Origin of the sequence: Acinetobacter sp. IK31 (genome assembly GCF_035615195.1) — a bacterium.
GTDB classification, from domain to species: domain Bacteria; phylum Pseudomonadota; class Gammaproteobacteria; order Pseudomonadales; family Moraxellaceae; genus Acinetobacter; species Acinetobacter calcoaceticus_C.
Genome location: NZ_JANBOB010000033.1, coordinates 230,687 through 287,780, shown reverse-complemented (window position 1 = coordinate 287,780; position 57,094 = coordinate 230,687). Strand labels below are relative to the sequence as shown.

68 protein-coding genes and 2 pseudogenes (2 of these 70 cut by a window edge) are annotated in these 57,094 nt (G+C 36.5%); 50 read left to right on the top strand and 20 right to left on the bottom strand.

Annotation, left to right across the window (positions count from 1 at the left end; all coding sequences use genetic code 11):
• The 9 genes from MSG66_RS18205 to MSG66_RS18165 all read right to left on the bottom strand — a co-directional run.
• Positions 1–802, bottom strand: partial view of an ead/Ea22-like family protein gene (locus tag MSG66_RS18205; RefSeq protein ID WP_324654845.1) — the 5' portion only. 233 nt of this gene lie to the left of the window's left edge; only the first 802 of its 1,035 coding nucleotides appear in the window; its start codon is at positions 800–802; its stop codon lies beyond the left edge, outside the window.
• 12 nt (positions 803–814) lie between these two features.
• On the bottom strand, positions 815–1,495 hold the full coding sequence (locus MSG66_RS18200; RefSeq protein ID WP_324654844.1) for a 3'-5' exonuclease: 681 nt from the start codon (positions 1,493–1,495) through the stop codon (positions 815–817).
• 14 nt (positions 1,496–1,509) lie between these two features.
• On the bottom strand, positions 1,510–1,878 hold the full coding sequence (locus tag MSG66_RS18195; RefSeq protein ID WP_324654842.1) for a hypothetical protein: 369 nt from the start codon (positions 1,876–1,878) through the stop codon (positions 1,510–1,512).
• Positions 1,875–2,204: a hypothetical protein gene (locus tag MSG66_RS18190; protein WP_324654841.1), complete on the bottom strand. Its 330-nt coding sequence runs from the start codon at positions 2,202–2,204 to the stop codon at positions 1,875–1,877. The genes MSG66_RS18195 and MSG66_RS18190 overlap by 4 nt, the downstream gene beginning before the upstream one ends.
• 58 nt (positions 2,205–2,262) lie before the next feature.
• Complete coding sequence (locus MSG66_RS18185; protein ID WP_324654840.1) at positions 2,263–2,523, bottom strand: hypothetical protein; 261 nt, start codon at positions 2,521–2,523, stop codon at positions 2,263–2,265.
• Positions 2,524–2,608: 85 nt separating this feature from the next.
• On the bottom strand, positions 2,609–3,463 hold the full coding sequence (locus MSG66_RS18180) for a DUF2303 family protein (protein WP_324654839.1): 855 nt from the start codon (positions 3,461–3,463) through the stop codon (positions 2,609–2,611).
• A 39-nt stretch (positions 3,464–3,502) separates the two neighbouring features.
• Positions 3,503–3,835 (bottom strand): hypothetical protein, encoded by a 333-nt coding sequence (locus MSG66_RS18175; protein WP_324654838.1) that lies wholly within the window; start codon positions 3,833–3,835, stop codon positions 3,503–3,505.
• A 194-nt stretch (positions 3,836–4,029) separates the two neighbouring features.
• A complete protein-coding gene (locus tag MSG66_RS18170; RefSeq protein WP_013197509.1) occupies positions 4,030–4,314 on the bottom strand; it encodes a hypothetical protein in 285 nt (94 codons plus the stop codon).
• Between the two features lie 3 nt (positions 4,315–4,317).
• On the bottom strand, positions 4,318–5,082 hold the full coding sequence (locus MSG66_RS18165) for a S24 family peptidase (RefSeq protein WP_324654837.1): 765 nt from the start codon (positions 5,080–5,082) through the stop codon (positions 4,318–4,320).
• A gap of 138 nt (positions 5,083–5,220) precedes the next feature.
• Between MSG66_RS18165 and MSG66_RS18160 the strand changes: the two genes are divergently transcribed.
• The 23 genes from MSG66_RS18160 to MSG66_RS18050 all read left to right on the top strand — a co-directional run bounded on the left by MSG66_RS18160 (position 5,221) and on the right by MSG66_RS18050 (position 22,385).
• Complete coding sequence (locus MSG66_RS18160; protein ID WP_013197511.1) at positions 5,221–5,424, top strand: MarR family transcriptional regulator; 204 nt, start codon at positions 5,221–5,223, stop codon at positions 5,422–5,424.
• A 35-nt stretch (positions 5,425–5,459) separates the two neighbouring features.
• Positions 5,460–5,834: a hypothetical protein gene (locus MSG66_RS18155; protein ID WP_324654836.1), complete on the top strand. Its 375-nt coding sequence runs from the start codon at positions 5,460–5,462 to the stop codon at positions 5,832–5,834.
• Between the two features lie 66 nt (positions 5,835–5,900).
• Positions 5,901–6,191, top strand: a complete 291-nt coding sequence (locus tag MSG66_RS18150; protein ID WP_324654835.1) for a hypothetical protein — start codon at positions 5,901–5,903, stop codon at positions 6,189–6,191.
• Positions 6,188–6,637 carry a hypothetical protein gene (locus tag MSG66_RS18145; RefSeq protein WP_324654834.1) on the top strand — a complete coding sequence of 150 codons (450 nt, stop codon included), beginning with the start codon at positions 6,188–6,190 and terminating at the stop codon, positions 6,635–6,637. Before MSG66_RS18150 ends, MSG66_RS18145 begins: the two co-directional genes overlap by 4 nt.
• Entirely contained in the window at positions 6,634–7,275 is a 642-nt protein-coding gene (locus MSG66_RS18140; protein WP_324654833.1) for a hypothetical protein, read from the top strand. Before MSG66_RS18145 ends, MSG66_RS18140 begins: the two co-directional genes overlap by 4 nt.
• 3 nt (positions 7,276–7,278) lie before the next feature.
• The gene (locus MSG66_RS18135) at positions 7,279–8,838 is read left to right on the top strand and encodes a DNA cytosine methyltransferase (RefSeq protein WP_324654832.1); all 1,560 of its coding nucleotides are present in this window, start codon (positions 7,279–7,281) and stop codon (positions 8,836–8,838) included.
• A gap of 3 nt (positions 8,839–8,841) precedes the next feature.
• Positions 8,842–9,867, top strand: coding sequence for a hypothetical protein (locus MSG66_RS18130; RefSeq protein ID WP_324654831.1), 1,026 nt, complete (start codon positions 8,842–8,844; stop codon positions 9,865–9,867).
• Entirely contained in the window at positions 9,864–10,628 is a 765-nt protein-coding gene (locus MSG66_RS18125; RefSeq protein ID WP_324654830.1) for an ATP-binding protein, read from the top strand. Before MSG66_RS18130 ends, MSG66_RS18125 begins: the two co-directional genes overlap by 4 nt.
• Complete coding sequence (locus MSG66_RS18120) at positions 10,625–11,149, top strand: hypothetical protein (protein ID WP_324654829.1); 525 nt, start codon at positions 10,625–10,627, stop codon at positions 11,147–11,149. Before MSG66_RS18125 ends, MSG66_RS18120 begins: the two co-directional genes overlap by 4 nt.
• A gap of 2 nt (positions 11,150–11,151) precedes the next feature.
• Positions 11,152–11,883, top strand: a complete 732-nt coding sequence (locus MSG66_RS18115) for a hypothetical protein (RefSeq protein ID WP_324654828.1) — start codon at positions 11,152–11,154, stop codon at positions 11,881–11,883.
• The gene (locus tag MSG66_RS18110) at positions 11,880–12,137 is read left to right on the top strand and encodes a hypothetical protein (protein ID WP_324654827.1); all 258 of its coding nucleotides are present in this window, start codon (positions 11,880–11,882) and stop codon (positions 12,135–12,137) included. The genes MSG66_RS18115 and MSG66_RS18110 overlap by 4 nt, the downstream gene beginning before the upstream one ends.
• A complete protein-coding gene (locus MSG66_RS18105; RefSeq protein ID WP_324654826.1) occupies positions 12,134–12,256 on the top strand; it encodes a hypothetical protein in 123 nt (40 codons plus the stop codon). Before MSG66_RS18110 ends, MSG66_RS18105 begins: the two co-directional genes overlap by 4 nt.
• Positions 12,257–12,286: 30 nt before the next feature.
• Complete coding sequence (locus MSG66_RS18100) at positions 12,287–12,883, top strand: hypothetical protein (protein WP_324654825.1); 597 nt, start codon at positions 12,287–12,289, stop codon at positions 12,881–12,883.
• Positions 12,884–12,897: 14 nt separating this feature from the next.
• Positions 12,898–13,707, top strand: coding sequence for a hypothetical protein (locus MSG66_RS18095; protein WP_324654824.1), 810 nt, complete (start codon positions 12,898–12,900; stop codon positions 13,705–13,707).
• 56 nt (positions 13,708–13,763) lie between these two features.
• Complete coding sequence (locus MSG66_RS18090) at positions 13,764–13,976, top strand: hypothetical protein (RefSeq protein WP_324654823.1); 213 nt, start codon at positions 13,764–13,766, stop codon at positions 13,974–13,976.
• A gap of 205 nt (positions 13,977–14,181) precedes the next feature.
• On the top strand, positions 14,182–14,871 hold the full coding sequence (locus MSG66_RS18085; RefSeq protein WP_324654822.1) for a RusA family crossover junction endodeoxyribonuclease: 690 nt from the start codon (positions 14,182–14,184) through the stop codon (positions 14,869–14,871).
• Positions 14,872–15,558, top strand: a complete 687-nt coding sequence (locus MSG66_RS18080; RefSeq protein ID WP_133973095.1) for a helix-turn-helix domain-containing protein — start codon at positions 14,872–14,874, stop codon at positions 15,556–15,558.
• Positions 15,559–15,571: 13 nt separating this feature from the next.
• On the top strand, positions 15,572–16,411 hold the full coding sequence (locus MSG66_RS18075) for a hypothetical protein (RefSeq protein ID WP_324654821.1): 840 nt from the start codon (positions 15,572–15,574) through the stop codon (positions 16,409–16,411).
• Positions 16,412–16,499: 88 nt separating this feature from the next.
• Entirely contained in the window at positions 16,500–16,763 is a 264-nt protein-coding gene (locus MSG66_RS18070) for a hypothetical protein (RefSeq protein WP_324654820.1), read from the top strand.
• A gap of 75 nt (positions 16,764–16,838) precedes the next feature.
• Entirely contained in the window at positions 16,839–19,118 is a 2,280-nt protein-coding gene (locus MSG66_RS18065) for a phage tail tip lysozyme (RefSeq protein ID WP_324654819.1), read from the top strand.
• Positions 19,119–19,132: 14 nt separating this feature from the next.
• Positions 19,133–20,188, top strand: coding sequence for a hypothetical protein (locus MSG66_RS18060; protein WP_324654818.1), 1,056 nt, complete (start codon positions 19,133–19,135; stop codon positions 20,186–20,188).
• A gap of 300 nt (positions 20,189–20,488) precedes the next feature.
• Positions 20,489–21,430, top strand: coding sequence for a type II toxin-antitoxin system HicB family antitoxin (locus tag MSG66_RS18055; RefSeq protein WP_324654817.1), 942 nt, complete (start codon positions 20,489–20,491; stop codon positions 21,428–21,430).
• Between the two features lie 64 nt (positions 21,431–21,494).
• Positions 21,495–22,385, top strand: coding sequence for a phage antirepressor N-terminal domain-containing protein (locus MSG66_RS18050; protein WP_324654816.1), 891 nt, complete (start codon positions 21,495–21,497; stop codon positions 22,383–22,385).
• Between the two features lie 860 nt (positions 22,386–23,245).
• On the opposite strand, the gene gorA is transcribed toward MSG66_RS18050, so the two are convergent.
• The 7 genes from gorA to MSG66_RS18015 all read right to left on the bottom strand — a co-directional run bounded on the left by gorA (position 23,246) and on the right by MSG66_RS18015 (position 29,023).
• Positions 23,246–24,598: a glutathione-disulfide reductase gene (gorA, locus tag MSG66_RS18045; RefSeq protein WP_324654815.1), complete on the bottom strand. Its 1,353-nt coding sequence runs from the start codon at positions 24,596–24,598 to the stop codon at positions 23,246–23,248.
• Positions 24,591–25,805, bottom strand: coding sequence for an MFS transporter (locus MSG66_RS18040; RefSeq protein ID WP_324654814.1), 1,215 nt, complete (start codon positions 25,803–25,805; stop codon positions 24,591–24,593). Before MSG66_RS18040 ends, gorA begins: the two co-directional genes overlap by 8 nt.
• A 238-nt stretch (positions 25,806–26,043) precedes the next feature.
• Positions 26,044–26,607, bottom strand: coding sequence for a TetR/AcrR family transcriptional regulator (locus MSG66_RS18035; protein WP_133973115.1), 564 nt, complete (start codon positions 26,605–26,607; stop codon positions 26,044–26,046).
• A gap of 96 nt (positions 26,608–26,703) precedes the next feature.
• Positions 26,704–27,258 (bottom strand): OsmC family protein, encoded by a 555-nt coding sequence (locus tag MSG66_RS18030; RefSeq protein WP_068556605.1) that lies wholly within the window; start codon positions 27,256–27,258, stop codon positions 26,704–26,706.
• An 86-nt stretch (positions 27,259–27,344) separates the two neighbouring features.
• Complete coding sequence (locus MSG66_RS18025) at positions 27,345–27,680, bottom strand: carboxymuconolactone decarboxylase family protein (protein ID WP_013197542.1); 336 nt, start codon at positions 27,678–27,680, stop codon at positions 27,345–27,347.
• Between the two features lie 27 nt (positions 27,681–27,707).
• Positions 27,708–28,502, bottom strand: coding sequence for an SDR family oxidoreductase (locus MSG66_RS18020; RefSeq protein WP_324654813.1), 795 nt, complete (start codon positions 28,500–28,502; stop codon positions 27,708–27,710).
• A 113-nt stretch (positions 28,503–28,615) separates the two neighbouring features.
• Positions 28,616–29,023 (bottom strand): thioredoxin family protein, encoded by a 408-nt coding sequence (locus MSG66_RS18015; RefSeq protein WP_324654812.1) that lies wholly within the window; start codon positions 29,021–29,023, stop codon positions 28,616–28,618.
• 282 nt (positions 29,024–29,305) lie between these two features.
• On the opposite strand from MSG66_RS18015, the gene MSG66_RS18010 reads away from it, so the two are divergent.
• Both MSG66_RS18010 and MSG66_RS18005 read left to right on the top strand, forming a co-directional pair.
• Entirely contained in the window at positions 29,306–30,415 is a 1,110-nt protein-coding gene (locus tag MSG66_RS18010; protein WP_324654811.1) for an alkene reductase, read from the top strand.
• An 84-nt stretch (positions 30,416–30,499) separates the two neighbouring features.
• A complete protein-coding gene (locus MSG66_RS18005) occupies positions 30,500–31,201 on the top strand; it encodes a DsbA family oxidoreductase (RefSeq protein WP_324654810.1) in 702 nt (233 codons plus the stop codon).
• Between the two features lie 396 nt (positions 31,202–31,597).
• On the opposite strand, the gene cydB is transcribed toward MSG66_RS18005, so the two are convergent.
• The 3 genes from cydB to MSG66_RS17990 all read right to left on the bottom strand — a co-directional run bounded on the left by cydB (position 31,598) and on the right by MSG66_RS17990 (position 34,636).
• Positions 31,598–32,602: a cytochrome d ubiquinol oxidase subunit II gene (gene cydB / locus MSG66_RS18000; protein ID WP_013197552.1), complete on the bottom strand. Its 1,005-nt coding sequence runs from the start codon at positions 32,600–32,602 to the stop codon at positions 31,598–31,600.
• The gene (locus MSG66_RS17995; RefSeq protein ID WP_013197553.1) at positions 32,599–34,032 is read right to left on the bottom strand and encodes a cytochrome ubiquinol oxidase subunit I; all 1,434 of its coding nucleotides are present in this window, start codon (positions 34,030–34,032) and stop codon (positions 32,599–32,601) included. The genes cydB and MSG66_RS17995 overlap by 4 nt, the downstream gene beginning before the upstream one ends.
• Before the next feature lie 154 nt (positions 34,033–34,186).
• The gene (locus MSG66_RS17990) at positions 34,187–34,636 is read right to left on the bottom strand and encodes a DUF2946 domain-containing protein (protein ID WP_032063020.1); all 450 of its coding nucleotides are present in this window, start codon (positions 34,634–34,636) and stop codon (positions 34,187–34,189) included.
• A 325-nt stretch (positions 34,637–34,961) separates the two neighbouring features.
• Here MSG66_RS17990 and MSG66_RS17985 point away from each other — a divergent pair, with 325 nt between their 5' ends.
• The 5 genes and pseudogenes from MSG66_RS17985 to MSG66_RS17965 all read left to right on the top strand — a co-directional run.
• Positions 34,962–35,372: a DUF2946 domain-containing protein gene (locus tag MSG66_RS17985; RefSeq protein ID WP_032063021.1), complete on the top strand. Its 411-nt coding sequence runs from the start codon at positions 34,962–34,964 to the stop codon at positions 35,370–35,372.
• Positions 35,373–35,444: 72 nt separating this feature from the next.
• Positions 35,445–36,254 (top strand): Plug domain-containing protein, encoded by an 810-nt coding sequence (locus MSG66_RS17980; protein ID WP_171459061.1) that lies wholly within the window; start codon positions 35,445–35,447, stop codon positions 36,252–36,254.
• 39 nt (positions 36,255–36,293) lie between these two features.
• Positions 36,294–38,399, top strand: coding sequence for a TonB-dependent receptor (locus tag MSG66_RS17975; protein ID WP_133973123.1), 2,106 nt, complete (start codon positions 36,294–36,296; stop codon positions 38,397–38,399).
• 46 nt (positions 38,400–38,445) lie between these two features.
• Positions 38,446–38,901 carry a copper resistance protein NlpE N-terminal domain-containing protein gene (locus MSG66_RS17970; protein ID WP_192835730.1) on the top strand — a complete coding sequence of 152 codons (456 nt, stop codon included), beginning with the start codon at positions 38,446–38,448 and terminating at the stop codon, positions 38,899–38,901.
• A gap of 217 nt (positions 38,902–39,118) precedes the next feature.
• Positions 39,119–39,298: pseudogene (locus tag MSG66_RS17965) on the top strand (hypothetical protein); the annotation flags it as partial.
• Positions 39,299–39,376: 78 nt separating this feature from the next.
• On the opposite strand, the gene MSG66_RS17960 reads toward MSG66_RS17965, so the two are convergent.
• Positions 39,377–39,793, bottom strand: coding sequence for a hypothetical protein (locus MSG66_RS17960; RefSeq protein WP_133973127.1), 417 nt, complete (start codon positions 39,791–39,793; stop codon positions 39,377–39,379).
• Positions 39,794–40,054: 261 nt separating this feature from the next.
• Here MSG66_RS17960 and MSG66_RS17955 point away from each other — a divergent pair, with 261 nt between their 5' ends.
• The 20 genes and pseudogenes from MSG66_RS17955 to MSG66_RS17860 all read left to right on the top strand — a co-directional run.
• On the top strand, positions 40,055–40,711 hold the full coding sequence (locus MSG66_RS17955; RefSeq protein WP_324654809.1) for a phage antirepressor KilAC domain-containing protein: 657 nt from the start codon (positions 40,055–40,057) through the stop codon (positions 40,709–40,711).
• 264 nt (positions 40,712–40,975) lie between these two features.
• A pseudogene (locus tag MSG66_RS17950) lies at positions 40,976–41,563 on the top strand (hypothetical protein); the annotation flags it as partial.
• Positions 41,564–41,688: 125 nt separating this feature from the next.
• Entirely contained in the window at positions 41,689–41,907 is a 219-nt protein-coding gene (locus tag MSG66_RS17945) for a hypothetical protein (protein ID WP_324654808.1), read from the top strand.
• Between the two features lie 74 nt (positions 41,908–41,981).
• Complete coding sequence (locus MSG66_RS17940) at positions 41,982–42,119, top strand: hypothetical protein (protein ID WP_171459062.1); 138 nt, start codon at positions 41,982–41,984, stop codon at positions 42,117–42,119.
• Positions 42,120–42,234: 115 nt separating this feature from the next.
• On the top strand, positions 42,235–42,591 hold the full coding sequence (locus tag MSG66_RS17935; protein ID WP_133973135.1) for a hypothetical protein: 357 nt from the start codon (positions 42,235–42,237) through the stop codon (positions 42,589–42,591).
• Complete coding sequence (locus MSG66_RS17930; protein ID WP_133973137.1) at positions 42,591–42,929, top strand: hypothetical protein; 339 nt, start codon at positions 42,591–42,593, stop codon at positions 42,927–42,929. Before MSG66_RS17935 ends, MSG66_RS17930 begins: the two co-directional genes overlap by 1 nt.
• Entirely contained in the window at positions 42,910–44,355 is a 1,446-nt protein-coding gene (locus MSG66_RS17925; RefSeq protein ID WP_133973139.1) for a hypothetical protein, read from the top strand. The genes MSG66_RS17930 and MSG66_RS17925 overlap by 20 nt, the downstream gene beginning before the upstream one ends.
• Entirely contained in the window at positions 44,343–44,957 is a 615-nt protein-coding gene (locus MSG66_RS17920; RefSeq protein WP_192835728.1) for a hypothetical protein, read from the top strand. The genes MSG66_RS17925 and MSG66_RS17920 overlap by 13 nt, the downstream gene beginning before the upstream one ends.
• 186 nt (positions 44,958–45,143) lie before the next feature.
• Positions 45,144–49,217, top strand: a complete 4,074-nt coding sequence (locus MSG66_RS17915) for an RHS repeat-associated core domain-containing protein (RefSeq protein ID WP_324654807.1) — start codon at positions 45,144–45,146, stop codon at positions 49,215–49,217.
• Positions 49,218–49,222: 5 nt separating this feature from the next.
• Positions 49,223–49,546, top strand: coding sequence for a hypothetical protein (locus MSG66_RS17910; protein ID WP_087400758.1), 324 nt, complete (start codon positions 49,223–49,225; stop codon positions 49,544–49,546).
• An 83-nt stretch (positions 49,547–49,629) separates the two neighbouring features.
• The gene (locus MSG66_RS17905; RefSeq protein ID WP_133973145.1) at positions 49,630–50,088 is read left to right on the top strand and encodes a hypothetical protein; all 459 of its coding nucleotides are present in this window, start codon (positions 49,630–49,632) and stop codon (positions 50,086–50,088) included.
• A gap of 11 nt (positions 50,089–50,099) precedes the next feature.
• Entirely contained in the window at positions 50,100–50,327 is a 228-nt protein-coding gene (locus tag MSG66_RS17900; protein WP_133973147.1) for a hypothetical protein, read from the top strand.
• A 71-nt stretch (positions 50,328–50,398) separates the two neighbouring features.
• Entirely contained in the window at positions 50,399–51,304 is a 906-nt protein-coding gene (locus tag MSG66_RS17895) for a hypothetical protein (protein WP_133973149.1), read from the top strand.
• Between the two features lie 2 nt (positions 51,305–51,306).
• Positions 51,307–52,110, top strand: a complete 804-nt coding sequence (locus MSG66_RS17890) for a hypothetical protein (protein WP_133973151.1) — start codon at positions 51,307–51,309, stop codon at positions 52,108–52,110.
• Positions 52,103–52,303 carry a TraR/DksA C4-type zinc finger protein gene (locus MSG66_RS17885; protein ID WP_013197572.1) on the top strand — a complete coding sequence of 67 codons (201 nt, stop codon included), beginning with the start codon at positions 52,103–52,105 and terminating at the stop codon, positions 52,301–52,303. The genes MSG66_RS17890 and MSG66_RS17885 overlap by 8 nt, the downstream gene beginning before the upstream one ends.
• Positions 52,304–52,314: 11 nt before the next feature.
• Positions 52,315–52,827 (top strand): hypothetical protein, encoded by a 513-nt coding sequence (locus MSG66_RS17880; RefSeq protein WP_013197573.1) that lies wholly within the window; start codon positions 52,315–52,317, stop codon positions 52,825–52,827.
• Positions 52,828–52,846: 19 nt separating this feature from the next.
• Positions 52,847–54,853, top strand: coding sequence for a terminase (locus MSG66_RS17875; protein ID WP_324654806.1), 2,007 nt, complete (start codon positions 52,847–52,849; stop codon positions 54,851–54,853).
• Between the two features lie 51 nt (positions 54,854–54,904).
• A complete protein-coding gene (locus MSG66_RS17870; RefSeq protein ID WP_324654805.1) occupies positions 54,905–56,443 on the top strand; it encodes a phage tail protein in 1,539 nt (512 codons plus the stop codon).
• Positions 56,444–56,457: 14 nt separating this feature from the next.
• Complete coding sequence (locus MSG66_RS17865) at positions 56,458–56,736, top strand: hypothetical protein (protein WP_324654804.1); 279 nt, start codon at positions 56,458–56,460, stop codon at positions 56,734–56,736.
• Between the two features lies 1 nt (position 56,737).
• Positions 56,738–57,094, top strand: the beginning of a protein-coding gene (locus MSG66_RS17860) for a hypothetical protein (protein WP_133973158.1). 774 nt of this gene lie beyond the right edge of the window; only the first 357 of its 1,131 coding nucleotides appear in the window; its start codon is at positions 56,738–56,740; its stop codon lies off the right edge, out of view.

Here is a 57,094-nt window from a genome sequence, read left to right as displayed (position 1 = left end):
AATTTTGTCTTGCTGTAGTCCAATCTTTGGTTTCTTCAATAAGACTATTTGCAGCTTCTGCAGTTGTGGTTTTATTTAGCTTTTCTATAAGTTCAGATAAAGGGTCTACTGGTTTACCGTTATGGTAACGCGTCCAGTTTTCCCCTTTGATCTCTTTACTTTTTGATTTCTTGGGTGTCTTACCTACAGGTGTAGATTCAGTTTCAGGATCAGTTTTAGAATCAATTGGCCCCAAAACGTTTAAAATGTTATCGTCATCTATACTTGTCAAACCTACTTCACCACTAATAATTGCGTTAAGTAAATTCTTAAATTCCTCACACCAATAAAGTGACTTAACAAATACCCGCAATTCACCGAAATCATGCGATTTGCGTTTAATAAATGCATCAGCAGCTGAACGAGTTAGATGGCAATTAACATCTTCCCAAAAATATTTACCATGGCAGATATGGATGTTGCGTTCGTTCCAATCCGATATAATATTAATTTGTGTTGATGCTTTGACATCGAGGAAAAGCTCATCTTCTTCATCAATTGCTAAACCATTTAAAGCATGTTTATCTACAGCTTTTAGAGACTCAAAAAAATCATCAATAGTTTTAAATTTTGAGTCCTGATCAACATCAATAATATTAGTGATTTCAACTGAATCACTTGCTGGATCTAATCCCCAAACAATATTTTTCGCTTGTACAACGAAAATAGGTGAATCAGTACCAGCGTTATCTTTTTCCCAAGAATTTTTGAGTTGTTGGGTAAACTCCGCCCATGTTTCAGGCGTAAATAGAGTAGGTGTCATAACTTCGAACCTTTAAATATTTTGAAGCGCTTTATGCAAATGCGGGTCAAGGTCTTCTTTATTCAGTAGCCATGAGATATACGGACGTGGTAATTCTTTAAGAGGGGCTCCTTTGTGTTTACCCCAAGTCATAATTTTGGGTAAACGTACTGCTTCAGACATTAGGAAAAGAGAGTTGAGGTCTTTAATACCCAGCTTTTCAATTAGAGCAACGAGAATAATCCCAGTAAAATAAATATCCGCCCGAGCTGAATGTGCATGTCTCAAATGCTTACGTGCTTCTTCACGATTACTCATCACGAAATAGTAAAGAACAGCCAATTTATGACTAGGTAAATCAGGCCAAACATCCCTAGCTAAAGCTAAAGTACAAATAGCTTTTGCCTTTACTGCTGGACCACATTTATTTAGTGCTTTAATGTCGTAATCAATGTTATGGCCCACAATGTACTCAACACCTTCAGGTAGTCGGAAGGATTCACAACTTGGTTGACCTTCAATGTCAGATTCAATGATGTTGTGTACAGCCATAGCTTCTAAATCAATCGGTTCAGGACAAGAATAGAAACGGCTAAATACCTTATCTTTATGAACCAGTAATTGACCATTCTCTATGCCAATAGGTGCATAAGCGATTTCGATTGGATAACCATTTAATTTATTGGTTTCCGTATCTAAAATTATTGCTTTCATTGTTCATGCACCTGTTAGCGTGTACCAAGAAATCCGCGACGTTTTTTATAATCTTTACGATCCGGAGAGGGAATGTGCGTTTTACTAAGGATTTGATCTAATTCATGACCTCTACGATATTTAATTTCAGTCTGTAAATTACGTAGAATCCATTCTTGTGTATCTAACGTATATTGAGAGACAGGAGTTAATTCACCAGCTTGATCAATTGTATAAACGCGAGATAAAGTGTGATTTGCTGCATAAACCGTATGGCCTAATCGTACTTTGTATAAACCACGCTCTTCATCTTTTCCCTTAAACTCGCGGAAAGATTTATTGTTAGCCGTACCATTTGGGCTATTGTTATAACGTCTAGAACCACGAAGGAAGTTAGTGTTCATTGGGCACCACCTAATTTAACTACACGAGCTTGAGCTTCTACTGGTTCACCTGAGTTAAATTGCTGTTGCCATTGTTTTGTTTTTTGCTCACGTACCTGAGCCTCTGCATCACATGCATATATAAATGCAATAGCTATCGCACTAACTACGAGGAAGAGTAAAACATACGGCAATTTACTATCTTTTTTAAAATTTAGATCCTCAGCAGATGGATGCTGATAAAGTTTAGATGTAGCTGGTTTATTTGTTTTGTTGCCGCTAAGTTCAGGAACAAAACAGATTGGAGTAGATGGTGAAGATTGACTGCTTATATATTTTTGATTCATAATAATTTGCCTTAATACGTCCAGTATTGGTAGAAAAAGCCTCGATAGCCGTCCAAAGTCATTGAGGCTTTTTCATTTGTGTTAGTTCAGCGTTTACAGAGATTAGCGAAGGTTTATATCTGTACTTAAAACCGTTTTTATTAATGCGCTCTTCATCAATAAAGTTTTTCGCATTAATGTTTGTGATTTCCACGTCCTTCCAATTCGGAAAGTCTTTACTTGAACATTGAACAAGACGACCACAAGCCATAGCTCGCAATGCCTCTGTAACGCTAATGAAGCCTTGTTTATCTGTAACTTTGTTTTGGTAGTTATCCATGAGAGGTTTCCTCTGGACGTTTGCGTAGTATTGGTTTAAAAAAGCCCTGATAGCCGTCAAAAGTTTTCAGCGCTTTTTTTATTTCTTAAGATTTAAATGACCCAATTCGTACAGGGTTTTCAGGAAGTAGATCAATCACTTTTGCTTTGAAATCTTCAACTAGTTGATTAAGTAAAAGTTCTTCTTTAACGATTTGAAGGGCAAAAGATGCTTCACCGTCTTGTCCATTTACCACTAAGCGCAATTTAATTTCGCGCTCATCCAGCCCCACATAAGCTGAATCTTTAATAGCAAAGTACGCTGGCAATTTTCCCTTTTTAGTTGAGGCAGCAATAGTTGCCATTGCTGAGTGAACTTGGCGTGTATTTTCTACTTCTGCTGAGCTATTTGTCGTAGCATCAACTTGCATATTACGAACAGCTTGAATAGCTTCTTTAATCGTAATTTTTTCGCAAATTTCCTCCCCATTTTCATCTAAAACGAGTGTGCCAAATTCATCCTTTTTAGCTTCACCTGTAACGGATAAAACGGAAGCCCAATCTTCTAAAAAGATTGCAAAAGATTTTTGAGAGAGTTTTTTATCTTTGAGTCCAATAAGTTTAGTCCAAACAACTGTTGGCTCTAGATTCAAAGTAGATGTGTAGTCACAATGACCTTGTTCAGCATCAGTAGCAGAGTAATTAAGTACAGCAGTTGCGCTCATTACTTTATGGTTTACAAATACTAGTGCTTTTCCTTTTTGCTCTTCTTCAACAAAAGTTTTGAAATCTTCAAAAGATGGAGTAGTTAATGCACCACGTGGCCGTAAACGTGCTTCTGAATAGATTTCAGCATCAATAACAGCATAATTTTTATGAACAGCAATTAGTTCGCCACGGGTAAGAGGAAAAACAGGTTTTGTTAATTCAATAGCTTGAGCAAGGTTGTTTAGTTCAGACATTTTTGTCTTTCCTTAAGTTGAGATGAAAAGGGGGGAGAATTAAGCTTTTTCTTCAAAAAGCTGCTCAGTGTGTTTTGAAAAAAGTGAAACATCACCACGTGTATTCACGTACATCGGTGTTTTATCGCCGTGTTCTTCAACACTCTTTCCTTTAGGAAGAGGGGCATTAGAAATAAGCTTGTGTTCAACCGTTACGTTGTTGTGTCCAACGCCTTTTGTGAACTTTAATTTAATTGTGATTTCGCCGACTTTTTGAGTATCAACAGCAGCACTTGCAACTTTACTAACTGCATAACCGAGCTGTTTAGCAAAGGCACCACCATCGATGTCATTGATAAATTCTTCGCATTCTGTAGAGCGTAATTGACTCATTTTTTAATTCACCGAGAGATGTGTTGGTGAAATTATTATGCATAAGTGCATAACTTAATGCAATACTGCATTATGCAATTGTGCATTATTTTTTTTGGTTAATTTTTAGATATAAAAAAGCCCGCTATTAAAGCAGGCTTATTAAAAATAGGGTAAGTTATTAATTTAAAAAGTTAATTTACTAATTTAATAGATTAAATCTTTAAATTTTCCACAGTAAGTTTAAGCATTCTCGCTAGTTCCATATCAAAACCATGTAATGCTTTCTTTATAACATTGCCAGCCATATTGTGGTTTTCGAAATGATCCGTTGTAAATGCTTGAGTTACAAGTGGATGATGCTCATTAGTGAGTTCTTTAATATTTAGTAGAATGGTCGCAGCTATATCTGGTGATGACCTTACAACTTCTTCGACAAATGTAGTGAGAAAAGCTTGTCTACCTATTAGATCTGCTGTGTTTTTTTCATTATTATTCATAGCTTAGCGTCTCACTTTACGACCTTCAGATTTCCACCAGTATTGTCCAATAATTTGAACATTCTCAGCTTCTATACGAGCTGGCGAATAATATTCATCAGGATATTTAACTTTATCTGTGTTTCGAGAAACAGCTTTAAACCCACCTCTACCTTGCTCATTCCATTCAAATAACATTTTGATTTTTAACTCATCACCTCTTAAAAAGGCATAAATTTCACCATCAAAAATTCTTTTAGCAGAAGTATCAATCGAAATACGTTGTCCTGGTATTAGATCAGGAAACATGCTTTCCCCATCAACAACGATCACTTTTGCACAATCGGGTTTTACGTCATATCTTCTTATTTCATTTACTGGGAATAAAAATTTATGAGGGCTTTGCTGCTCTATATTCAAGTATCCACCTCCGGCACTAACTTTAATTTCACTATAGAAATCAATAGCTACATAACCATCAGGGATGGGGTCACCTTCTTCATATAAATGAATTTCGGTATCGTAAATTTTATTGTTATCAGGACCTGGGTTATGTTGGTTTTGATTTCTTTCTAAGACAGATAAATCTTTATCAAATAAGTCATTAACAGTTACGCCTGCCCATTTAGCAATAGGTTCTAATGTCGAGCGTCTAGGATCTTTAGTAATTCCATTCAAAATGCGGAATACAGTCGATTGCTTAATCTCTGGATGCTTTTGTTCAAGATCATTGGGGTTTGTATCATTTTTATTGAGTAAATATTCAATATTCGATTTTAGGAAATTCATAGATTTCACCAGTAACACTCCGCGAACCTATTTTATGCGCAAACGCATAATTTGGGTAAAATAACTCACTTATGCATTGACGATAATGCAAATATGCATAATAATTTGCATTAATCGATCTAGTCGTAAGAGCTGAACATGACACTTAAAGAAAAAATTCTGTTTTTAACTAACACCCGTGGTTTTACACAACAACAAGTAAGTGAAGAGACAGGTATTGAACAAAGTTCTGTTTCTCGCATCTTGAATGACACCCAAAAGAATATTGGTTATGTCAAAGGTGTTGCCTTGGATGCTTTCGTTAATCGTGAAAAGGCAAAACTTGCATCAAAAATGGCTTAAGTGACTTCACTTTCAACCTTAGTAATGAGGTACCTATGGCTGAAAAACTTTTAGCAAATGCTTCAGCAAAATTAACTTTAGATGAAAAAGCAAAGATGAATTGGATTGCCAAGTTAGAGGGCAAGAATTCGCTATCAAATCTCATCCGCTCTATGTGTAAGAAAAAGATTTCAGAAGTAGAAGGTGAGATAGCAGATACAAGCTCTCTCGAAGTAATTAAAAACATTTGCACAAGAAAAATCTCAGAAGCAGAAACTGAATACGAGTTTCTCAGAAATGTTTTTATTGGGTCAAAACAAAACGGGTATACCGAAGATACCTTCGAATTAGTGCCTCTAAGGGCAGAAAAATCACGGCATTCAAATGCAAGTGATAAATCGGTCCAGCTTGATTTACTTAGCTGGAAATAAAAAACCACCCCCTGCGCCAACAGGAAGTGGTTATGGCTTGTTCCCTCACCTTGGAGTAAAGGAAACGTGTGTAATTTAACAAATCATCCCTGCCTAGGCAAATGTACTGATTTTAATGAAGAACAGTGCTCAACTTGCCTAATTAAACAAGATGCCCCGCATCAAAACGTAGTACTTCAAACCGAAAAGGTTTGGCCGTTAGGAACTAATCATACCGATTCTGAAGGAGCGCCATGGAAGCGTGATGATCAGAACAACTGGTGGTTTTGGCAAGACAACTTTGGTTGGACTAGATATGTAGGTCCGGTGAACAAAGCTTTCTTAGATTCTCGTTTTGAAGTGGTGGCAAGTCAATGATTTATGAAATCAGTAAATATCAAGAAAAATTCAGTTTTGAAGCACCAAATTTAAAAATTGCTGCTTTAGTCGTTTGTTCACTATGTCATGGGCAATATTCTGCGGTATCTGTAGATGGTGAGCAGGGTATACCACAGTTTATTTTTGGTGGTCATGATGAATGGTTCATTTCTAATTTCGGTACGAATTTTGTCGAAACTCTTAATGAGGTGCTTTCAAATGAAAAAGAGAATTTTCATCAAAGTTTAAACACTGTCTTAATGGGAAATGCAGAAAGCAGAAAGGCATACCAAGAAACTAAAGAATTCACTATTAATACACCTAAATCTGTATATGAACATTCGAAAGAACGACTTAATTCTAAGTTCAATAACTTTTGCCTACGTGCTTGGAACTTTGCTGAACAAGTGAGCTTGTATAAACCAGCTCAGGAAGGTGAAGCATGAGAGATCGTTTTTACATCGCATGCTTTAGAGATAATGTCGGTCCTAATGTAAGTTTTCATCGTCATCAATTTGCAGGCTATCACACTGATATTGATCAAGCATATATTTGTACATTTGACGAAGCTCAACGACATTTCAATCAAGCTAGAGAGTTCGAACGTCCTATTTCTGCTGATCATGTTGATGAATTAGCTGTATGGAAAGTTGATCATCAAACTTTACCTAATAGCACTCAAATTATTGATGGTGTTTTTGGTTATGTTGTTTTCGTTCAAGGGAAATATTCGGGAAATGATGTCTATTGGTTAAATAAAGGTACTAAAGACATAGATACTGATTTTGAAAAAGCATCTTATTTTTCCAAAGACGAAGTAAATCAACTAGGTGAAAAGTATATTGCTATTCCTTTTTCTTTAGCTGAGAAAGCAAAACGTAGAACTTTTGATTTTAAGCAATATAACCCACGAATCATGACGCAGGGCGCGGGCTTAAAAATGCCTGAGCACCTTAAAAGAGCCAAGAGAAAAGTCAAAAATCCTCAAACACGATTTAACTGTCCAAGTTGCGGAAAAATCGTTTGGCAATATAACCCCTATGACTTTGATCACTGTGATCATTGTGGAAAAGTGGGGGAATAAAGCATGAACAATAAGTTATGTTTTGATAGTTCACGATTATTTAAAACTCAATATGGATTAAATTTTTCCGAAAAAATAATTGTTGATTTCTTTGCTGGTGGCGGCGGAGCGAGTACAGGGTTGGAAATGGGGCTTAATCGTCCAGTCTATGTGGCTGTTAATCACAATCCAAAGGCCATAGCAATGCATGAGGCAAATCACCCTCATACAATTCATTATGTACAGGATGTATTTGCAGTTGATCCAGTCCATATTTGTGACGGCTATCAAGTTGGTTGGTTTCATGCGAGCCCAGATTGTACCCACCATTCACAAGCAGCTGGTGGTCAACCGCGGAAAAAAGAAATAAGAGATCTTGCTTGGGTCATCCCAAGATTTGCAGGGAAAGTAAAACCAGATGTTATTAGCATGGAAAATGTTCGCCAGATGCTTAATTGGGGACCATTAATTTCAAAACGAGACAAAGCTACAGGCCGTGTTATTACCCTTGAAAAAATTGAAGTAAATGGAAAGTTGGTTAATCGTGTTGCTGAGCCTGGTGAAGTTGTACCAAGAAATTTACAGTTCTTGATTCCAGATCCAAAACGTATTGGTCAAACTTGGAAACGCTTTATTAAGACATTAAAGGGCCTTGGGTACATAGTTGAGTGGCGTGCAAATATTGTTGCTGCTGATTTTGGAGCGGGAACAATTCGTTCACGATTATTTTTAATTGCCCGTTGTGATGGCAACCCGATTGTTTGGCCTGAACAGTATTTTGCAAAACAACCTAAGGCTAAACAGAGTAAATGGATTCCTACGGCAGATTCTATTGATTGGTCTGATTTGGGAAATTCAATTTTTAATCGTCCGAAAGGTCCGCTTGTTCCAGCTACACTTAAACGATTAGCGAAAGGTTTGAAGCGATTTGTGATTGATGCTGAAAATCCATATTTCATCAATTCTTCAACTCCATTTATTTGCCGTGATTTTAATACAAGCATAGGTCATAACATTACTGAGCCTCTTGCAACCACAACTGCAAGCTATGGTGGGCATAGTCAACTTGTGTGTCCAATTTTAGCCCCGTTTCTAACTGAATTTGCCAATGCATCGCAGCAGCGCAACTGGTCAATAGAACAACCACTATCAACGATTTGTGCACAAGTTAAAGGCGGTCACCATGGTTTAGTAACTGCAAAACTAAGTAAAGACGATTTCGAGGGCGCTTTACGAGTGGCGGCCTTCTTGATTAATTATTACGGCAATGGTGATGCAAGAAACATTACCGCACCTATGGATACATTAACGACCAAAGATCGACTTGCATTAGTCACTGTATGGATCAAAGGGGATCCTTGGGTAATTGTTGATATATGTTTGCGCATGCTTAAGCCAAGAGAGCTGTATAAAGCGCAAGGATTTCCAGATTCTTACATAATCGATCCGATTTATTGCGGCAAACCATTATCAAAAAAAGACCAAGTACATATGTGTGGTAATAGCGTTTCGCCTTTGCCTATGGCTGCAATTGCTCGAGCGAATAATCCCTTTTCAAATACAAACCAATATGAGGCTGCTTAAGAAATGGCAAGATCTAGAAATATTAAGCCCTCATTTTTTATGAATGAAGACATTATTGAATTACCTTTTGAAGCTCGATTGTTATTTATCGGGCTATGGATACTAGCAGACCGTGAAGGCCGTTTAGAAAATCGACCTAAGAAAATCAAAATGTCTTTATTTCCTGCAGATGATATAAACGTTGCAGAACAGTTAGATAACATTTCTAAGTACGGTTTTATCGAGTTATATAACGCTGATGGTACTGATGTAATACAGATCGTTAACTTTGTTAAGCATCAAACTCCCCATGGTTTAGAGAAGGACAGTGAGCTACCTGACCGTAATGGTATTTACACTGTTCATCACCGTAATCCGAAAAACAAGACCACTGTTGGAAAGCCGGTTCACGTTAATAAAGTTGATCGTGAGCATTTTTACAATAAAACAGGCCCGTTTGCATCAAATAATGTAGTTGTAGCAAGTGAAAACAGTTTTCAGGGTAACGAATCGGATCAAGTTAACAGTAATGGAAATTCACAAGAACAGTTAGATAACAGTTCTGGAACTGTTCTTATCTCAGACCAAAACGCCCTGAATCCTGAATCCTTTAATCTGAATCCTGATTCACTGAATCCAGAAGATAATAACAACTCCGCCGTTGGCGAAGTTGAAGCGCCTACTCAAACAAAATTTAATTTTAAGTCTGCTTTGAAAAAACATGGTGTACCTGACAAGGACGCTACTGAGTTCATGCAAATCCGAAAATCGAAGAAAGCTCAAAACACTGAAAACGCCTTTGAAGCTCTGCTAAACGAGGCCGAAAAAGCTGAAATCACTTTACCCCAAGCGATTGAATACTGTTTGAAAAGACAAAATCCTTGGGGAGCTTTCAAAGCGTCTTGGTTCAATAGGGACCAATCTGAAAGTCCTACCGGACAACAGCAGAACCATCATTCATTACCACGCAACGTGAATGATCAATGGGGAGCACCTAAAGAATATGAGCCGGTAGCTGGTAACACAAGATTGGAGGGTGAGTTGATATGAACGCAATGCCTCAAAAAATGAAATTTAATAGTTTTGAAACTAATCAAATGTGTCGTGAACACAAAGAACTCATGATCAATGTGCATGGTCGTATAGTTTGCCAGTCTTGTGTTAATGAGCATATGAAGCAATCAAATGAACAATACGAAAGTGAAAAGAACACTCGCATTTTAAATTTGAAAATGGCTCGTGCTGGAATTCCAAAGAGACATGTAAATAGTGGCTTTGGAAACTATGCTGTAACTCACAAGGGGCAAGACGAAGCTCGTAAAACTTGTCAAAAATTCACTATGGATTTCAATGAAGGAAAATTTAGAAATTTACTCCTTGTTGGTCGCACTGGTACGGGTAAAACCCATCTTGGTTCATCAATTCTAAAAAATATCATCATCAAAAACAGTGAAGCTATTTACGTTACTTCTGCTGATCTTGCAGAAGATATCGTAGGGGCTTATCGCCGTAGTGGTGATAGTGAAGAAGAAGCGCTAAAACGTTATGTGAGTAAAGATTTATTAATTATTGACGAATACGGCTTACATGACCGTGCTGAAAAACGCCCGCAGCTTCTAGAGAGTGTCCACAAAGTTTTACTCACTCGTTATGACGAGTTGAAGCCAACTGTAGTGATTTCAAACCTAAGTCTTTCTGAGGTCCGCGAAGATCTTGGGGACCGACTATGGTCAAGATTTCAACATGATGGCTTAGATATTGTGGAATGTGATTGGGATGATGCTCGTATAGGTGGAGGTAAAGCACAGTGAACGCATTTGTTGATATGAAAAAATCTGAATACGCATTAGTTGCTTACTCAAACGTTGCAACTAAATCAAAAGAGCGTAAAGCTTTAGAAAAAGCAGTTAAAAAATGGTTGAAACATCCAGGTAATAAAATTCAACCAGTTCAATCTAAGCAGTCAGAATCTATGGCTCATGGAAATCAGCGAGCTTATAAACGCATGGGTTGCCGCTGTGAAGTTTGTGTTACTTGGGCCATTTCATCAGGTTTTGTAAAAACGAAGCCGAAGTCTGAAATAAAACGTGGTCCAGATGAGCGTCAATTGCGTATACAGGCACAAAAAGAGGGTTTAGGTAGGTTTGCTCAGGTATTTAAAGAAGATTGGCAATTACTAGCATTTGAGATCGGTTATGCAATTACAGCATTTCAACTTGAAAGGGTTTATCAAGGTAAGTCTGAAATTGATCAATATTTCACATGGAAGTATGTGAAAAAAGTTGCTGATCAATTAGTTGCTGAAAAGTTAAAAGTTAATGGGGGAATGTGAATATGAAATCTAATTCAACCAGCAGAAAACGCTCAAAAAAATACAATCCAAACAAGCTAACACCAGCGCAAGTTCAAGCTAAACAGAGAATGGCTGAATTGCGTAGAGAAGCCGCTCAAGAATATGAGTTCAGCATGAGTTTTGTTTCGAAAGATATTCGAGACTTTCTTGAAAAGAAAAATATTGAAGAGGCAGAGTTACTTGAGCGTTTCCCTAATCGCTTAACAATACCTTATCACTTCTGTATTGCAGCTTATGGTTATCAAGATTTAGCAATTGTCCAAGTTCTTGAACATGTTGAAGAGTGTGAGCAATGGAATGTTGAGCTCACTATTACGATGTCTGATAGAACAGATGAATATGAAGGGCAACTTTTAGTAAACCAGCCTTTTACTGCACCGAAAATGAATTATTTCGAGTTTTCAGAAGGAAAAGAAGACTGTTATGTTGATATTGGTGGTGGGTTACGTAGAAAAGGCTGGAAAGGCTTAAATGCAGAGATCCTAAGGGCATTAGAGCAAAATAAAAAAATTCCTGACGGTTTTGGGATAGATTTGATTGAGGTAAATCTAAGTACTTCCTCAAAATTTAAAAGTGTTTCTGCATATAGAGAATTCTTAAGTGTTGCTGAATGGGTAAACAGTGGTGTAGCTGAGGAAAAATTACGCCAGCTTTGGATTGCCGATCAAACTATTGGGAACGGTAAATCTATTGGTTTTGGGGACGCAGCATGATCAGAAGATTAAGGCAGCGCCAGCGTCAACAAAGAAATATTTGGTCAATGCTAGAAACTCAAGCACAGAAACAATTTGATGAGCCAAAAGTAGGTGACTTTATCACTTTAAAAGATGAGTACAACCAAGGGCTCATTGGCACATTAAAAATCATTGAAGATTTGGATTACGAATTTATTTGTTGTGCTCCACCAGATATGGAACCTAAAAGCCGTGTCCTTAAAACACACTTGAAATATTGGAGAATGACATGAGTAAAACTTTAAAAAAAGAAAATGTGGATCTTGTGGTGGTTATTGTGGTGGTCGTAAAGGTAGCTGCAAGTTTGCTGAAAATGAGCTTAAAAGACGAACTAATGAGTTGTGGGCATTAGCTGTACGTGGATACAAGAAAGGAGCCAGTGATGAGTAAGTACAAATCAGGGGATTTTGTAGTATTAAATAATTCAGATAATGATATTTATCAAATTAATCACTATTCACATATTGGCAATGGCTTCATCATGAAGTGTGGAAAATCAGTTTCTTATTGTCTTGTGGAGCGTCATGCAAATCCAAAAGAAATAGCAGTGGGCCATCGAATTTTTAAAAGCGAAGAAATATTACCTGACCGCCGGTATTCAATAAAGATAACAAATTTACAAACTGGAAAAGATCATAACTTAATTGAAGGATTTGATCATAGAAAGGACGACAAACCTATTTCAAATCCAAAATTTAAGCGTGGTGATAGAGTTTATGTTGATTTCATATCATCAAATAGTATGGAAACTGACGGAACTCATATTTTTGGTGAAGGCAGAATTGATAGAGTTGACGTAGACAATAATTTTTTAATTGGTCGTCTGGATAAAGGTGGTTATTTCGGATGTCCTTTTACTGATGCAAAGCTTCTTCATGAACCGTGTCAACATGGATATGACATAGCATGTTTATTATGTGGGTTTGGTATATCTGAAACTACTGGTGAACGTATATGGCGAACGCACGATAGTATGTAAGAGATAGTTTTTAAATGAATAAACGATTAAGCTCATCAATTGATGGGCTTTTCTTATATTTGAGAATTAATATGACTTTGGGTATTTGTAAGCTTTGTGGCGAAGAAAAAGAATTACAACGTTCTCATGTAATTGGTAAAACTTTTTTCAGCAGCATATTGCGTGACTCTCATAATAATGTCGCCACTCAATTTGAGTTTAAAAATAACACTGTTAAAGAAACGAATGATACATGGTACACCCGATTATTATGTAGTCATTGTGAGAGGTTTTTTAATGAGGAATACGAAAATTATTCAACTGCTGCTTTAAGAAGAAAAAGAAAAGAAATTGAAATAAATGAAAAAACTAACGGCGTTGCTTTTAAAAATGTAAATGTGGAAAAAATAGTTTTATTCATTTTTTCTATCTATTGGCGAGCTTCACATTCTGATCATGAAGCTTTTGCAGAATGTATAACGTTTCCAGAATTAGATAATGTTCTAATTGGAATCCTCAAGAAGAAAATTAAAATAGATCCACATTTGTTGAAAGTAAGAATCAGGTTGCTCAAAGATAGCACTAAATTTTTCGATGAAGTACTTATAAAGCAAATTATTATTTCGCCATTTATAAAAGAATTATCTAAGGGTTTTATGTATACAATGGTTGTTGAAGGTTATTTATTTGAAATATATTTCACCACAATAAATTTTAAATTTAGCAATAAACTAGGCTTTTTAGTTAATAAAAATGAGACTTATATACCTTATGTTGAGATTTTCTCTCATAAGGATATAAGAGAAAATCTATTTATAGGTGTAAAAAACATCAAATCTCACTAACTGCATCCTTATTGAATAAGAGTACAATCAAGCCATTAAATATTTTTGGCTAATTAATGAAAATTTGTATAGGTGGTGATCTTGACGGCCAAAAGGTTGATAAAGATGTTTATTCATTTATGGCATCGGAAATAGATGAAACAAAAACATCCGAATATTTCACTCAAAGTTATATCCTTGAGGACAAAACATATAAATTTTGGATTAATGTGGATATGGATTTCCATGATGCTTCTAATATTGTAGAAAAAATGCTTCGGGGAAGATGAAGTTAATAGTTGAAAACATGAGAAATTTATATTAAATTATGTGAACTAGTTATCGCTTTAGTTTTTGTAAGTTTATAGTCCGCAACTTCCCCAAGGTGCGGACTTTTTTTATACGTAATAATAATTAATGAATTGGAACTGAGGTCCTTTTTAATAAATCTAACGGTCAATAATTCTGGAACTACTTGTTAGATATGAAGTCATCATGATTAAGAAAAGTAACCGCCGTCAGTGGAGTGAATTTTTCTCAAATAATAAAAGACAAGAACTCTTTAAGGATTTCAATGTTTCAACTGGTCCAGACAAACGGAAAAAACAAAAAACTAGCTCATCTAAACATATGTTTTTCCCATGCCATGTAGAAAAAGAAATTGACGGTGAAAATAGTATATATAGTGGAAGCACAGGTGGTGTTATCATTTCTGGTAAGCAATTCATCACAATCAAATTGCCTTATGGATTAAGCGCTAACGAGATTTGGCGGGCTACAATTGATCAGAACGGAAAGCAAAGAAATAGTCTTTCGGTAGGTGCTAATAAGTATAAAGACAAGGTTCATAAGCAATATGGACCTATGTTTCGGGCACTTAAACTAAAAGCTATCGATCAACTTTGTGAGATTCGATTAATTGTTCAACCACCAATTAAAACACGGTCATATAGCGCTAAAACTTATCCACGGTTTGATATTGATAACTATCCAAAATTATTAATTGATAGTGTCAAAGGTGAAGGATTGCTTTTCAAAGACGACAATATTTTCATAAGTGAACAAATTCAGCTGGCAGAACCATGTGAAGAGGGTTGTGTTTGGCTTTCTTGTGTTTTAACTGATGAAACTGATTGGTTGTCAAAAACTGTAGATTTTGAATGGCTGGCTGGGAGAAGTATTTAAATGGCGAAAAAGAGCGATTTGCAACGTCGAGTACTCATTGGTAGAAAACTTGCAATGGCACGTGATATGTCTCAACTACGTCAAGAAGACGTAGCCATGGATATATTCGGTACACCACATAAGAATCGAATGAGTGAAATTGAAAATGGTAAGTTAATGCCCGATGCTGAATTACTATCTTTGCTCTGTCAAAAATATGGTGTCTCTTCTGACTGGGTATTAGGTTTTACTATTGAGCCAGAATTAGATAAAACTACTTCGGTAGCGGGAATTCTGTTTAATAGTCTTGGCGATATGATGAGTGAATATACTCAAGCAATGGCCTTTCAATTAAGTATGGCTGCAGCCCAGCATATTTCTTCATTTCCTAAAGCTTTAACAGTTGAGTTACTGGAAGCATCAAAAGGGCTTATTCAAGCTTGTTTATCACTCGACAAAACATCTCAAGAAAAAGTTTTACCGGAACTTCAAGCATTAATGCAAATTGTTCGAGAATGCGAACAAAATCGTGCTAAACAAATTCGTAACTTAGAAATGGCAATTGATGACGTTTTCCAGCGTGATGAAAACGATTTACAGGAAAAGGCATTGATTGACCTTATTCAAAATAGAAAGCGTTTTAGTAAAGCTTCATTGCAGCAACAATCTATAGCTGAAGTAAAACAAATAGGTCTATTTGCTGAGTAAGGGATAGACTGTAATGGCTCGCAAGATTGAATACTCTGAAGCAATTTGGAACAGACTAAAAGAGGTCTATGAAACTTCGCCTAAAGTCACTTGGCAAGGTTTGGTTGATCAAGTAGGCGAAGAACTCAATTGTGAGATGCCTTCGCCGTCTGTCGTTCGTCGTAAAGCGCTCGCTGAGAAATGGAAAAAGAAAGCTAAATCTCTAGTCAAGAAGACTGCACGAGAACTTAATAAAGAAATAAAAAAATTGACTAATAAAAACAATGGTCAAAATGAGACTCAAGATTCTGAAAATAAAGACAAAATTAATAGTGAAAATTCTGTCAAAAAAACGTCAAATATTGCTGAATTTAATAGTCAAAACTCAAAAAATAATGGTCAGCACAACGGCGGTCATTCATCTGTCAATGAAAACTATCTAAAGTCTGCAATTGTTGTAAAAAATAACCGTGTGAGAGCTCATAAATTAGGTGAGTTAATTACCGATACAATCGATAGCGTTATTCATATACGAGAAGAAGTACTTAATCTTAATAATCCTACAGAAGACGAGTTAGCACTGGTCAAATTCAAGATGGGCTTAATTAGTCAGGTTGTAGATTTAAACGTTAAGCAAAGTATTAGTATTTCCAACATAGCAAGGACAGAAGCCTTATTTTGGGGATTAGATGTAGATGATCTGAAAGACCAGTCAGAAGTCCAAGCACGGCGTAGTTCTGTTATATCTGGTGCTGAAGAGCGTATGGCAATTGCTAAAGCTAATATGAAGAAGAAAAAGGAAGAGGCATTTGCGCGCAAACTTGCATTAATTGAAGCTGGTGAGGTAGATCCAGAAGATGAAATTAACGAATAATAAGTAGAATTTTAGACTTTTTTCAAAATTATTAGCATGTGCTTACTATAATGTAGAGAACACTAATACTTTAAGGAGTTTGTTCACTATGACATCCAGTATTACCGCTGCTGAAGCAGCAAAAATTGCTGAGCAAAATAAACCTACGGTAATTTCTATTACTAAAGAAGTAGACGAAAGAATTAAGAGTGCTATGACGCACGGGGTTAGATTTACTTCTATCTCTTATAGTAAATCATCAGTGAATATTTCAACTTTAGAAGAGGTTAAGAAAGGCTACTTGAAGCAAGGTTTTGAAGTACAAATCTTCACTGAAAGTCCAAATGATGTTTCTTTTATTGTACGATTTTAAAGATTAGGAACCACATTTATTAGGACCTAAGGTTAACTGTAAAAATGCCCTATATCAGTATGGGGTATTTTTTTTATGGCTAAGCAAGAAAGCGGTATCGAGTACGATGATTTGGGTTTCATCATTGGAATGAAGCGAGTTGAAAAAAAAGTAAGCACGATTGATTCAAATATTGAAAAGATTATCGAAATACTTACTCAAAGCTTTGAAGAGCAAAAAGCAGAGTTTGCAAAGCCTCAGCCTAAACTGACTGAATTTCAAAAGATGCTTAATGCAGTCAATAATAGACCTGCTGTTGATTTCGAAGATTTATTAAAAGGAAAAGCCAATCCAATAACTAAGTCTTTAGTTGTTGCTGACAACTTCGTAAAAGATTTTGCTGATGTATTGGAACAATCAGTTAGTGAGCTTAATACAGCAAATAAAGAACGTATAAATCAGCCTAAAGCACGTAAGCCAGCAATAGAAATAAATAGCCATGAAGATTTGGGGAAGATTGTTAGCCCATCTACACCAGAACGTGACGAAAAGGGCCGTTTTGTATCTAACAATAATGATGCCCAAAACCAATCATCAATTAGAAAGGTTGCCCAAACAATTACAACGGCTATTAAAGGGGTAATGCCGAATTCACCACAAGGTGTAGATCCTACAGTTGATGCCATTAATGAAGTGGGGCATTTACTTTCACCTGTACGCCGTGCAGCTGGTTTAGCCTTACGGCCATTAACGGGCTTAATGCGTAGTAAAAAACGTAATGAGCCATTACCTCGTGAACAAGAGAACCATAACCGTAAACAAATAAAGTTATTGCAGCGTATTGCCGATAATTTAGCGGCTAAGGGAGGTTTGTTAGGTTCCTTAGGGAAATTACTTACTTCCGCTTTATCTGCTGGTGGCGGGATTCTTGGAGGTGTTCTGGGCAAAGGAAAGAAAGGTATAGGGAAATTAGGAAAGGGCTTGGGTAAAGTTCTCAAGTTTGGCCGTGGTTTACCCGTGATTGGTGCTTTAGCTGCTGGTGCATCACTTCTTGATTGGAAAGATCAAAGCACTAAAGAAAAAGGCGGTACTGTTGGTAGTCTTGCTGGGGGGGCTATTGGCGGTGCAGTAGGTTCTTTATTTGGTCCGGTTGGCACTGTAATCGGCGGTATGGCTGGTTCATGGATTGGTAATAAACTTGGTACCGTTGTTGCGCCGTATTTTAAAGAATGGACTGATTCACTTATTGCCGCTGATGTACCAGGTCTTATATCTACAGCTTGGAAGGGATTTGTCAGTTTTGCATCTAATGCTCTAGAACAAGCAAAAGGTACTGCTTCAAAAGTTGTTGATGGTGTAAAAGATACTGCAGGTGATACTTTAGATTTCATCAAGGATAAATTTAACCGGCTTAATCCATTTCATGACGGCGTTCCAACTTGGGGAGTAGGCCAAGGTGTCTATAAGCCGGGTTTTGGGGCAAATGCAAATGTTCCAGCATATGGCTCAACTGTTTCCCCTATTGGTGAAAAGACAAAGGAAAAACAACTTGCTGTCTATAATGCTATGAAAAAAGCAGGATTCAATGATAACTGGGCTGCAGGTTTAACTGCTTCTGTCGGTAGGGAAAATGACTACCAAGATAAATATCTGTTTGGTAAACATCAAGATAAAGCTGGTGGTACGAATATGGGTATGATCTCTTGGCAAGGAGCTCGTAAAGATAGGCTTACTGCATATATGAAAGAACGGGGATTGTTAGATAGCGGCGGGAATATTGTTAAGAGCCAAGCATCATTAGATGCTCAAGGTGCTTTTATGAAGCAAGAAATTAATACTAATCCTGAATATGCATCAGTTAAAGCTTATATTGAACAAAATCCCAATGCTTCAAGAGAAGATGTTGCAAGAGTTTTAGGGACTAAATATGTGAAATGGGCCTATGGTCAAACAAAGCTTCGCAATGGGAAATCATTTGACTACAGACCACATTTAGACAAGGAGTATAAATATAGAGCTAATATTGATAATTCAATTCAGGAAAAGAAGCCCAATTTACCTAAAGAAAATAAAACAGCAGTTACCCAAAATTCATCAACTAATATTGTAGATAACACTAGAGCAAAGGTAGCCAGTATTGTAAGCACTAAGAAAGCTATTGTTCCTCAGGCAACTAAAACCTCAAGTCCTCAGCTAGATAACCAAAACAAGTTATTGACGAAAGTTACGCCGTTTAAGCAACCACTAAATACTCCTAATCCGCAGGAAGTTGTTGTTGTAAATCAGAATAATGGTAACATCGGGCAGAATGTTAATGACCGTTTCCTTGCTCATGCACTTACTGGCGGTATAGGAATGGGGAAATTAGACATTTAGATTTAGGAATATTTATGACTTTAAAATTATTAAAATTTACTATCTTTGCCACAGCAGCTTTTACAAGTTATGTTCAAGCTGCCACTGGCGTTAAGGATATTTTGAGTACAAAAGTTACAGAGGTTAATCATGCAGCAACCAATTCGCCAAAATCGGTAAGTGAACTTTGCATTTTTAGTTGCAAATTATTAAGCACAAGTCCAGATGTGTCATATGGTGGCATCGAAGACCTTTATATTCTCTTGCAAGAAAAGTATGGTTTAGAAGCGAAGCCGAGCTGTAAATTCTATAAAAGGACAAGTGGCAATGTAATGCTAGATACTCAATATAAAATTGCAGCTTTACAGGGGATGCCAAACCCCGATGCATATTCAGATACCATTTTTAGAAATTTGATATATAAATCAGGAATATATTATTCTTCAGATGTAAATGTAGACATTTATTATGATTTAGTTGACATTGCTAGGATTAATAATCCGGAATTAGATGAAAATGACAAAAATAATCTAATAACAACTTTCCAAAAGCGTCATCGTTTTATTGCAAACAGTTGTGGTGAAAAATTTATGGTGGCCTATGACAAGTACTTAAATAAAGTGAGTGAGTTAAGAGAGGCTGAATATATTGAAGCAATTAATAAAAAGAATGCTAAAGAGCGAGAAAAGGAGGAATGGGAAGAAGAAATTCGTCTAGCAAAACAAGCAAGGGATCAAGCGGATGCAGAAAGGTCAGAACGTGCTCTAGCAAATGAAGCTGAAAAACGGGCAAATACCCTAAAAAGAAATCAATGCCAGAACAGCAATGGTTATAAGCTGTTTTTAGCATCATCCAGTGTTGTCAGTTATCGTAATAGTATTAAAGCTGGTCAGGATACTTTGAAAGAAGAAAATAGGTTCTCAAGTATTAGTGGCGTTACTCGTTTAGATCGTCGCTATGCTGCTGCTCAACGGATAGATAATGGGCAAAAAAATCTAAATCAAAGCTTTGCCAAGTATAAACAATTGGGTGGAAGTGCAAGTAGTATTGCTACTGTGACACCTCTAAATAATCCATGCAAGGGATTGTGATTTTTACAATATATTCAAGAAAAACTGCCGTGATGGTTAGACACGGCTTTTTTTTATACAAATACCTTGATCAATTCTCAACTTAAAGTAAGTGAAGCAAATAAAATTACATATAGAGTTGTAACTCTGTAAATCTCTAATTTTAGAATCTGAGGGATTTAAGTTTAAAATTAATAATTTCAATAAGTTGAGTTTCGCTTAATAACTATCTGATTTTAAAGTTGTTGACAATTTTTTTTTTAGAACTATTATGAAAAAAGGTATCTAAAAATCTGAAATATCATTAATAAGGAGTTCTTGGTGAAAAACTATACAGTTGCTGTAAAGATAACAGAATCTAAGTCTTTCTTTAAAAAAGATATTTATGAGGCTTCACTTTTTGATAAACCGAATGTTAATGCTACTGGTTCCAGTTATGACGAAGTAATTAGTAAGATATATGAGAAGACGCTTGAGTATTTTGATTTTCTAAGTGACCAAGGTCTTGATATTCCTGAGCCGACTGAAATTAATTCAGTAACATTTAAAAAACGTGATAAAGATGTTTTTTTTCATGTCATAACAATTGATACATCAATTTATGCGGAAAAGACTGAAAAGATTAACGTTACAATTCCCATATCTTTAACCCGAAAAATTGATGACTTTCTAAAAGATAAAGTACATAACTCAAATCTTTTCTCATCTAGATCAGATTACATTACTAAATCTTGTCAAAGATATTTACCTTATGCGAATTATCTTGCCTCGTTCTACAATAATGAAGATTTAATAATTGCTCACAGATATCACGAAAGTAATACGACGAGAAATTGTCTTAATTTGCTCGACTATTTGAAACTACCTAATTGTCAAGAAGTAATCCTATTTGCGACTCATCGTACACCTACTGATGGATTTAGTAGAGATGACGGACCTGAAACTAATTTGCCCCTCATGGGAGCAATTGCAAAAGTCCAATTACCAGGATTAAACGAGATTTATATTATTTTTGATGGACTTTTCCTAACTGCGCAAAGGAAGCCTCGCTACAATGAAGTAAAAGATGTGCTGGATACAGCTTTGGAAACAGATAAAACATCATTTATTCAATTATCAGTTCCATTTACTTCACAGTTAGACCCTGTGGAAGCAGTCAAATTATTAAGTGAATTTCCTAGACAGAAATTAACTAAGGAAACTCGACCTAATTTTTTTAATTTATTAAGTAATCTAACAGAAGAACAATATGTAAATTTTTAACCACAAAAAAGCCTCGCTGTCCGTGGAAAGAAAACGAGGCCTGTCATCGCTTAGGAGCAACAACATGCGTACTTTAACACAAATTAATGTACCTTTTCATAGTGCTGATTTATTGATTGTAGAATTTAATAATCAGCCATTTACTGCCATGCGCCCAATTGTTGAAGGTATGGGTTTAACTTGGCAATCACAATATGAAAAGCTAAAACAAAGGTTTAGTTCAGTTATCACTGAAATCGTGACAACAGGAAAAGATGGTAAACAGTACAATATGGTTTGTTTACCTGTCCGTAAACTTTTCGGTTGGTTAATGACGATAAGCCCTAATAAAGTAAAACCTGAACTCCGCGAAACAGTTATCATGTATCAAAACGAATGCGATGATGTGTTGTGGGACTACTGGACTAAAGGTCAAGCAATTAACAAGCGTTTTACCATTAGCCCTGAACAACAACATGCACTACTTGAGATAGTTGACCGCCGTGCAAGTAAAGATCGTAGTTTAAGAGTCTCAATGTGGATACGCCATAATCGCCACTTTGGCATAGCTAAATATAGCCAATTACTTTCAATCCATTTTGATGATGCGAAGCAGTACTTGGAAACTATCAATGTAATTGAAAAGCCTGAATCTGATCCACTTGAAAGGCTTGAGCATCTACTTGATAGAATAACTGCGCGTTATCCAGCATTAGAAAATCCGTTAGCTTATGAAATTGCACAGCAGATAGGTGAGAAGCTTAAGTATCAATCTCCACATGGGCCTAAAAACTTCTGGGTTTCGATTCAGGAAAACGGCGCTATTTCTGCTCAGCAACATTCACTACACCACACACCAGTTAATGTAGTGCAATTAAGGGAAAAGTTTAATGCGCTTTGGGATTTTTTACACAAAGATGAAGTGCTTGAGCTGGGGAAGGTGTTAAAGCGGTTCCCATATGAACCTGTGAACTGATAAGGGTATATCATTAAATTAAGACGTTCCTAATTGAACTCCCCTTATAAGAAAGCCAGCTAACTAGCTGGCTTTTTCATTTCATTTGACAAAACCTTGTATAGTTTTGGACAGATTTTTAATTATTATTTCTCTTTCATAACGAAAATCTAAAGATTTAGGAATTTGAACATTTAAAACTTTCTGTTGAGCCGGTGTTAGTGGAATTTTATCGTTCTCAATTAAATCAGTGTCCTTAAAGATAATATTTTGGCAATTATTAATACCAATCACAGGAATTTTGGACTTTTCACAACCTGTAATCTCAACAAAAATTTGCCAAGCTTTAAGTAATTTTCCTGATCCAAACTCATTGCCAACTCAAATGATTATTTAAATAAATATTTTCATATAAATAAGTGTCTATTAGGCATTAAATGAAATATAAGACTGTTATATATACATCGCAACTATACAATCAGAGAAGAAGAAAGAGCAGATGTCATGTATGATATAGTTTGACTATGATAGAGAGTAAAATACAAAGCACTATTTATTTTTCTGAAAGCATCTTGTAAAATTTATTCCCCTTCAGATAAACCTGCTGATTTTGAATGTCTAAAACCAGTAATTGGGTAGCCATATGGAGGCCCAGAGATTCAAGCTTTTCTCAGAACCTATACTAAATCGTCATAACTTAAATTAAAAGTATTTTTTCACTTTTAAAAATATAAACCCTATTGTTACCTGCTTTATGTTTCGATTAGTGTAAAGGCAATAAAAAAGCTCTCAATTTGAGAACTTTTTTATTAAATAAACAATTAGGCTCTACTATTTACAAATAGACATGAAACCATTTACTTATTCATTTAAGAATATAACTAACGCATCGTCACGAACTCTTCAGATGATGTAGGATGAATAGCAACGGTATTATCAAAGTCCTTTTTAGTTGCCCCCATCTTTAGAGCGACTGCAAAGCCTTGTAGAATTTCATCCATATTCAAACCAATCCCATGGATACCAACAATTTTTTCCTCTACACCAACACATATAAGCTTCATTTTAGTGAGTTGTTTATGTTGTGCCACGGCGTCATACATTGCTGTAAATGAAGATTTGTATACTTTAACCATATCTTTGCCAAATTCTTCAATCGCCTGTTCTTCTGTTAATCCAACTGTTCCAATAGGCGGGTGACTAAATACTACAGTGGGGATATTGTTGTAATCTAAGCATTCATTGGGCTTGTTATTAAATAACCGTTCTGAGAGCCTACGTCCGGCAGCAACTGCAACAGGTGTTAATTCAACCTTTCCAGTAATATCTCCAACTGCATAAATACCAGCGCGTGTTGTATTTTGGAACTTATCAACTTTGATAAACCCTTGTTCATCCAATTTTACATTTGTTAATTCAAGTTGGAGAGCTTTGGTATTGGGTTTCCTTCCAACAGCCCAAATAAGACAATCTACAACTTGTTGAGTTCCATCTTTTAAATGTAACATGATAGAACCGTCTTCTAATTTTGTTACTTTACTGATTTCAGCATTTTTATGAATTTTAATATTCTCACTCTGCATAATTTCTAATAATGCTTCTCCTAAGAACTGATCTAGATTACGTAGGAGTTTTTCGCGTCGAATAAAAAGCTGGACATCTGAACCTAATGATTTGAGGACACCAGCTATTTCTACTGCAATATATCCTGAACCCACAATAGCGGTACGTTTTGGTAATACTTCTAAATCAAAAAAGCCATTTGAGTCGATACCATGTTCAGCACCTTCAATTGCAGGCCAACTCGCTTCTGTACCAGTAGCTATGAGAATGTGATCAGCTGTTAATAAATCTCCGTTTACTTCAATTGTGTTTTTATCAATAAATTTTGCAAACCCGTGTATGACATCAACATTATTTTTACTGAGTACATTGTTATAAGAGGTATGAATTCTTTCGATATATGCCTGTCTATTTTTAATAAGTTTCTGCCAATCAAATGATTTTACTTCCGTAGTAAAACCATATGATGGCGCATATTGACGAATTGCATCACTAATATGAGCAGCGTACCACATCACTTTTTTAGGGACACAGCCAACATTAACGCATGTGCCACCAATATCTCCTGCTTCAATTAATGCACATTTTTTTCCATACATGGCTGCTCGATTTACAGAGGCTATACCGCCACTGCCTCCACCAATTGCAATATAATCGTAATGTTTAGACATGGATAACTCCTTTATTTGCTGAATAGTAGAATCCAGCAATACCTAGAATGGGGCCAATCAATAATATCCATGCTGAATCCAAGCCAATTATTTCAAAGGCATAGGTTGTCAATGCAATAGATATGATAGTCAGTGTAAAACCAATTGAATTTTGAATAGCTAATGCCGCACCAACTTTTTCGGATGGACAAGATTGGGCGGAAAGCGCAGAGAATTGCGGTGAGTCTGCAATAACAGAGGCTCCCCAGATCGCAAATAAAACCAATAAGAACCACGCAGGTAAAAAACGCCAGCCTAGAGCAAATACCAAGCAACTAAAACCTGAGATAGATAAAGATCCTATAGCAACATATCTATTACCTATATATTTAGAAAGATATCCGCCCACCAAGCAACCAATTGCTCCACATGCCATTACAAAAAAAGTAAGGAGCGAAATGTTGTTGTATCCCAATTTTTCTGGAATACCTGATTTAGCAATAAATAAAGGAATAATCGTCCAAAAGGCATATAATTCCCACATATGACCAAAATAACCTATAGCAGCTGCACGAAATTTTCGAATTTTGAAAACCTGAAAAGTACCATCTGATGACACTATATTTTGTGGTTTTGGAGAGGCTGTTGGGTCTCCTAGCTGGTAAATTAACAAGGCTGCAATCAATGCAAGACTTGAAGAACAGATCATGACTGTTTGCCAAGCAAAATGAGTGGGGAAACTATTAATAAAATAGGGAAGAGCCGTGCCTAATGTCAGCATAGCAACTAATTTTGCTAGTGCTCGCCCAGCCTGATGAGGTGCCCATAGAACGATAAGTTTCATTCCGATTGGATAAATCCCTGCAAGACATAATCCCACAAGAAAACGATATATAAGGGCATCCATAAGTCCATGAGCGAACCATGCAAAGCAGAAGTTAAAAAAGGCGCCTAATAGTGCTGAACAAACAAAAATATGACTGGCTTTAAAGCGGTCTGCTATTTCTGTATAAGCAAATACAAAAGTTCCAATGATAAATCCAGCCTGAACAGCGTTGGTAATCCAGCCAATATCTGCAATTGTTATCTGCCATTGTTGTATTAAATCTATTGCTGCACTATTTGCACTAAACCACAAGGATGTGCCCAATAGTTGAGCCAAACTAATAATAGTAGTGGCATGTAAGCCATAAATTTTTTTATTATTTTGAATGTTGTAACCTACCATGTAAGGCACTCCCATTTAGGTAGATACATATTTAAAGTACTACCGTAAAATTAGAGGTTGTCCGATGAATATTTCACCTGACATAAAAATTAAACTAATTTTGTTGGGATGGTCATAGTGGGTGCTATACATGGACGAATATAAAGGGAATGCTTTATTTAAAGCATTCCTATATTTTCTTTTATTAGAAATAGATTAGATATTTGAGTTTAAAAATATTTAAATATCCGAGCCAATCTTAAGAAAGCACGCCAACAATTTTTCCTATTACCTTAGGATCAAGTTCTGTTCCATTATTCATTGCCCATCTTACAAAACTACTGCCTTCCATTAAACTTAATAATTGAAAGGCTTTCTGATTTTCATCACCTTCGGCAAGTTCTCCATTTTCTACTCCTAAATGGATAATTTTTTCTATCCAAGATAATTGGATTTCAAAATATTTACGGGTCAACTCTTGCATGCTCTCTGGTAAAACAGCCATTTCAGCAGCAAGAGCTCCACATAACGGTAACATTCCTTCAGACATTGAGCTTCTAAATAAGGAAGCAAAGGCACAAAGACGTCCGAATGCATTAGGAAAATCACGTTCAATTTTTTCAAAATCTTGAATAGTCTGTTCAATATATGTTTCGACTATTAAAATTCCTAAATCTTCTTTTTTTGGGAAATAATGATGAATACTGGCTTTTTTAATACCAACAATCTTCTCTAAATCGGCATAACTAAAAGCAGCATAACCTCTTGATCTCAACATAAGCTCTGCTGAGTTAATTAAACTTTGGCGAGTATCAATGGTCATATTCGTAGTTCCCAGACTAGAGAGATTTGGCGGCATACTATAGCATTGTTGTTAAAGATGAATCATCTGATAAACGAGTATGCCACCCATCACATATTATTTGTTTGCAATCACTAATTGCGGTTTCATTCGAATTGATCGTGAAAAATTGGCGAAATTTGGTGAAGTTTTTAGAACAGCACTATGGATTTCATCCAATTGTTCTTGTGTTCCATCTGTATCAATAACTACAGTGTATTGGACTTCATCATATCCAGGATTAATTTTTTCATCTAAGCCTAAGAAACCTCTAAGATCAAGCTCTCCAGAAGTATCAATTTCTAATGAATTAATCTTGACACCTTTAGTAGCAGCAATAGCTACATAAGCAACTGTAAGACATGCATTAAGTGCAGCCATCAATAATTCTTGTGGATTAGGTGCACTATCTGTTCCTAAAATTTCATGAGGTTCATCAGCAGCTATATGGAAGTTACGTTCATAAGTCTTACCAAAGAGTTCATAAGATTTCACAGTTGAAACAGAACGTGTTTGACCCGCCCATCTTGTTTGTACATTAAAACGAGCTTTTGAAGTAGTAGGATTCTGGCTTACTTTATCTGCAAATTGTTGAAAAGCATTTAGATCAATTTCATTTACTACATTGTTCATTATAGAACTCCAATTAAGATATAAATTGTGGTGAATGGAGAATAATTTCCCCATCACTAAGCTTGTCTATGTAACCTCTGGTGAAGTTACATTTCGTCATAAGCATCTAAAGTTCGTGCCGAGTACACATAGGCTGCACCAGCATTTAAAGCGATAGCAGTTCCTAAAGCTGCCGCAACTTCTTCTTTTGTAGCACCTGCTTTTTTAGCCGCGCCCGCATGAGCTGATATACAACCATCACAACGCGTAGTAACTGCTACTGCCAACGCAATCAACTCGTGAGTTTTTGCGTCGAGTACTTTATTTTCACGCGTTGCAACTTCTAAGTTGTGAAAAGCAGTGGCAACGGGTTTATTTGCTTTTGCAAAATTACCAATGTTTTTAACCAATGCAGATAATCTGTTAGTCCATTCACCGTTCATTTTTGAAACCTCATCATTTATTAAATATTATTTGCCTAGTTTTCTTGATGCCATGACACCACCATCAACATCCCAAATAGCACCAGTTACCCAAGATGTTTTTTCAGAAAGAAGGAATACAATAGTTTCTGCTACATCGTTTGGGGTACCGTTTCTTCCTAAGGGATGGAAACTATTGAAATCTTGAAGTGCATTATCTAATTGATCTGAAGGAATGAATCTTTCAAAAATACGGGTTTCCACCATGCCGGGACTAACAGCATTTACTCGAATTCCATGTTCTGCTAGCTCTGCAGCCACATGACGGGTCATAGCTTCTAAACCCATTTTTGCCATTGAGTAGGCAGATGCGGTGACAGTTTCGATAGCTTGGCGAGCTGCAACAGCAGAAACATTTACAATTGAACCTTCTTTATTCTGCGCAACCATTGATGAAGCAACTTGTTGGGTAATAAAGAAAAATGCGCGGTTTAGATCCAGAAAATTGTTATAGTCATTTAGCGAATGCTCTAGGAAGCTTTTAGGATAAAAAATTCCTGCTGAATTAACTAATAAGTTAATGTCTTTATGTTCACTATCCAATTTGCTAATTAACTTTTGAACACTATCAAAATTTGTTAAATCAGCAGTCAGTGCAAAAACTTGTTCTTCAGTTGTTATAGCAACTAATTGTTTACGGGCAGTCTCGGCTTTATCTGTGCGATTGCCAACAATTACTACAGTCCCACCTTGTTCAGCAACTTTCTTTGCTGCTTCTAAACCAATGCCACTAGTGCCACCAATGACGAGAAGTTTCTTGCCTTTAAATTGTTGCTCACTCATATGATCACCTAATCATTAATACCAATCAAAAAAGTAGCCTACCTACTAGTTGGTTTGTAGATTATATAGGCTAATTTTAAATGTCAAGCACTAGCGGAAAATAGTTTGGAAAATTATTCAGCTTTAATCTCAGATTTCGTTAAGCAAAGAGAACCAATGGAACTCTTTTCTTCGTTTTGCTCATCATTTTTTGATTCGTACTTTATGAGTTCTTCTAAAGCTTTTTGGTAATCGGAGATAGGCTTTACTCCTACAATACGATGGATTAATTGCCCATCTTTGAACATTAATACAGATGGTAAACCCCATATATTATAACGGGTTGTTAAAACTGGCGCCTGATCAACATTAACTGTGCCAATAGTTAAATTAGCTTCAATACTTTTCACAAATGTATTAAATAAACTTTCGCTATTGTGGCACGGTGGACACCAAGGAGCATAAAAACGGACCATTGCTAAGCCTTCTTTCCATTCAATTTCATGAAAGCTATCTTCGTTTAAAGCATGTAATTTACGCATTATAAAACTACCTCTTTTCTGTATTTGCAGATTCAGAATTCATTTGGTGAATAGTATTTAATCACTTATTGAGCGCAATAAATTTCAGCGGTAAATTAAAAATACTATTGCCTACCTACTAGTTGGTTGATATAGTGGCATCAACTTATCATTTGTGCAATAGGAATGAGGGAGTGCAAATTTCGTACTTCTAAAACAGGTCAATGCCTGAGTCATTCACTGAATGATGAGTGTGGTTAAAGAAATTTCTTAATTATCTGTAAATCTCTCTAGAGGTCTGTGATGAATAAATTATTCACTCCCCATAATTTGGTGGATATCCAATTAAAAAATCGCGTAGTAATGGCACCCATGACGCGTACACGAACATTGAATGGGGTTGCAGATGAACTTACTGCGCTTTATTACTCCCAGCGAGCTTCCGCAGGTCTAATCATTACTGAAGGCTTACCTGTGTCTGAAGAAGGGCGTGGTTATTTATATACGCCTGGTTTATATAATGATGAACAAATGCAAGGATGGAAAAAGGTTACTGAAGCAGTGCATGCAAAAGGTGGTCGTATTTTTGCTCAGCTCTGGCATGTGGGAAGAATGTCGCATGTTTCAGTTTTACCTGATAATCAAGTGCCTGTTTCTTCTGGGGTTATTCCAGCGACCAACACTACAGTATTTGCATATACTGATTCGGGTGAACCCGGTCCAGTTGCGCCTAGTAAACCTCGAGCTTTAGAAACTGAAGAAATCAAACGTGTTACTCATGATTTTGTTAAATCTGCACAATTAGCAATTGAAGCTGGGTTTGATGGCATTGAAATTATGGCTGCAAATGGATTCATATTTGACCAGTTCCTCAGTACTGAGTTAAATAACCGAACAGATCAATATGGCGGAACTGTTGAGAATCGCCAACGTTTTCTTCTAGAAACTATTGATGCTATTTCCCAAGAAATTGGCCATGACAAAGTGGCTGTCCGACTTTCTTCTTTTGGTCGTATTTATGACTTGGCACCTTATGAAGGCGAGATTGATACTTGGGCAAATATTGCGTCAGCTCTTGGTAAACGTAAATTGGCCTATGTCCATTTGTACTATCAACCTACCTATGAAACAGCACCTTTAGAAGCCCAAAATTTTAAAACTTTATTCAGAGAAACTTTTTCTGGAACTATCATCGCAGCTGGTGGTTTTAATCAACAAAGTGCTGAGGCGGCATTAGAAAAAGGTGAGGTTGATTTAATTGCGTTTGGTGTCCCTTATATTGCTAATCCCGATTTAGTAGAGCGGATGCAGAATAACTGGCCCTTGGCGGAAAGTGATCGCACAACATACTACGGCGTAAGTGGATCTCCAGCAAAAGGCTATACAGATTATCCAGAATATAACGGCAAATAAACAATGGGGTGCCTAGTTATTTTTTGACACTAGGCATTAAAACTTCTTTGTTTTTAAACATCTAATGAATTTACTGAGATATTTATGAAAACTCTTCCTTCACAAATTACCGTAGATATATGGTCAGATTTTGTTTGCCCTTGGTGCTGGATTGCTAAAAAAAGATTTGAGAAAGGTTTAGATGCCTTTGAACATAAGAATCAGGTAACTATCCAATATCACAGTTACCGTCTAGCAAGTGGCCTTACACCACAGCCTTTTAAAGATGCATTGTATAAAAAAATTGGTGGGAAAAGTGGCGCTGATGCGATGATGAGCCATGTAAAAAGTGCAGGTGAGCTAGAAGGTCTGGTCTATAACTTTAATAGTATGCTTTTTGGCGATACTTTAGATGCCCATGCCATTGTAAAGTTGGCGCAACAGAAGGGTGTTGGTGAACTATTAACAGAAAAGTTTTTTAAGGCAAGCATAACTGAAGGTAAGTCTATTTTTGATCATAAGGTGTTGGTTGAGCTTGCTAATGAAGTTGGAGTTCCTCGTGAAGAAGCTAACAGTGCCTTTAGTAATATTTCGTTGAAACAAGAAGTTTTAAAAGATGAAGCCAGTGCACATGCGATGGGTGCTAGTGGAGTGCCGCTTTTCATTATAAATAATAAATATTCAATCAGTGGTGCTCAGCCTATAGAAACTTTTTTAAGTGCATTAGAGCAGGTATGGGAAGAAAAGCAGAATGAATTAGTGATCACAGAGGGTCAAAGCTGTGGCATTAATGGTTGTAGTATTTGATTGTGTAGTTGAGTAAATTGATAGGGAGAACTTATGTATCACCCTATCAATTTTTAAACATACGGTTACAGCAGTTAATGTATGAATTTTCATATTACTATTATCCTAAACTAATATTTTAAGTGCTTTATCTGGTCTATTTATAACCATAAACTAGAGGGTTGTCATAAGTTAACTTATTTTTTATTATAATAATATTGGTCATTTTGTGTATCTCGGAACATTCTATTTATAGAGACGTGCCAAAAATAAAGACCATGCTAATGCATGGTCTTCCTTTAGTAAGCTAGTTGCAGGAGCAATCTAAATATTATTGCAATAAAAAGTAAGCTGAAGAAACCAATAAGCCAAAGTAATATAAACCATTGTGATTGAGATAATCTCATCGAATTTCTCCTAATGATAGCCCTCATCGCCAACACGTACTTTATCCCTAAATACCCAATATGCCATGATGGTGTAGATAATGATAATCGGGATTAGAATCAATGCACCGATCAGTGCAAATAGTTGGCTATTGGCTGGAGCAGCCGCATCCCAAATGGTAATAGAGGGTGGAATAACATAAGGGAAAATACTGATCAGAAAACCTGTATAGGCTAAGAACACTAATGCCAAGGTATATAAAAAAGGCATGGACTCCTGATGTTTTTGACAAGCTCGAATCGTTAAAAAGGTGAAAACCACTACTAGAATCGGAACTGGACTGAAATATAAAAGTTGAGGTGGATTAAACCAGCGTTCAGCAATTATTGGATGTGCCATTGGTGTATATATACTCACCGCTATAAATATCAGTAACAATGCTATGATCAGCCTTGGCATTAAACGATACATAGCGCTTTGCAATACATCATCCGTTTTCATGATGAGCCAGCCACAGCCGAGTGCAGCATAAACAACTACCACACCTACACCTGTGAACAGTGAAAATGGTGTTAACCAGTCTAAACCACCACCTGCATAACGCCCATCGACAATATTTATTCCCTGAATGTAAGCACCAAGAATTACACCTTGTAAAAAGCTAGATAATACTGACCCGCCTATGAATGCCGCATCCCATAAGGGCTTGCTACGATTTGCTTTGAAACGAAATTCAAAAGCAACACCTCGAAAAATCAACGCAATAACCATTAATATAATTGGTAGATAAAGTGCTGATAAAACTGCGGAATAGACCATTGGGAATGCTGCAAATAAGCCAGCACCACCAAGTACCATCCATGTTTCATTACCATCCCAGACAGGCGCAACGGTATTCATCATCACATCTCGTTCTTGCTGATTTTTGATGAATGGAAACAAAATACCAATACCGAGATCAAAACCATCAAGTACAACATAAATGAAAACGCCAATGGCAATAATTACAATCCAGATTAAAGATAAATCAATCATGGAGAAGCTCCTTGATCTTTATCATCAAGATATTCATTTGCGGCACTGAGTGGTCGCATAGGTGTTTTAAAATGACCGACACCGCCAATTTCATCTTGTTGGCTATAAATAAATTCAGGGCCTTTAAGCATAAGTTTCAACATGTAATAAATGCCAATACCAAAAACAATGCAATACACCACGACAAAGATAATCAGAGTTAAACCCACTTGCTCGGCTGAAACAGGAGAAAGAGCATCTTTTGTACGCATAACACCGTAGACCACCCATGGTTGACGGCCTACTTCTGTGGTAAACCAACCTGCGAGTAATGCAATAAAACCTGATGGGCCCATCAATAATGCGAAACGATGAAACCATTTACTTTCAAATAGTTTCCCTGTTTTTCTCAACCATACTCCTGTAAATGCCAGTAATAGCATCAACATGCCTAAACCAACCATGATACGGAAACTCCAAAAAACCACGGTTGAATTAGGACGATCTTCAGGTGCGAAGTCTTTTAAGCCTTTAACTGAGCCGTTCATTGAGTGCGTAAGAATAAGGCTTCCTAGATTTGGAATTGCAATTGCATATTTGGTACGTTCTTCTTGCATACTCGGAATACCAAATAAATACAATGGCATACCTTCATCATAATTGGTCTCCCAATGTCCCTCCATAGCTGCAAGTTTTGCTGGTTGATGTTCAAGCGTATTTAAACCATGTGCATCACCAACAAAGACTTGTAAGGGGGCTAAAATCAAAATCAGCCAAAGTGCCATAGAAAATGACTTTTTAACCAACTCGTCTCGACGACCTTTTAGTAAATGCCAAGCTGCGGTGGCTGCTACAAGTAAAGCTGCAACCATAAAAGCAGCAATTGCCATATGAGCAAGCCGATAAGGGAAAGAAGGATTAAAGACAATTGCAAACCAATCTTGTGGAACGATAATGTCATTTTCAATTGTGAATCCTTGAGGAGTTTGCATCCAACTGTTTGAAGACAAAATCCAGAACATTGAAATACAGGTGCCAATTGCAACCATAAGGGTGGCAAAGAAGTGGGCTTTTTTACCAACACGTCCCCAACCAAACAGCATAATACCTAGAAATCCTGCTTCTAAAAAAAAGGCACTAAGAACTTCATAAGTGAGCAATGGACCTGTAACGCCTCCTGCAAAGCGGGAAAACTCGCTCCAATTGGTACCAAATTGATAACTCATCACCACACCTGAGACTACACCCATCCCAAAGGCAACAGCGAAGATTTTGACCCAATATTTAAATAGGTCTTGGTAGATTGGATTATTTGTACGCAACCAACGCCATTCTAAAACTGCTAAAAAACTTGCAAGCCCAATCGAAATTGCAGGAAAGATAATGTGAAACGATACCGTAAATGCAAACTGTATTCTTGCTAGTTCAAGTGCTGTTAAACCCAGAGTCATACGCGTACCTCATCTTTTTGTTGATGAGCTAAACTTATAGCTATAGACATTTCTACCCGTTTAAGAGTATGAAAATAAGGAAAAAACATAGTGATAATCTCTTGAAAATATTAATTTTTCAAAACTAGAGTTTTGAGCTTCAAGTGGAAGATCATCAAAGAGGAGGGGCACGCCCTTGTGGAATTAGAAATAGTTGCTGGAGTTGAAAGAAAACGTGAAAATTGTTTTCAACAAAAGCAAGAAACCGGACCTGAATTCGAATAAGAATTTGTTTTAGATCAAGGTCAGGTAAGGGTACAACATGGCTGTATACCACACAGTACTGACATTGATGTCCTGTATCATGGTGATGGTGGCTTGCTACTGTAATGTCAGATGAGGTGGCGTGTGCTGCATGTTCCATGTGATGAGACATGCTGTATTGCTGTTCTGATGTACTGTGGTGATCGTTACTAGAAGGTGCAACAGAATGATGAAGTTGTAATGCTTGAGCAATAGTCTCACATACTGGAGAAATTTGATATTTCTCTGGCAGTAATGGCTGTAAGAACACAGCGATTTGTAACAAGACTGCATATAATCCTAGCAATCTTCCAAAAACCATCAACACCCAATTAATCTCTTTCTAAAAATCGGTTGCGCCCTACTATAACAAAAATCTGATTATCTCAAAGTTATAATTGATATTTCTTATAAATTGAGATTTCTATCTATTGAAAATGAAGAGGCACAAACTATTTTAATAGGGGGGGATTAAACTTCTTATTTTTATTTAGGATTTATTATAAGATCGTTGTGTCTATAGTGAGACAAACTTTTACGTATAGTGTATACACTAACAATTGCTTACATTGTAAGGGCTGTGTTAAATTGTCATCGTCTCAATATTGAAAAAGCTTATCTTGAGAGTTGCTCTAGCCCTTGCCCTTATGGCAATGTTTCTGCAATCCGTTGTATTTATACAACCATTATTGCCAGCACAATACCGTATTGCGCTGGTCTGTGTCACTATTTCCGATGCTTTTTCCAATACTATAACTACTGCTCAACAACATAATTCCCATCATTTATCTGATCATTCAGATCAGCATCACATGATGCATGAAGATCAAAAAATCTATAAAGAACAAAGTATTCACCAACATGATATTGGACATGAATGTCCATTTTGTACGGTATTTGCCAATTTAACTACTGGCTTGGACTTTAGTCTTGAAGAAGTCTTTGACCGACTTTTTGTTCGAATGTTGGCATTTGAGCGTAATTTTCAGCATATTTATTTTGCTTTACAGCGTTTATATTTATTGCCACAAGGGCGAGCACCTCCTTTATTTGCTTAAATTTCAAATGTTTTATGTTTTGAGACATCCATTGGGTGTCTTAGCGGAAATTTATGCTTAAAAGGAATTGAAATGTCTCAATTCAAGTTAAACTCATTCTTAAATGGGAACTGTTTTATTGTTTCAACTCATGACGTATCAAAATCAATTTTGATTAATTCTGCTTTGTTTTATCGACTAGGTTTTACTTTTTTGGTTTCGGGATTATTTGGAACCACTACTTTTGCCTCAGATGATTTACAACAAACAGTGCAATTACCAATATTAGTTATCGAAGCGCGAAAAGATCTAAATACCGCATCTCTTCATTTAAAACAGGTGAATACAACAGAAAGTCGATTAGGATTAACCTCTCAAGAAATGCCAGCGACAGTTCAAATAATCACTCAAAAAGAAATGCAAAAGAAAGGTTTAAGAACAGTTAAAGAAGCCTTTGGGAATGTGACAGGTGCAACCGTTGGAAATGTACCAGGTATTCCGGCAGTTCTGACGATGCGTGGCTTTTCTGGAAATATGAATACTGTTTTACAGGATGATGTTCGGATTGGTACCTCTACTTTTGTTGCTCGTGATTTAGATGTCTGGAAATATGAAAAAATAGAAGTACTAAAAGGTCTATCATCTGTTTTATTTGAGGAAAAGGCCTTAGGCGGTGCAGTACATGCAAGTGGTTTCTATACCGATACTGCTAATACATATTTCGTAAAAGGCTATACGACATATGATGCATCACTTGCGTATGATCTAAAAAATATGACTTTTACGCTTTGGGGAAGAAATTTAGCCGATAAGTTTTATGGCGAATACTCTGGTTATTCATCTAAGCAAATTTATATCGGGGCACCAAGAAATGTTGAGCTTGATGTGACATTTAAATCTTAAAAGCTAACAAACAGTCTATTCATAAATTCAGAGTCGTATATGTCTAAATTTTTATTTCATCCACTAGCGTGGAGTATTTTTATCATTCAGTGTTCAACAAATACAGTTGCAGCTGAAAAGCAATTGAGTTTAGATGAAAGCACAGAGCGGTTACCAACGATTACGGTTACTGCTGAGAAACAAGATGAGAGGCATACTTCCTCACAGGCGATTACTCAGTTTAATCATGATTTATTGGATGTACCTTTTACAAAATCCCATGTCTCAGAAAAAGATATTCAAAACTATAATGTTCAAGGTGTTAATGATGCTTTGGCTTTTGTAAATGGTGTCGTCTATCAAGATAGTTATGGTGGCGGTTTCTGGGATAACTACTCATTTCGTGGATTTAGTACTGACCCTAATATGGGAACGATCTATATGCGTAATGGTTTAAGTTCTGTGAGTGGCATTCATAGTCCACGAGATATGGTAAATATTCAAGCGGTTGATTTCTTAAAAGGTCCTATGGCTGCGATGTATGGTCAGGGAGCAATTGGTGGAATTATGAATATCACCACTAAACAACCTGAATGGCAACGTAAGAGTACTTTAAGTCTTAGCGGTAGTATTTTAGAGGAATATCGACTCTCGGTTGATACAACTGATGCCATTAATGAGGATTTTGCTTATCGTTTAGGCGCCTCTTATGAAGATAATAAAAGTTTTAGAGATCAAGTAGATAATCAGCATTATTATCTTGCACCACAATTAGCTTGGAAGATATCAGATCAAACCCAATTAAATCTTGATACGGAGTTTGCCGAATATCAAGGTGTCTTTGACAGAGGTATTCCAATGGTTGATGGCAAAGTTGCTGTAAATAAGAAAACATTCTTGGGTGAACCAAGTGATGGCGATATTAAAATTAAGGATCAGATGTATCAGTTACGTTTGAATCATGAGTTTGACGATAATTGGAATAATACGACAGCGCTTACTTACAGCCATGGAGAGCGTGAAGGTACTTCTACCGAAATTGGTTCAATTGCTACAGATGAAAGAACAGCAAATCGTTTCCGTCGAGCTCGTCAATTTGAAACTGACACGATAAATTTTCAGTCAATTTTACGAGGTAAGTTTGATACTGGTTCTCTAAAACATGAGTTAGTAACTAATATAGAAGCTGGGCATTATACGATTGACCAAATTCAGCGAAGAAATGCAGCAGGTACAAATAGTCCGATTGATATTTATAATCCAGTTTATGGCCAAAATATTTTAGTTCTGACACGAGTGACTAAAAATACCAAAGAAACACAAGACATGATCGGTATTAATATTCAGGATCAAGTATTTTTAAATGATCAATGGAATATCTTATTGGGAGGGCGTTTTAACCGCTTAGAACAGCAGATTGATAACCATCAAACTTTAATTTCTTCACAACAAACATTTACACCGTTTACACCACGAGCCGGTATTAATTTTAAACCAACTGACCGTCTTTCATTTTACAGTAACTGGGGTAAAGGTTTTGAACTTAATACTGGGTTAAATAAAAACAATGAACTTTATGAACCGGAAAAAACGAACAGTTGGGAACTAGGTACTAAATATCAGTTTTTACCACAGAGTTGGTTAGGTTTAACCTATTTTGATTTGGATAAGCGTCATTTGCTTACAGAAGGTATTACTGATAGTTATGTTGACAATGGTCATGTACAAAGTCAGGGGCTTGAAGTTGAGTTACAGCATCAATTTAGCGACCGTCTCCGAGTGAATGCCAATTACACTTATACTGATGCTTCAGTCATTGAAAGTGAAGTGGATAAAAAAGGTTCAAGACTTAAAAATATTCCTAAGCATACAGCAAATTTAAGTGCTGACTATCAATTGAATATCTTTGGTCATGAGGCAGGACTAGTCGGGAATATTAACTATTATGGACAGCGTAGTGCGAATTATATTGATAATGGAACAACTTTACCTGAATTTACAGTAGTGAACATTGGTGGTTATTTACAGATTCGTCCTGATCTACGTGCCCAACTCAATATAGATAATCTTTTCGATAAGGATTATTACGTTGCGAGCTATACTAATTTTTGGGTACAGCCTGGTGAACCATTAAAAGCAACTTTGCGCTTTGATTGGTCTTTCTGATTTTTTAAGTGAGATAGTGAAATTAAACAGATTAAGTTGAACCGTGATGAAGAAAAGATTATTGAGCTCTTTTATTTTTGCTAGCTTAATGATGGGTTGTGACCAGCATGAACAAGCTACAAATAATGAGAAAGTCAGTTCAGAAGTAAAAAAACCTTTAGATGCCCAACTTCAAAAATGGGTAGGTCATTATAAAGGAAGTCTTCCTTGTGCTGGTTGTGTTACATTTTGCGATGAGTGTAATGGCATGAATGTAGATTTAAATATTCATGCAGATCAAACCTTTCGACTAGAAAGAACGAGTAATAGTGATCACAACAAGCATGAGTTGTATGTTGGAAGTTTTAGCTTCTTGGATAATGGGAAAATAAAGATTCAACTACAGAATGTGAAAGAACGAAATCAGCTAATTTTAGGTAGTGGTTATGTTGAAGTCTTAGAGACTAAGACGGGTTTACCTTATCAGTCCTTTGAAGATTTCCAACTCGATAAACTGACCTGAAAACTATTAGGCGCTATAAAAATAGTGCCTAATAGTAGAAAATTAATAAATCCATATATCTAAGTTAATAGGATTAGATAAATTAATACTACTGACAGGACAATAGTTAGTTGATGTTAAGCTGTAACCTCAAATATCTGTAATCTTTTTTTTAAAGGTTACACCCTAAAAGCCTTGTGCTATAAGGCAGTAATCTCAGTAATCTCAGTAATCTCATGGACCTAAAAACTTTTGGGTTTCGATTCAGGAAAACGGCGCTGTTTCTGCTCAGCAATATTCATTACATCACACACCTGTAAATGTAGTACAACTACGTGAAAATTTTAATGAGTTATGGGAGTTTTTACATAAGGATGAAGTACTTGAGTTAGGTAAAAACGCTTTCCCTATGAACTGATGAGGGTATATCATTAAATTAAGACGTTCCTAATTGAACTCCCCTTATAAGAAAGCCAGCTAAAACAGCTGGCTTTTTTCATTTCACAAAATATTGTATAGCCTTGGACAGATTTTTAATTATTATTTCTCTTTCATAACGAAAATCTAAAGATTTAGGAATTTGTACATTTAAAACTTTCTGTTGAGCCAGAGTTAGTGGAATTTTGTCATTTTTATTACTAACAAGAGAGTTATCAATATCAATCAAAATGTTAAGTTCGTCAGTACGTTGAATATTCAACCATTGGATTTGAACTTTCATTTGAGGAAAAGTAGCATTGAAGAAGGGTTTAAATTTTTTTGTAGAAATTGATATCTTTTGACCCTTATGCTTGCGAACAATTAACTCATTTGTATTACATAGTAGAGTGTCTTCATAAACTAAGTCTTCGCCAAATTGTTGAATCTTATTTGGATCAAGATGAATCTCATGACCTTCATAATTTAAATACATTTATAAATTCCATATTAATAATTCATTGAAGTTTCAGCCATTCTGTGTGGCCTATCACTTACTTGTATCATTTATTCGGATGAATTGTGTAGTTAAATTTTAAGAAAATGCAATCCTTTGAAAATTGGATGGAACCACTCACAATTCAATCAATTCAACATTCCTATTCTAGCTTCACAGGCTAGACCGTACATCGAAAGGGAAATGATTATCTACCGTCCATTTTCTTGCCTGTCATTTTTGACGGTTAGGTAGATAGAAATGAATGCAGTAGTTAAATTTCAAACAGACACTATGACGAGCTTAGAATTATTAAAAATAATTAATGAGGCTCGAATTAATTATGGTGAAGCTTCTATCAGAGCAAATGATTTTCATAAACGTGTTGAAGATGAATTAGATGATGAAGACTACGAAACTTTCGTAGTTCAAAATATAAACAAAACAACTACTACTGCTTTTAAATTAAATGAAGATCAATGCACTTTAGTAGCAATGCGAGAATCAAAAGCTGTAAGAAAAAGTGTTTTATTGAAGTTAAAAGCTAAACAGCAAGCCTTTAGAATCCCTCAAACTTATGCGGAGGCTTTAGCATTAGCTGCTGAACAAGCAAAACAACTTGAAGAGGCCGCTCCTAAGGTACGACACTACGATACGGTAGTAGAACGGACAACTTTATTAACTGCTACACAGGTGGGACAGAAAGTTAAGTTTTCAGCAGTAAAGCTAAACAAAATACTGGAAGAGCTAGATGTCTATAACAAAACATTAAAGCGTGGAAAGGCTTTTAAGCAATGGTTTGTTGATTCAGGATATGGAATCATGCGTCAAACAGATAATGGTTTTTCACAACCCATGTTTACAACAAAAGGGGAAGCATGGGTTGTCGAAAAGCTAATTTGCGAGGGAGTTTGCTAATATCTTATAAGATACGGAATACTTAATAAAATTCATCTAAAGTGTGAAAAAGTTTCATGAATACTGTCTTGTTATTGTCATATATTTAAAATACATTTGTAGAGTATTTTATACATTCTAATAATTTGCTTTAAGCAATGCATCATAATAAATTCCTGAAATACAAAAAAACCATTCGCAAGAGTGGGTTTTTTAATGGAACTCACAACATTTTAGTAGTTAATGTAATAGCAAAATTACCTCAATTATTTGAGGTTTTTATCCATGGGCAGTCTAAATCTTGCAGCTGTAACGGCGACAACTCCATACATTAAAAAGATCCAATCATCTTTAGAAAAAGCAACGGGACAAACTATCCTTACTCCTGAAATTTGTAAGGTTAAACGTGTTGCTGGTGTTAGTGTCTTACCCGTTACTTTTTTCTTTTCTGGTGGTGCAACACTCACAATTTTTATCCGTGCGGTTGCCGATGTTACAAAGGCAGAAATTAACGATAAAGTCGTCGTATTGTCTGGTGATTTCAGTGATGACTATAAGCCTACTTTTGATAATGCTGTAAATGGTGTGGCAAAGCTTATTCGTGAAGCACAATCAAAGATTCAAGACCAAAACAAACGCGAAAAAGTGCGTCTACCTCCACGCCGTACTTCAGTAGATCAAAAGGCTAAAGAAGTTCAAGAACAAGAGCAAAAGCTTGATGAAGATTTAGCAAAACAAACGGCGCAACGGGATCAACTTTTGGAAAAAATTGAACTAGCCAAACAGCAGCTTGGTATTAGTTCTAATACGGAGGTTGGTCAATCCGAATTGGGAAAGTCGATTAGTGAAATCGTATCCATTTCAAGTGATATCAACTACAGAGGATGAAGTCTTGTTTAAAAATTCCACTTCATTTAAAGTATTAAAACACAGCAAATTCAACTCCAAATGAATCTATTGAAAAGGTCATACTTGGTTCTACTTAGAGGAGGATGATAATGAATAAAGTAATGTTAAATATGCCTCTTGAGTTACAGGCGAAACGTGCAAAAGAAGCTGGTTTAACATTGCAAGAATGGCAAAAAGCAATGGAAATTAAATTAGCGAAAATGCATCGCAGTGCTGTTAAATCAATGAGACCGACAGGTAAATTTGTTTCAGTTTCTCGTACTGATGCTGAGCGTTTCCAAAGAAAAATGGATTCAGCAATTGCATAGAATGCTTAAGAGTTTATGATTAAAAGGTTGCATAATTGCAGCCTTTTTTATTTAAAATTGAAAGGATTTATTGAATGAAAAATACTAAAAGTGGTTTGAATAAAAATAAGAAGAACGAAATACCTTTAGTTCGAATTCTTACTACTAAAGAAATCGAATCATTGCGTCAAAACAAACGTGATGCTTATGCCCAAATGATGAAAATGAATTAATAGTTATATTTTTAAAAAGACTGCCTAATAGCGGTCTTTTTTGTTTTGGAACTCACTAAACATCGATCATTCTTAAACAATTACCCTTATAAAAATGCTAATAAAGGGTAGTGCAATGCAAATTCAGATCGGTATCGATATTGTCTTAATTCTTGCGTTTTTTACTTATCTCTACGTTGTAACCGGATGGAATAGTAAAAATAAAGCAACATCTATAAAACAATTACGCCAATTGCCTATTAGTCTTCTATTTAAAGAAATCAGATTGATGTACTTCATATGCATGGCATGCGTATTGATCACCATTCTTTTGGTTGATTGGCGAATCTATAACGTTGCTAATTATTTTGATGCATTAAGCGTTTCACTTTGGATATTTATTATCTATTTCTCAATTTTTTCAACTTATCAGATTGGCACGGCAATTCTAGTGAAGCTTTTGACGATTTTTTGCAATAGGTCGTCTTCTTAATGATCACTGCTAAAACAATCTTAGATATGGTCGGTTATTGGCTTAATCACCCCGTCAATGGAAAATATGGTTCGGATTTTGGTGCACCTATTTATGAGCTCCTAATGACACCACTCGACGCGAGAGTTGCTGATAGTTTCATTAATAAGATGAAGAAAGACATACCTATTTTATCTGAGCTTAATTCTGATCAATTAGCACTTTACTCAGAAACAGAAGGTTTTGAGACTGTCCATATTTATTTAAACATCATGAATGTGAATATTGACCTAAACCAAGTAGCAGAACGACTAAGTAAACCAGTAACAGGTGAAACATATGACATTAATGCAAGCTGATTTTGAAGCCCAGCTCCAAGCAGCGATAGATGATTATGAGATTCAGGAACGTTACAAAGCTCAAGATCCACTAGTCGTTCACCAGCTGCGTTCTATGGCTAGTTTTTTAACTGCATTTGGCCCAGAAATCGATATCGCATCAATTGAGCCATTCACTAAGACACGTGACCGTTCCATTATTGCAGATGCAACTAATAAAGGCATTTTACCAATAGGGACGCCGTGCCAGCATTACATGGAAATCATTAATCGATCTACAAATCCTATTAGCTTTAGCCAAGGTAGAATGATTGAGGATCATAGCGGCGGTAGAGTGTGGCGATTACTTCAATCAATTACAGTTAAAGCTGGTGAAACTGCAGAAGTAATTGCAGAGCAAAGCGAATACCGTGAAATCAAATACGTTATTCCAGTAACTGAAGGTTTTCATAAATATCGATTAGATCTTTTAGAGGACCTTTCATTTGCAAATATTTCTATTAAGCAGGGCAATAATAACTTTGTAATTAAGCCACGCTGGATGAATGTTGAACCTGGTGAATATGCTGTTACGGTCACTACAGATAATCTTAGAAGATTATTTATTGAATTCGGTGATTCTGAGAGAGCAGGTCGGACAGTACAAGCAAATAAAACAATAACTTTTGGGATACTTGAAACTTATGGTGAGGTTGATGCCAATCGTTTGAAAGATGCAGCTTTACTTGATGTTCTTACTAATGATGAGCAGCGTGTATCAGTGCGTTTTAAAGTCGGTGGATTGGTGAGACAAGGTGTTGATCCATTATCTGTTTCTGAATTACGTTTATTATCAAGCTATCCTTCACTTTATGACGATGACGCCGTATTTCTGGGGAACTTTGACTATGCGGTCCGTAAAAAGTTTATGAAACGGGCTCAGTTTATTTCTGTCTGGAATGAAACACTTCAAGAGCAACATTTTGCGATTACTTACCGCGACATTAATCATTTAAATCTTGTAGTTGTTGCTAAAAACCCAGATGAGCAAACGACCTTAGAGCAAGATATCTGCAGTTATATTGGTTATTGCGATAACTTGTATAAAGACAAGGTAAATGTACATGACGTAGTAGAAAAGCCATTACCAATAACAATCACGGGCACATTAGCCTCAGTACATAATACTGATATGGTTAAAACCCAAATTATCGAATTAATAGTTCAGCGCTATGGCCGTGAATCGCTTAGCTCAAGCAGGTGGTTAGTGAATGGTTTTAATAGTCAAGAAATGGCAAAGCTTATTAATGACAATATCGTAGCTTTTCAAGACCGGATGAGTGATTTCTCAATCAAACTTTCAAATGAGATTAATAAACCTAATGAATGGGTTTACGTCACTAAAGACAGTATTACAGTAAATATGGAGCGTACAGCTGATATTTCGGGGGCAACATGGACCCTATAAACTTTACACGACCTATTGACGAACACTATGTAAATACTGGCTTAGAGACGGCACTCTCAAAAGCATTTAAGAAAGTATTTGCACAAAACTTTGAACAGTCTCTACAAGACTTGCTCGATTATGGTTGCCCTCACATCGGTAGTAAAACAGTTATAGAACGGTTCTCAAAACAAAATGGACTTGTTGTTTTAAGACGTAATAACACTTCTGACACGTTGATGAGAATTATCTACTCCAATTGGAGCAGTATGGGTAATAAAAGGGGAATAGCCTTTTTAGAGTTCATTTTGAGAATGTTGTGGGGAAAGGACCATTTTCAGATTATCCGGTTATGGCATAGCTTGGAAAAGCTAAAAGAATATCCAATTTATTTATCTGATGTAGAAAAGCCAAATTACTTCTTAACTAGTCGCATTAGAATTGTTTTAGATAAAACAGTTGATGCAAATGAAGTGGTGGAGCTGTCACCTATATTACGGCGTTTAGTACCAGCCAATATTGTTGTTAAAGTTCACTCGATGGCATTTGATAGGGATTTAGGTGCTTCAAGTTTTGCAGCAGCAATAGTAGCAAAGCCATTTGAGATTTATAACTTAATTTAAATCAATAGGTTGTATAACCGTTCTTTTTACTATGCTGGGAATTTATCAGATTATTCTCTGAGATAACCAGCATCAGTTGAAACCTCTAAATGCAATTGATTCCTATTTATTATTGATAATAATATTCATTTGTAATAAAGTTTATAGTTTATGTAGCACTTTTAAAAATATAAAGGTTATAAAAACATGCATTTGAAAAAAAATATTTCGATATTAGTAACTACAAGTATCGTGAGTAGTTCTGTATTAGCTGTAGATCCGATATATGTTGGCACATTACCGCCTTTAACATTCTACGGTACGCCAGATCCTGTATTAGACATAAACCAGATAAATTCAACCTCACAAATCTTTTATCAAGACATGCATAGGGGCATTCATCCTATTTATAATTCGAATCAAACAGCTAGTGTATTCAAGAGTGGAGATAACAGTGATTGTCAAACGCCTAATCCTGTAAGAATTAATAGTGGGGAAAAACTGCATGAAGAAGTTGCTTTTACAACTAATTGGGAAATGCCTTTAAATTATTCTAGAATCTATTATTCACAAGATAAAAAGAATGAGATAGTAAGTGATTTAGGTTTTACCCTAGACAGTACAAGTTTTGGAAAACGATGGGCTGATAATTATGATGTACAGTTAAGAGATAAGGCAATTTATGCTTATCAAAATAAAGTACAGTTTATTAGGCAACTACCCGATGGTGCATTTTCACCTATTTCTGAAGCAAGAGATTATAGTCAAATATCTAATCCATATACTTTACCGAATGGAGATATAGAAACATATACAATAGAAGTTTTTAATAATAGTCCACGCCTGCATCATGGAAACATAAAGAGTAGAAAAAATTTACATGGGATTGGTTGGGAGCAAACAACTGACTCAGCGACACGGATAACTACAATTACCCATACGAATGGCAAAACTATTAAAATAAAACCCGCAGGTAATTCTACAACTGAGGTAACGGATCCTGCTGGAAATGTTTATACTTTCAAATGGAATGGTACACGGCTTGTCGAACTAATTTACCCAAATAATTTAGGGAAAAAAACATATCATTATGGAGAGAATGGAGCTGGTGCGGATCTTCTTACAGGTATTTCTATTGATGGTAAACGTTATTCGACTTATCTCTACGATGGTGAAAGAACAATACAAAGTGGCCGCAGTGATGGAACTCAAACTTTTAAATTAGAGTATGGCAATAATTATACTATTGTAACTAATCCTTTAGGTGCTGTTTCTAAGTATATTTATACAAATGATAATAAAGATAAGTTGACTAAAATCGAACGTAGTGGTGTAAATAATTGTCCAAATAGTAATGCTGTAACTAAATACGATAATAATGGGTATGTTAGTTCTGAAATCGATTGGAATGGAATTGAAACTACTTATCGACGTGATGCAAATGGGCTGTTGATAGAAAAAAGTACACCTGCGAGTAAATCAGTTACCAAATACACTTGGCTTAACTCACCCTATTTAATTAGTAAAGTCGAAAATCTAAAGAATAATATCGTGACATCTGACATCACGTATTCATATTATTCTTCAACTGATACTGCTAAAAATCGTATTAAAAGTATTAAATCTTGTAGTAAAGTTGGAACAACTACCTGTAAAACAATTGGTTATGGTTATACATTCCATAGCAATGGTATGCTTAAAGATGTAGCAATAAATACTAATGAAAAAACATCAACTTATACTTATGATGCTATAGGGAATCTTATTCAATATAAAAACCCTTTAGGTCATATTACAACTTATTCTAATTATGATGGTTTGGGTAATGTCGGTAAAATTACTGATCCAAATGGGTTTGTAATTGAGTTTAGCTATGATGCACGTGGACGTGTCATAAATAAAAAAGAAACTCTAGCCAGTGATCAAATTCGTACAACCACCTATCAATATGGAGCTTTTGGAATTACGCAAACTGAAACTAACGGTATGCGTGAGACGATTAATTATAATGATAACGGTACAGTTGCGAGTATAACAAACGGGACAGGTAACACGATCTTAAGTGGACAATATTTTACTTATTCTAAATTAGGAAAATTATTACGTGTAGATTATAAGGAAGGTTCTAATATTCGCTTTAGTCAGATAAAAGAACATAATCAACTTGGATGGACGACAGCAAATAAAGGGAATAACGCGCAAAAAATCACTTATGAATATGATGGAAATGGAAATATCATCAAAGAAACTGACTCTTTTGGAAAAATCACTACATATGCCTATGATGCGAATAACTATTTAAGTGAAGTGAAACGACCAGATGGTTCAACTACCCAAACAATCTATGATGCCAATGGTAATTTGACTTCCATAAAAGATGGTAAAGGTAATACTACAAGTTATACCTATGATGGCTTTGGAAACTTATTATCATCTCAAAGCCCAGACAAAGGATTAACAAAATTTAGTTATAATGTCGATGGAAACGTAATTCAGCTGACACGTGCCAATAATATAGTTACCACATATACTTACGATGTATTAGGACGTCAAACTAAAGCGCAGACTGGTACTCAAGTGCATGCATGGGTATATGATAATTGTACAAATGGTAAAGGCCGTTTGTGTGGAACATCGGATGGTACAAGCTCTTCAGGATATGGATACAATAAAGCTGGACAAATGATTGTTCAGACCAGAGTGATAAACGGTACAAATTATCAAACACATTGGTCCTATGATAACTATGGACGTTTAAGCAGTGAAAGTTTTGCAAATGATAGTTATAAAATATCATATGGCTATGACACTTTGAGCAGAATCAATACAGTTAAAGTTCGAGTACAAGGTGCTGATAAAGATGTAGTTAAAAATATTACATATGAACCTTATGGTGATATTAAAAGTTGGACATACGGGAATGGTTTAACACGTACAACTAGTTTTGATAAGGATTATAGAATTACTGGTATTAATACAGAGGCCATTCAAAAGTTAAGTCATAGCTATAATACAAATAACTTGATTAGCAATGTTGATAATAGTCTAGAAGTAAATCGATCGGCTACTTATACTTATGATGCTATAGGGCAACTTACTAAATCAGCTTCTACACAATATACAGAAAGTTGGACTTTTGATAAAAATTCAAATCGAAGCACTCGAGTAGGTAATACTAACCTAACAACAAATTATCAAACTAATATTGGAAATAGATTAGCCAGTACGACAACAACTGAAGCAAAAAGCTTTAGCTATGATGTGCTTGGAAATTTAATTAAAAAAACTGGTCATGGAGGGATTGTAGATTACAGCTATGATGGCTTTAATCGCCTAAAAACTGTGAAAGCTGGAAGCAACAGTACAAGTTATGATTATGATGTATTTAATTTGCGAACTAGGAAAACTGGTGGAGCTGGCAACGTAAATTATATTTACTCCCCAGATGGCAGATTATTAGGTGAATCAAATACTTCAGATACTAATATCAGTACAGCTTATGTTTGGTTGTATGGACAGGTAATTGGTGTGGTCCGCAACAATACATTAAATTTTGTACATAATGATCATTTAGGAAGACCTGAAGTTTTAACTAATGCCTCTAAGACTATTGTATGGAAATCTCAAAATAACAGTTATGACAGCAATGTGATTCAAAGCAGTATTGGACAATTTAACATTGGTTTACCAGGTCAATATTATGATGTGGAATCTGGGCTTTGGTACAACTGGAATAGATATTTTGATGGAACTGTAGGTCGTTATACGCAACCTGACCCAATTGGATTAGCTGGTGGAGTAAATACTTATACGTATGTTGGGAATAATCCTGTGAATTTTATTGACCCCTATGGTTTATGGTCATTAAGTATTGAAGGTTATTATGGTGTAGGTGGTGGTGCTTCAATTAGTTATAACAATGGGACATTAGAAGTTACTGGTAAACTTGGTGTCGGGCTTGGTGCAGGGGTTGGTCTTGACCCTAATGGCAAACCTTCGAAACATGCACTGGATTGTGGTTCAGGTGCTATCGCAAGAACTAATTCAAAACTAGAAATGGGGGCGGGAATTGGACCAATAGAAGCTACACTTTTCGGAGTTTCAGGATATACAGGGAATGGACTTGTACAATCAGAAAAAGGTGGTGATTTTCAATTTAACAAACCTCAATTAGTTATACCTGGTGTTACTGTCGATCCTTCGAAAAAGTTTTCATGGCGTATAGGGGGAAGTGTGGGCGGCAATGTTTCTGCAGAATTCGGTCATTATTCTAATTGGTAATTATCATGAAAAAATTTATAATTTTTGCTGTAATAGGTTTATTAATTGCCCTTTTAGTTGAGCCAGTACTAGATAAAGCAATGAAAAGTGATGAAGACACTAAATACATTGAAAAAATACTTTCTGATGACTCTAAATTAAAGAAGGATTACGGAGAGGTTGAAAGCTATAGTATTGTTTCTAAAGGTAGGTTTTCTGGTTCGCCTAGTTTACCTGCCCATAACCATTATAAAATCCGTATTCAGACAAAAAATAATAGCCAAGTTATATTTCTTAATATATTTAAGGATGAATCAGGGAAATTATTAAAGTATGAATACTCTGATTAATAATTATATTTTGGAACTGTTGAGTTAGCGCTCAAAGACAAAATGATTTCATAGTCCTGTACATAAGTTCAGGACTTTTTTATATGCAACAAGATCAAATTACTGTTTTAGTAGGAATTGCTGAAGGAATTAATAAGAATGATGAAAACCTCTTGGTTGATCACTTCTTAGGGTATGCAAACCGAGAATTAGAACCACAAGAAATTGATAATGTAGTTAAAGGGGAAATGGTTGAAGGCATCACAGCCTACAAGCAAGGGCACTACTATAAGATTTCATCTAATAATGAAAAGCAAAATGCCAATGACTTTGAAATTAGCATTCACTTCCAAGATGGCCCAATCTCAGAACATGGTATTAATGGGGCGACCAGTGAAGCGTTATTACAAATCCTAATCCACCGTACAAAGACTTTGGATGAAAATTTCCCAAGTGAGTTCAACAAACAAGCGATTGCTTATATGGAAAGTGCGTTGAACGAATTTAATAAGCGAACATCCGAGCGCCGTGCTCGTGGTGTTGAAGGCACACTTGTTAAGTAATTGGGTGAAGTATGCGATTAAGTATTTTTTGTCGAAAGCGTGGTTGTTCTCAATTAATTGACTTATCTGAAATGGATTGTATGCAAGTCTCTAAAAGTGATCATAGAGGCAGCATGGTTTATGAGAGCTTTTATGATGTTTTTATCTCTCTTAAAAGTGGATACATCTTTGATGCAACCCTAGAAGATAAACAACATGACAAGCTACTGGAAATGATTAAGTTTGATCAAAAGATATGATCTGGAACTGATTAAAATTCGATAGCTAATGAACTGAAACAATAGCCCCAAACAGCATTGGGGCTATTTTTATGGCTAGCAGAAATAGAAAGACTAAAGTTCTCTCTTACAACCTACATGATCGATGCCGTAAATATACTGGTGTAGATCGAAGTAATGTCGATGTAGGCGCAATGATTAATTTGATTAATAGTGACCATGTACAAGAGATGGTTTCTACTAATTCATTGCAGGGCTTTTACGGACATCATATTCGACAGCGCTATGGTATGGTGCCGCCTGAAACGGTGATCATAAAAGGTAGAATCGTATATCTTTCACGGGCATTTAAAACAATTGAGTTGCGTGCTTCAAATGATGGAACGGTTGAACACCGAGAAGAGTTTTATGATAACGAACCTGGTGAGATCGCATTACAAGATTATAAAGCTCAAGCGGGTGGCTTTAGTACATCAGTTAATTACAAGAATATCGGTGGTCGTCTCATTCCAACGGGCTTTTTTGGTTTTGACTTTGTTGCACAGCCTAACTATGCAAGTAATGTCGGTGATGGTCAGTTATTTGATGGTTTATTTGTTCCTGAAGAGCCAGAAGGCATTGTTTCTTGTTTTGATAGTGCAACTGATATTTCTCAGTTATCGCCCTCTGAAATTGTTATTGCTCAATTGCTTGAAGACCAAATCTTCCAGACTTACGACAATATCAACAGTCAGATCCACCTTTTAAATGAGTTGGGTAATGCCCAAGGTTTAGTAGGTGAATTATCCGATGAAATGGCGAAACAAAAACGCCGTCAAGAACTAAGAGAAGAACGTAAAAAAGACCTTTATACAGGCATGGTTCATGAAGTTAAAAGCTTTGATTCAGTACAGCAACACGCCGTACAAGTTCTTCAAGGTTTGGACCAACCAAATGTAAAAGAGAAACAGCCGAAGCCGAAAAAGTCTTTTGGCAATATTTTTAGTGTATGGGGGTAAAAATGAATTACCCCAATGATTCACTAAAAAGCATTCAAAATGCTTGGTATAAGCAGCTTGTTAATTTTCGGGCTTGGTATATGCCTGAGACGCAATTAACGGCTGACTGGAAATTAAGAGCCATTGGCGGCGCTATAAAAGCATGTCCGTCACGGATGATGGATGATTCAGAGGCGATGCTTTCTGAATACAGAAAAAGTCAGAAGCATGATGAAGGGTCAAAAGTACTTTTACCCGTAATGCTCACAGCTACAGCTCTTACAGATCAGCCGCCTGATGTTAACCAGTTATTACCAGTCCCTGATTTCATTGAGACAATTATTGATGAAAAGCGGGTTAAGGTTCGACTGGTACCAACAACAGTAAGAGCTCAAATCGCATTCTTTGCCACTAATCCTAATGACTTACGCTCAGTCATTGATCAATTTTGCGCGTATATGTCTAGCAGTGATAACCGCCGTTTCAACGTGCCTTTCCAGCAATGGAATGAGCATGTTGTTAATTCAAATTTCACCGCTTTTGAAAATGAGCTTTTTCCATCCCCAGTCCCTAGTGAAGCAATCAACCTTTCTATCTCAACTGTAGATATTCAGCTAGTCGGTTATACGCCAAATGTCATTGGTTTTGGAGGTCCTTTTGACCAAAACACGGGAAATGGCTATGAACCTGACGGATCAGCGGTGGAACAGCCCGCAATTAACGACAAGGTCGTAGTTCAAGCTGACCAATACACGCCACTCGATCACCAGCGCGTGAAGGGTGACATTGAGACAGGTGAAATTACAGTTGAGCGTATAGATGACTGACTTAATCGATAAAGCACAAGAAAGTGCTGAATATTTACTACAGCAAGAAATTGCGAACCGGTGCCGTTTTGAAGGTGAATCTGAAAAAGAATGCCTTGAGTGTGGTGAAGAAATCCCTGAGCGACGTAGAGCTCTTGGTGGCGTGAAGTTCTGTATTGAATGCCAGACCAAGTTAGAACGAAAACGGCGTTAGGGGAAAATGCTATGTCTAAAATTATTCGTATAGACAGCCGTGTTGCCGGTTTCTCAGATCAACCGATTCGTTTAATTGGAGCTGTTTTTGCTGACACTGGCGAGCTAGTGATCCAAAAGACTGAAGTTTATTCAAATTTACCTGTACCAATTAAATTAAGAGATCAAACGGTTGTAGTGACTGACTCCCCAGATCAGGTACAAAACTGGCAATTAAGTTTCAATGCCAAAGAGCACTTAGAAGAAGTGATTTCAATTTACCAAGCTCGTTTCAGAGCAAAGTTAATTGAAATTGAGCCGAAGCTTAACCAGTACAACCCAAAAAACGTACTTGAAATCCGTAAAGTCGATAAAAACGGTCTTCAGCAAGAGTTTGATAGCAGCAGTTTAAACAACGGGCACATTGCAATCCTTTTAGCGGTTTGGGCAAGTACAAAAATTGCTAAAGGTTATTCGATTACTGAGGGGAACCAGTTTGAAGAAGATGCAGTAGATCAAACCATGCTTCCTTTTTCATTCTTTTAATTGATGGTGTTTTTACGGTATGGCTTTAGCACCATTGAAAGAAATCCCTGAATGGTGGGAACTTTGTGAACGTTATCGATACGACATCTATGCTTTCGCCGTAGAAGCTTTAGGTGTCGAACCGACATGGCAACAAGAATTACTTTTTGAATCAATAGCCTTTGATGGTAGCCGTACCTCCGTTGCTTCGGGCCATGGCTGTTTTGGTAAAGGCACATTAATCAAATTAGCCAATGGGAAATTTATACCTGTTGAGCGTATTAATCTAAATCATAAGATCCTTGCTGCAGATGGCAAAACAGAGCTGGACGTAATAAAAACAGTAACCGGTTATCAGGAAATGTTCCGGTTTGAATATGAGAATGGTAAGGCTCATACCTTTAATAAATCTCATATCCTTTGTTTAATCTCTTTATACGATGGTAACGGCTGGTCAAAGGGCGACAAGATTGAATTGCTTGTTTCCCAGTACATGAATCTTAAGCCAGAAAATAGAGAACAGTTTGCATCCTATCGGCTTGAAGATGGGGAAATTAAGCCTTTAAAAATCTCATTGGTAACTGGGCTTGGTGAAGGCAAATATTACGGCTTTGTACTTGATCCAGATCCATTCTTTTTAGGTGAAGATGATTTAGTCCTTCATAACACTGGTAAAACTGCCAGTGCGGGTATTGTTGCCCTGTGGCATCTCTTGTTTTTTGATGAATCAATCATGATGTTTACTGCCCCGCAAATCGGGCAGTTAAAAAAACAAGTTTGGAAAGAAATCAGTATCAATCTAGCGCGATTGAAACAAGGGCCTTTGGCATGGCTCGCTGATTATGTTGGGTATCAGTCAGAACTGGTTTATATCAAGGGATATAAAGAAAAGTGGTATGTCTTTGCTAAGACTGCACCAAAGCATCAGCCAACTAACCTCGCTGGTAACCACGGCGATAACTATATGGTGTGGGTCGATGAGGCCAGCGGTGTAGATGATGCTGTACTTGATGTGGCGTTTGGTGCTTTAACGCATGAAGATAACCGCGCTGTAATGACTTCTCAGCCTACCCGTAACGCGGGTATGTTCTATGAGACTCATCACAAGCTAAGTCATCGGGCTGGTGGGGTATGGATTGCTTTAACTTTTAACGGGGAGGAATCACCCCTTGTAAGTAAGCAATCTCTAGAAGAACAACGGCAAAAATATGGTAGCCGTGACGATGCACAATACAAAATTCGTGTACTTGGTGAATTTCCTGATTTATCCGATGAGTTCTTAATAACCAAGCGTCAGACAGAAGAAATGTATGTTGGCGCAAGTATTTTTGATGACCATCAATTCGGCTATATTATTACCGTGGACGTGGGTGGTGGTGTAGGTCGAGATGACTCAGTTATTGTAATTAGTAAGGTTTGGGGGGAGGCTCAATGGGGAGAACGAGCTCGTCGTGTAGAAGTGGTAGATATTCCGCTGTGTAAAAACCGAGACGATATTCTTGAACTATTCGCAAAAATTAATGAATTACTTTTACAGTATCCAAATGCAAACTTAGTTGTAGATGATAACGGTGCTGGTAAAGGCTTAGGCCAATACTTGAAAAAACAAGGCATTTTCTATGTGCCTGTATACTGGGGTTCACAGTGCTTTAGTAACGATAACCGCAAAGAGTTTACAAATAAGCGTTCCTTAGCCTACGTTGGATTTGCTCGAGCAGTCGCAAGTGGCCGCTTTAAAATGAAAACGAAAAAGCACCATGTAAAAATTAAAGATCAATTGATCCACATTCCTTACCGCTTTGATGACTTTGCTAGATATAAAATTTTGAGTAAGGATGAAATGAGGCGTATGGGTATTAAATCGCCCGATTTAGGTGATGCTTTTGCTTTCCTATTCTTAGAAAACGTTCATTACACAGAAGCATATGAAACTGTAAATGTAACGGATGATACGCCAGAAGGCCGAGAACAAGCGGATCGTAAGTCTAGATTTGCAGCATTAAGGCAAGCTGCAGAAAATGATCAAGCTAATGGAACTGACCCCTAAAATAACCTTGAGCCATAACTACCATAGTTAAATAAATCGTATGGGTGGGTTATGGCTATTAACTTCTTTTTAACTGATGTTGGTCGGAATGCTTTAAATAAAGTTGGAGATGTCGCTAGTTTCGGTGGGGAATTGACACATCTTGCTGTTGGTACCAGCAAATTTGATGCATCAAAAGAGGCAAAAACTTTAACTTCACTTAAAAATGAGTTAGCTAGATTTTCTTTAAGTGGCGGAGATGTAGATTCAGAAACGGGCACTTTACGTTTTGTGATGAGTATTGAACCTACTCTAACAATGGAAGTATTTGAGTTAGGGATTTATCTATCAGATGGTACTTTACTTGCGGTTGCTTCAACGACTACAGCTGAATCAATCATGTCGTTACATGCAAACGTTGTTGCAATACTGACATTTGGATTTGTTTTAACTGATGTTAATCTAGATAAAGTAACAATTAAGATTGATCCCAATACTCCAATTGCTGTCATGTTGATGAACCAGCATAGCGCTGATGAAGATCCACACCCGCAATACGGCGCATTAACTCGTAAGCTTATGACCGAACATAATGCACACGAAGATCCACACCCACAATATGCATTTAAGAAGGACGTGAAGACCAAGGATGATGATTTACAAGATCAGATCGATGGTTTAGATACTTCATCTAAAAATTTAGTAATACAGCTAATAGATTTAAAAAAATATTTAGATTCTCAATATCCAAAACTAATTGGTGCAGGTGTCAATGTTGGGAAGACCGCAATTATCGATTTAGGTGGAAAAGTAACGGATTTACGTGACTCAAAATATGCTATTCAACTTACACCAGAAAGTTCTCATGAGGGATGGTCAATCACTCGGGCTGAAAAATCGTTCTCTTATGAAGTTTGGAATCGTTCAGGTCAAAATCGAATTGACTATTCAGGTGCCGTTAGCTGGTCCGTTCTTCAGGTAGCAGCAGAAACACTAAATGATGGTAACGGCGATTACACTGTACCAGGCGTTTATATTATTCCAATTCAGCCTAAAGAGCTAAAAGAGTTCATTCTAGTTGGCGCTGGTGGAGCTGGGGGCGGCAGTGTATGGGAATTAGGAGTTTTGGCCCACGGAACACATGGTACTGATACACGCTTACGTTTAAATGAGCTTGATTTGGCTGTTGTCGGTGGTGGGAAAGGCGGGACAAGCGGCCAATGGTCAAATGGTAGTGCGTTCTCTAACGGTGCAGGTGGTTTAGCTAGTGCAATTACGGTTACTTCAAGCATTACGGAAATTTCTAGAAAACTCGGTAATGCTGGTACAGCTGCAAATCAGTTGAACCATAAAGGCGGTGCTTCTGTAAGTACAGTTTCAAACTGGGGTGCGGGTGGCGATGGTGCAAATGGTGTTGGTGATGATGGCTGGGCACTTGGCGGTGGTGGTGCAAGCGGTGGTTTACTCATTTGTAGATATTCCAATACATCCGAAAAAACGCAGTACATGACTCTAGTTGTTGGCGAAGCTGGGCATATAACAGAAAGTAATGGTAATAGCGGTAAAACGGGTATTGGCGGCTTTGCCCGTGTAAGTACTGTTTCAGCATAAGCAGGTGAAACAGTATGAGAAATGATTATCGAAATGCTATTAGAGACCTAATTCACCGAAATCTTCAACGAAACAATATTCAGAATCTGATTGTTTGGGAAATCAAAGAGGATGAATCACAAGATCCATCACTCTTAAGCTACAAAGTTTATGGTTCACGAAATCAAATTGATGCGGTTCTTGTGGCTTGTGGAGCCAATGGTATTTGGGAAAAGTTACCACTTCAAAAGGTAGCATTTCCAAGGCTTGCAGATTTATTAAAACTTCAAAAAGAATATTTGCAGGATAATTAATATGTCAGAGTTCAAGCCAGATGATTTCCGCCGTGCTCAGCTTCAATTAAATCAGTCTTTGCAAAACGGTGCAGTACGTAGAGATCAACAGAGTCGTCAAAAAGCGGACAGGGACCAAAGGGCGTTTGCTGAAAAAGAAATTGAATATGATGATTGGGGACGAAAGATCCCTAAACCTATGTTCTTGCGGCCACATGACATTTCGCAAGGTGAAAAATACGATGTTGAACGGGTTCTTTTTACAACCTTAGGTCAGCAAAATGGAGAAGTGCCAAGGCGTATCACCCGTGATGATATCTTGGCATTTCAAGAAAACATTCAACTTTTAAAAGATCAATATAGTAAAGGTATTACCCCT

Bases quoted from the DNA above. Each gene is read 5' to 3' on its own strand.
- MSG66_RS18200 (WP_324654844.1), bottom strand. From the start codon at position 1,495: ATGAAAGCAATAATTTTAGATACGGAAACCAATAAATTAAATGGTTAT.
- MSG66_RS18195 (WP_324654842.1), bottom strand. From the start codon at position 1,878: ATGAACACTAACTTCCTTCGTGGTTCTAGACGTTATAACAATAGCCCA.
- MSG66_RS18190 (WP_324654841.1), bottom strand. From the start codon at position 2,204: ATGAATCAAAAATATATAAGCAGTCAATCTTCACCATCTACTCCAATC.
- MSG66_RS18185 (WP_324654840.1), bottom strand. From the start codon at position 2,523: ATGGATAACTACCAAAACAAAGTTACAGATAAACAAGGCTTCATTAGC.
- MSG66_RS18180 (WP_324654839.1), bottom strand. From the start codon at position 3,463: ATGTCTGAACTAAACAACCTTGCTCAAGCTATTGAATTAACAAAACCT.
- MSG66_RS18175 (WP_324654838.1), bottom strand. From the start codon at position 3,835: ATGAGTCAATTACGCTCTACAGAATGCGAAGAATTTATCAATGACATC.
- MSG66_RS18170 (WP_013197509.1), bottom strand. From the start codon at position 4,314: ATGAATAATAATGAAAAAAACACAGCAGATCTAATAGGTAGACAAGCT.
- MSG66_RS18165 (WP_324654837.1), bottom strand. From the start codon at position 5,082: ATGAATTTCCTAAAATCGAATATTGAATATTTACTCAATAAAAATGAT.
- MSG66_RS18160 (WP_013197511.1), top strand. From the start codon at position 5,221: ATGACACTTAAAGAAAAAATTCTGTTTTTAACTAACACCCGTGGTTTT.
- MSG66_RS18155 (WP_324654836.1), top strand. From the start codon at position 5,460: ATGGCTGAAAAACTTTTAGCAAATGCTTCAGCAAAATTAACTTTAGAT.
- MSG66_RS18145 (WP_324654834.1), top strand. From the start codon at position 6,188: ATGATTTATGAAATCAGTAAATATCAAGAAAAATTCAGTTTTGAAGCA.
- MSG66_RS18140 (WP_324654833.1), top strand. From the start codon at position 6,634: ATGAGAGATCGTTTTTACATCGCATGCTTTAGAGATAATGTCGGTCCT.
- MSG66_RS18135 (WP_324654832.1), top strand. From the start codon at position 7,279: ATGAACAATAAGTTATGTTTTGATAGTTCACGATTATTTAAAACTCAA.
- MSG66_RS18130 (WP_324654831.1), top strand. From the start codon at position 8,842: ATGGCAAGATCTAGAAATATTAAGCCCTCATTTTTTATGAATGAAGAC.
- MSG66_RS18125 (WP_324654830.1), top strand. From the start codon at position 9,864: ATGAACGCAATGCCTCAAAAAATGAAATTTAATAGTTTTGAAACTAAT.
- MSG66_RS18115 (WP_324654828.1), top strand. From the start codon at position 11,152: ATGAAATCTAATTCAACCAGCAGAAAACGCTCAAAAAAATACAATCCA.
- MSG66_RS18110 (WP_324654827.1), top strand. From the start codon at position 11,880: ATGATCAGAAGATTAAGGCAGCGCCAGCGTCAACAAAGAAATATTTGG.
- MSG66_RS18105 (WP_324654826.1), top strand. From the start codon at position 12,134: ATGAGTAAAACTTTAAAAAAAGAAAATGTGGATCTTGTGGTGGTTATT.
- MSG66_RS18100 (WP_324654825.1), top strand. From the start codon at position 12,287: ATGAGTAAGTACAAATCAGGGGATTTTGTAGTATTAAATAATTCAGAT.
- MSG66_RS18095 (WP_324654824.1), top strand. From the start codon at position 12,898: ATGAATAAACGATTAAGCTCATCAATTGATGGGCTTTTCTTATATTTG.
- MSG66_RS18090 (WP_324654823.1), top strand. From the start codon at position 13,764: ATGAAAATTTGTATAGGTGGTGATCTTGACGGCCAAAAGGTTGATAAA.
- MSG66_RS18085 (WP_324654822.1), top strand. From the start codon at position 14,182: ATGATTAAGAAAAGTAACCGCCGTCAGTGGAGTGAATTTTTCTCAAAT.
- MSG66_RS18080 (WP_133973095.1), top strand. From the start codon at position 14,872: ATGGCGAAAAAGAGCGATTTGCAACGTCGAGTACTCATTGGTAGAAAA.
- MSG66_RS18075 (WP_324654821.1), top strand. From the start codon at position 15,572: ATGGCTCGCAAGATTGAATACTCTGAAGCAATTTGGAACAGACTAAAA.
- MSG66_RS18070 (WP_324654820.1), top strand. From the start codon at position 16,500: ATGACATCCAGTATTACCGCTGCTGAAGCAGCAAAAATTGCTGAGCAA.
- MSG66_RS18065 (WP_324654819.1), top strand. From the start codon at position 16,839: ATGGCTAAGCAAGAAAGCGGTATCGAGTACGATGATTTGGGTTTCATC.
- MSG66_RS18060 (WP_324654818.1), top strand. From the start codon at position 19,133: ATGACTTTAAAATTATTAAAATTTACTATCTTTGCCACAGCAGCTTTT.
- MSG66_RS18050 (WP_324654816.1), top strand. From the start codon at position 21,495: ATGCGTACTTTAACACAAATTAATGTACCTTTTCATAGTGCTGATTTA.
- gorA (WP_324654815.1), bottom strand. From the start codon at position 24,598: ATGTCTAAACATTACGATTATATTGCAATTGGTGGAGGCAGTGGCGGT.
- MSG66_RS18040 (WP_324654814.1), bottom strand. From the start codon at position 25,805: ATGGTAGGTTACAACATTCAAAATAATAAAAAAATTTATGGCTTACAT.
- MSG66_RS18035 (WP_133973115.1), bottom strand. From the start codon at position 26,607: ATGACCATTGATACTCGCCAAAGTTTAATTAACTCAGCAGAGCTTATG.
- MSG66_RS18030 (WP_068556605.1), bottom strand. From the start codon at position 27,258: ATGAACAATGTAGTAAATGAAATTGATCTAAATGCTTTTCAACAATTT.
- MSG66_RS18025 (WP_013197542.1), bottom strand. From the start codon at position 27,680: ATGAACGGTGAATGGACTAACAGATTATCTGCATTGGTTAAAAACATT.
- MSG66_RS18020 (WP_324654813.1), bottom strand. From the start codon at position 28,502: ATGAGTGAGCAACAATTTAAAGGCAAGAAACTTCTCGTCATTGGTGGC.
- MSG66_RS18015 (WP_324654812.1), bottom strand. From the start codon at position 29,023: ATGCGTAAATTACATGCTTTAAACGAAGATAGCTTTCATGAAATTGAA.
- MSG66_RS18010 (WP_324654811.1), top strand. From the start codon at position 29,306: ATGAATAAATTATTCACTCCCCATAATTTGGTGGATATCCAATTAAAA.
- MSG66_RS18005 (WP_324654810.1), top strand. From the start codon at position 30,500: ATGAAAACTCTTCCTTCACAAATTACCGTAGATATATGGTCAGATTTT.
- cydB (WP_013197552.1), bottom strand. From the start codon at position 32,602: ATGATTGATTTATCTTTAATCTGGATTGTAATTATTGCCATTGGCGTT.
- MSG66_RS17995 (WP_013197553.1), bottom strand. From the start codon at position 34,032: ATGACTCTGGGTTTAACAGCACTTGAACTAGCAAGAATACAGTTTGCA.
- MSG66_RS17990 (WP_032063020.1), bottom strand. From the start codon at position 34,636: ATGGTTTTTGGAAGATTGCTAGGATTATATGCAGTCTTGTTACAAATC.
- MSG66_RS17985 (WP_032063021.1), top strand. From the start codon at position 34,962: ATGGCAATGTTTCTGCAATCCGTTGTATTTATACAACCATTATTGCCA.
- MSG66_RS17980 (WP_171459061.1), top strand. From the start codon at position 35,445: ATGTCTCAATTCAAGTTAAACTCATTCTTAAATGGGAACTGTTTTATT.
- MSG66_RS17975 (WP_133973123.1), top strand. From the start codon at position 36,294: ATGTCTAAATTTTTATTTCATCCACTAGCGTGGAGTATTTTTATCATT.
- MSG66_RS17970 (WP_192835730.1), top strand. From the start codon at position 38,446: ATGAAGAAAAGATTATTGAGCTCTTTTATTTTTGCTAGCTTAATGATG.
- MSG66_RS17960 (WP_133973127.1), bottom strand. From the start codon at position 39,793: ATGTATTTAAATTATGAAGGTCATGAGATTCATCTTGATCCAAATAAG.
- MSG66_RS17955 (WP_324654809.1), top strand. From the start codon at position 40,055: ATGAATGCAGTAGTTAAATTTCAAACAGACACTATGACGAGCTTAGAA.
- MSG66_RS17945 (WP_324654808.1), top strand. From the start codon at position 41,689: ATGAATAAAGTAATGTTAAATATGCCTCTTGAGTTACAGGCGAAACGT.
- MSG66_RS17940 (WP_171459062.1), top strand. From the start codon at position 41,982: ATGAAAAATACTAAAAGTGGTTTGAATAAAAATAAGAAGAACGAAATA.
- MSG66_RS17935 (WP_133973135.1), top strand. From the start codon at position 42,235: ATGCAAATTCAGATCGGTATCGATATTGTCTTAATTCTTGCGTTTTTT.
- MSG66_RS17930 (WP_133973137.1), top strand. From the start codon at position 42,591: ATGATCACTGCTAAAACAATCTTAGATATGGTCGGTTATTGGCTTAAT.
- MSG66_RS17925 (WP_133973139.1), top strand. From the start codon at position 42,910: ATGACATTAATGCAAGCTGATTTTGAAGCCCAGCTCCAAGCAGCGATA.
- MSG66_RS17920 (WP_192835728.1), top strand. From the start codon at position 44,343: ATGGACCCTATAAACTTTACACGACCTATTGACGAACACTATGTAAAT.
- MSG66_RS17915 (WP_324654807.1), top strand. From the start codon at position 45,144: ATGCATTTGAAAAAAAATATTTCGATATTAGTAACTACAAGTATCGTG.
- MSG66_RS17910 (WP_087400758.1), top strand. From the start codon at position 49,223: ATGAAAAAATTTATAATTTTTGCTGTAATAGGTTTATTAATTGCCCTT.
- MSG66_RS17905 (WP_133973145.1), top strand. From the start codon at position 49,630: ATGCAACAAGATCAAATTACTGTTTTAGTAGGAATTGCTGAAGGAATT.
- MSG66_RS17900 (WP_133973147.1), top strand. From the start codon at position 50,100: ATGCGATTAAGTATTTTTTGTCGAAAGCGTGGTTGTTCTCAATTAATT.
- MSG66_RS17895 (WP_133973149.1), top strand. From the start codon at position 50,399: ATGGCTAGCAGAAATAGAAAGACTAAAGTTCTCTCTTACAACCTACAT.
- MSG66_RS17890 (WP_133973151.1), top strand. From the start codon at position 51,307: ATGAATTACCCCAATGATTCACTAAAAAGCATTCAAAATGCTTGGTAT.
- MSG66_RS17885 (WP_013197572.1), top strand. From the start codon at position 52,103: ATGACTGACTTAATCGATAAAGCACAAGAAAGTGCTGAATATTTACTA.
- MSG66_RS17880 (WP_013197573.1), top strand. From the start codon at position 52,315: ATGTCTAAAATTATTCGTATAGACAGCCGTGTTGCCGGTTTCTCAGAT.
- MSG66_RS17875 (WP_324654806.1), top strand. From the start codon at position 52,847: ATGGCTTTAGCACCATTGAAAGAAATCCCTGAATGGTGGGAACTTTGT.
- MSG66_RS17870 (WP_324654805.1), top strand. From the start codon at position 54,905: ATGGCTATTAACTTCTTTTTAACTGATGTTGGTCGGAATGCTTTAAAT.
- MSG66_RS17865 (WP_324654804.1), top strand. From the start codon at position 56,458: ATGAGAAATGATTATCGAAATGCTATTAGAGACCTAATTCACCGAAAT.